The organism is Varibaculum sp. (genome assembly GCF_008661855.1).
In the GTDB taxonomy this organism is placed as follows: Bacteria; Actinomycetota; Actinomycetes; order Actinomycetales; family Actinomycetaceae; genus Varibaculum; species Varibaculum timonense_A.
The window spans coordinates 1-57,671 of sequence record NZ_RPZY01000044.1 but is presented as its reverse complement, the minus strand read 5'-3'; the positions used below and the strand labels follow the sequence as shown (position 1 = coordinate 57,671).

56 protein-coding genes, 1 pseudogene and 1 riboswitch (1 of these 58 running past the window's edge) are annotated in these 57,671 nt (G+C 51.1%); of the genes and pseudogenes, 13 read left to right on the top strand and 44 right to left on the bottom strand.

Annotated features, from left to right (window positions below):
• Both QZT94_RS05510 and pyrE read right to left on the bottom strand, forming a co-directional pair.
• Positions 1 to 341 carry the beginning of an SDR family NAD(P)-dependent oxidoreductase gene (locus tag QZT94_RS05510; protein WP_270626666.1) on the bottom strand. It extends 433 nt beyond the left edge of the window, so 341 of the gene's 774 nt are visible here — the first part of the coding sequence; it begins with the start codon at positions 339 to 341; the stop codon falls past the left edge of the window.
• A 2-nt stretch (positions 342 to 343) separates the two neighbouring features.
• Positions 344 to 919, bottom strand: a complete 576-nt coding sequence (gene pyrE / locus QZT94_RS05505; RefSeq protein ID WP_270626782.1) for an orotate phosphoribosyltransferase — start codon at positions 917 to 919, stop codon at positions 344 to 346.
• 41 nt (positions 920 to 960) lie between these two features.
• Here pyrE and QZT94_RS05500 point away from each other — a divergent pair, with 41 nt between their 5' ends.
• Positions 961 to 1,761, top strand: coding sequence for an exodeoxyribonuclease III (locus QZT94_RS05500; protein WP_270626668.1), 801 nt, complete (start codon positions 961 to 963; stop codon positions 1,759 to 1,761).
• Here QZT94_RS05500 and QZT94_RS05495 read toward each other — a convergent pair.
• The 8 genes and pseudogenes from QZT94_RS05495 to dnaK all read right to left on the bottom strand — a co-directional run bounded on the left by QZT94_RS05495 (position 1,758) and on the right by dnaK (position 12,070).
• Entirely contained in the window at positions 1,758 to 2,621 is an 864-nt protein-coding gene (locus QZT94_RS05495) for a serine hydrolase domain-containing protein (RefSeq protein WP_270626669.1), read from the bottom strand. The genes QZT94_RS05500 and QZT94_RS05495 overlap by 4 nt on opposite strands.
• 13 nt (positions 2,622 to 2,634) lie before the next feature.
• Positions 2,635 to 3,630 (bottom strand): TetR/AcrR family transcriptional regulator, encoded by a 996-nt coding sequence (locus QZT94_RS05490; protein WP_296762984.1) that lies wholly within the window; start codon positions 3,628 to 3,630, stop codon positions 2,635 to 2,637.
• Between the two features lie 281 nt (positions 3,631 to 3,911).
• Positions 3,912 to 6,533: pseudogene (gene clpB, locus QZT94_RS05485) on the bottom strand (ATP-dependent chaperone ClpB).
• A gap of 274 nt (positions 6,534 to 6,807) precedes the next feature.
• Positions 6,808 to 7,788: a hypothetical protein gene (locus tag QZT94_RS05480; protein WP_072509220.1), complete on the bottom strand. Its 981-nt coding sequence runs from the start codon at positions 7,786 to 7,788 to the stop codon at positions 6,808 to 6,810.
• 38 nt (positions 7,789 to 7,826) lie between these two features.
• Positions 7,827 to 8,270 (bottom strand): helix-turn-helix transcriptional regulator, encoded by a 444-nt coding sequence (locus tag QZT94_RS05475; protein ID WP_296762979.1) that lies wholly within the window; start codon positions 8,268 to 8,270, stop codon positions 7,827 to 7,829.
• A complete protein-coding gene (locus QZT94_RS05470) occupies positions 8,270 to 9,277 on the bottom strand; it encodes a DnaJ C-terminal domain-containing protein (protein ID WP_296762977.1) in 1,008 nt (335 codons plus the stop codon). The genes QZT94_RS05475 and QZT94_RS05470 overlap by 1 nt, the downstream gene beginning before the upstream one ends.
• Before the next feature lie 21 nt (positions 9,278 to 9,298).
• Positions 9,299 to 10,087, bottom strand: coding sequence for a nucleotide exchange factor GrpE (locus tag QZT94_RS05465; protein WP_296762975.1), 789 nt, complete (start codon positions 10,085 to 10,087; stop codon positions 9,299 to 9,301).
• Between the two features lie 108 nt (positions 10,088 to 10,195).
• Positions 10,196 to 12,070: a molecular chaperone DnaK gene (gene dnaK / locus QZT94_RS05460; protein WP_296762973.1), complete on the bottom strand. Its 1,875-nt coding sequence runs from the start codon at positions 12,068 to 12,070 to the stop codon at positions 10,196 to 10,198.
• 403 nt (positions 12,071 to 12,473) lie between these two features.
• On the opposite strand from dnaK, the gene QZT94_RS05455 reads away from it, so the two are divergent.
• Positions 12,474 to 12,905, top strand: coding sequence for a GNAT family N-acetyltransferase (locus QZT94_RS05455; protein ID WP_072509216.1), 432 nt, complete (start codon positions 12,474 to 12,476; stop codon positions 12,903 to 12,905).
• 291 nt (positions 12,906 to 13,196) lie between these two features.
• On the top strand, positions 13,197 to 14,000 hold the full coding sequence (locus QZT94_RS05450) for an aldo/keto reductase (protein WP_296762970.1): 804 nt from the start codon (positions 13,197 to 13,199) through the stop codon (positions 13,998 to 14,000).
• A 506-nt stretch (positions 14,001 to 14,506) separates the two neighbouring features.
• Here the strand turns inward: QZT94_RS05450 and pgi are convergent.
• The 4 genes from pgi to QZT94_RS05430 form a co-directional block, all read right to left on the bottom strand.
• Positions 14,507 to 16,204: a glucose-6-phosphate isomerase gene (pgi, locus tag QZT94_RS05445; protein WP_296762967.1), complete on the bottom strand. Its 1,698-nt coding sequence runs from the start codon at positions 16,202 to 16,204 to the stop codon at positions 14,507 to 14,509.
• Between the two features lie 24 nt (positions 16,205 to 16,228).
• The gene (locus tag QZT94_RS05440) at positions 16,229 to 18,493 is read right to left on the bottom strand and encodes a 6-phosphofructokinase (protein WP_296762965.1); all 2,265 of its coding nucleotides are present in this window, start codon (positions 18,491 to 18,493) and stop codon (positions 16,229 to 16,231) included.
• A 25-nt stretch (positions 18,494 to 18,518) separates the two neighbouring features.
• The gene (locus QZT94_RS05435) at positions 18,519 to 19,361 is read right to left on the bottom strand and encodes a substrate-binding domain-containing protein (RefSeq protein WP_072509212.1); all 843 of its coding nucleotides are present in this window, start codon (positions 19,359 to 19,361) and stop codon (positions 18,519 to 18,521) included.
• 203 nt (positions 19,362 to 19,564) lie between these two features.
• Positions 19,565 to 20,791, bottom strand: coding sequence for an NADP-dependent isocitrate dehydrogenase (locus QZT94_RS05430; RefSeq protein WP_296762961.1), 1,227 nt, complete (start codon positions 20,789 to 20,791; stop codon positions 19,565 to 19,567).
• A gap of 192 nt (positions 20,792 to 20,983) precedes the next feature.
• On the opposite strand from QZT94_RS05430, the gene QZT94_RS05425 reads away from it, so the two are divergent.
• Positions 20,984 to 21,652 (top strand): hypothetical protein, encoded by a 669-nt coding sequence (locus tag QZT94_RS05425; protein ID WP_296762959.1) that lies wholly within the window; start codon positions 20,984 to 20,986, stop codon positions 21,650 to 21,652.
• A 97-nt stretch (positions 21,653 to 21,749) separates the two neighbouring features.
• Here the strand turns inward: QZT94_RS05425 and QZT94_RS05420 are convergent, their stop codons facing one another.
• Positions 21,750 to 22,193, bottom strand: coding sequence for an Hsp20/alpha crystallin family protein (locus tag QZT94_RS05420; protein ID WP_072509209.1), 444 nt, complete (start codon positions 22,191 to 22,193; stop codon positions 21,750 to 21,752).
• A 291-nt stretch (positions 22,194 to 22,484) separates the two neighbouring features.
• Here QZT94_RS05420 and QZT94_RS05415 point away from each other — a divergent pair, with 291 nt between their 5' ends.
• The gene (locus QZT94_RS05415; protein ID WP_072509208.1) at positions 22,485 to 23,012 is read left to right on the top strand and encodes a gamma-glutamylcyclotransferase family protein; all 528 of its coding nucleotides are present in this window, start codon (positions 22,485 to 22,487) and stop codon (positions 23,010 to 23,012) included.
• A gap of 46 nt (positions 23,013 to 23,058) precedes the next feature.
• Here the strand turns inward: QZT94_RS05415 and QZT94_RS05410 are convergent, their stop codons facing one another.
• Positions 23,059 to 24,030 (bottom strand): hypothetical protein, encoded by a 972-nt coding sequence (locus QZT94_RS05410; protein ID WP_296762953.1) that lies wholly within the window; start codon positions 24,028 to 24,030, stop codon positions 23,059 to 23,061.
• Positions 24,031 to 24,195: 165 nt separating this feature from the next.
• On the opposite strand from QZT94_RS05410, the gene QZT94_RS05405 reads away from it, so the two are divergent.
• From QZT94_RS05405 to QZT94_RS05380, 6 genes are read left to right on the top strand one after another with little or no spacing between them, the layout of a single operon-like run.
• Complete coding sequence (locus QZT94_RS05405; RefSeq protein WP_072509206.1) at positions 24,196 to 24,681, top strand: Asp23/Gls24 family envelope stress response protein; 486 nt, start codon at positions 24,196 to 24,198, stop codon at positions 24,679 to 24,681.
• A 20-nt stretch (positions 24,682 to 24,701) separates the two neighbouring features.
• The gene (locus QZT94_RS05400) at positions 24,702 to 24,896 is read left to right on the top strand and encodes a hypothetical protein (protein WP_072509205.1); all 195 of its coding nucleotides are present in this window, start codon (positions 24,702 to 24,704) and stop codon (positions 24,894 to 24,896) included.
• A gap of 14 nt (positions 24,897 to 24,910) precedes the next feature.
• Positions 24,911 to 25,267, top strand: coding sequence for a hypothetical protein (locus tag QZT94_RS05395; protein ID WP_270626694.1), 357 nt, complete (start codon positions 24,911 to 24,913; stop codon positions 25,265 to 25,267).
• A complete protein-coding gene (locus tag QZT94_RS05390) occupies positions 25,264 to 25,860 on the top strand; it encodes a hypothetical protein (RefSeq protein ID WP_296762950.1) in 597 nt (198 codons plus the stop codon). The genes QZT94_RS05395 and QZT94_RS05390 overlap by 4 nt, the downstream gene beginning before the upstream one ends.
• Positions 25,857 to 26,483 (top strand): hypothetical protein, encoded by a 627-nt coding sequence (locus QZT94_RS05385; protein ID WP_072509202.1) that lies wholly within the window; start codon positions 25,857 to 25,859, stop codon positions 26,481 to 26,483. Before QZT94_RS05390 ends, QZT94_RS05385 begins: the two co-directional genes overlap by 4 nt.
• Positions 26,484 to 26,503: 20 nt before the next feature.
• Positions 26,504 to 26,749, top strand: coding sequence for a CsbD family protein (locus tag QZT94_RS05380; protein ID WP_072509201.1), 246 nt, complete (start codon positions 26,504 to 26,506; stop codon positions 26,747 to 26,749).
• A 192-nt stretch (positions 26,750 to 26,941) separates the two neighbouring features.
• On the opposite strand, the gene QZT94_RS05375 is transcribed toward QZT94_RS05380, so the two are convergent.
• On the bottom strand, positions 26,942 to 28,288 hold the full coding sequence (locus QZT94_RS05375; protein WP_296762946.1) for a DUF4921 family protein: 1,347 nt from the start codon (positions 28,286 to 28,288) through the stop codon (positions 26,942 to 26,944).
• 108 nt (positions 28,289 to 28,396) lie between these two features.
• Between QZT94_RS05375 and QZT94_RS05370 the strand changes: the two genes are divergently transcribed.
• Complete coding sequence (locus QZT94_RS05370; protein ID WP_296762944.1) at positions 28,397 to 29,449, top strand: DNA adenine methylase; 1,053 nt, start codon at positions 28,397 to 28,399, stop codon at positions 29,447 to 29,449.
• A gap of 45 nt (positions 29,450 to 29,494) precedes the next feature.
• On the opposite strand, the gene QZT94_RS05365 is transcribed toward QZT94_RS05370, so the two are convergent.
• The 21 genes from QZT94_RS05365 to rpmE form a co-directional block, all read right to left on the bottom strand.
• Complete coding sequence (locus QZT94_RS05365) at positions 29,495 to 29,908, bottom strand: ACT domain-containing protein (protein WP_072509198.1); 414 nt, start codon at positions 29,906 to 29,908, stop codon at positions 29,495 to 29,497.
• A gap of 84 nt (positions 29,909 to 29,992) precedes the next feature.
• The gene (locus tag QZT94_RS05360; RefSeq protein ID WP_296762941.1) at positions 29,993 to 30,766 is read right to left on the bottom strand and encodes an alpha/beta hydrolase; all 774 of its coding nucleotides are present in this window, start codon (positions 30,764 to 30,766) and stop codon (positions 29,993 to 29,995) included.
• 106 nt (positions 30,767 to 30,872) lie between these two features.
• A complete protein-coding gene (locus QZT94_RS05355) occupies positions 30,873 to 31,154 on the bottom strand; it encodes an ATP/GTP-binding protein (protein ID WP_296762939.1) in 282 nt (93 codons plus the stop codon).
• Positions 31,155 to 32,375, bottom strand: coding sequence for an amidohydrolase family protein (locus QZT94_RS05350; RefSeq protein WP_296762937.1), 1,221 nt, complete (start codon positions 32,373 to 32,375; stop codon positions 31,155 to 31,157).
• Between the two features lie 41 nt (positions 32,376 to 32,416).
• Positions 32,417 to 33,115, bottom strand: coding sequence for an endonuclease NucS (gene nucS, locus QZT94_RS05345; RefSeq protein ID WP_072509196.1), 699 nt, complete (start codon positions 33,113 to 33,115; stop codon positions 32,417 to 32,419).
• Positions 33,116 to 33,144: 29 nt separating this feature from the next.
• A complete protein-coding gene (locus tag QZT94_RS05340) occupies positions 33,145 to 33,564 on the bottom strand; it encodes a DUF2550 family protein (RefSeq protein ID WP_072509195.1) in 420 nt (139 codons plus the stop codon).
• A gap of 37 nt (positions 33,565 to 33,601) precedes the next feature.
• Positions 33,602 to 33,859 (bottom strand): hypothetical protein, encoded by a 258-nt coding sequence (locus QZT94_RS05335; protein ID WP_296762934.1) that lies wholly within the window; start codon positions 33,857 to 33,859, stop codon positions 33,602 to 33,604.
• Complete coding sequence (gene atpD, locus QZT94_RS05330) at positions 33,859 to 35,304, bottom strand: F0F1 ATP synthase subunit beta (RefSeq protein ID WP_296773253.1); 1,446 nt, start codon at positions 35,302 to 35,304, stop codon at positions 33,859 to 33,861. The genes QZT94_RS05335 and atpD overlap by 1 nt, the downstream gene beginning before the upstream one ends.
• A gap of 27 nt (positions 35,305 to 35,331) precedes the next feature.
• Entirely contained in the window at positions 35,332 to 36,255 is a 924-nt protein-coding gene (locus QZT94_RS05325; RefSeq protein WP_072509192.1) for a F0F1 ATP synthase subunit gamma, read from the bottom strand.
• Between the two features lie 2 nt (positions 36,256 to 36,257).
• Positions 36,258 to 37,913 carry a F0F1 ATP synthase subunit alpha gene (gene atpA, locus QZT94_RS05320; protein WP_072509191.1) on the bottom strand — a complete coding sequence of 552 codons (1,656 nt, stop codon included), beginning with the start codon at positions 37,911 to 37,913 and terminating at the stop codon, positions 36,258 to 36,260.
• A 29-nt stretch (positions 37,914 to 37,942) separates the two neighbouring features.
• Entirely contained in the window at positions 37,943 to 38,773 is an 831-nt protein-coding gene (locus QZT94_RS05315) for a F0F1 ATP synthase subunit delta (protein WP_296762930.1), read from the bottom strand.
• A complete protein-coding gene (locus tag QZT94_RS05310; RefSeq protein ID WP_072509189.1) occupies positions 38,773 to 39,330 on the bottom strand; it encodes a F0F1 ATP synthase subunit B in 558 nt (185 codons plus the stop codon). Before QZT94_RS05310 ends, QZT94_RS05315 begins: the two co-directional genes overlap by 1 nt.
• A 12-nt stretch (positions 39,331 to 39,342) precedes the next feature.
• A complete protein-coding gene (gene atpE, locus QZT94_RS05305; RefSeq protein ID WP_072509188.1) occupies positions 39,343 to 39,552 on the bottom strand; it encodes an ATP synthase F0 subunit C in 210 nt (69 codons plus the stop codon).
• Between the two features lie 61 nt (positions 39,553 to 39,613).
• Positions 39,614 to 40,414, bottom strand: coding sequence for a F0F1 ATP synthase subunit A (gene atpB / locus QZT94_RS05300; protein WP_072509187.1), 801 nt, complete (start codon positions 40,412 to 40,414; stop codon positions 39,614 to 39,616).
• Positions 40,415 to 40,590: 176 nt separating this feature from the next.
• Positions 40,591 to 41,106, bottom strand: coding sequence for a hypothetical protein (locus QZT94_RS05295; protein ID WP_072509186.1), 516 nt, complete (start codon positions 41,104 to 41,106; stop codon positions 40,591 to 40,593).
• A complete protein-coding gene (locus tag QZT94_RS05290) occupies positions 41,103 to 42,242 on the bottom strand; it encodes an MraY family glycosyltransferase (RefSeq protein ID WP_296762927.1) in 1,140 nt (379 codons plus the stop codon). Before QZT94_RS05290 ends, QZT94_RS05295 begins: the two co-directional genes overlap by 4 nt.
• A 9-nt stretch (positions 42,243 to 42,251) precedes the next feature.
• Positions 42,252 to 42,875, bottom strand: a complete 624-nt coding sequence (locus QZT94_RS05285) for an L-threonylcarbamoyladenylate synthase (protein ID WP_296762925.1) — start codon at positions 42,873 to 42,875, stop codon at positions 42,252 to 42,254.
• A complete protein-coding gene (locus QZT94_RS05280; protein WP_270626712.1) occupies positions 42,860 to 43,276 on the bottom strand; it encodes a hypothetical protein in 417 nt (138 codons plus the stop codon). The genes QZT94_RS05285 and QZT94_RS05280 overlap by 16 nt, the downstream gene beginning before the upstream one ends.
• Before the next feature lie 78 nt (positions 43,277 to 43,354).
• Positions 43,355 to 44,212 carry a peptide chain release factor N(5)-glutamine methyltransferase gene (prmC, locus tag QZT94_RS05275; protein WP_270626714.1) on the bottom strand — a complete coding sequence of 286 codons (858 nt, stop codon included), beginning with the start codon at positions 44,210 to 44,212 and terminating at the stop codon, positions 43,355 to 43,357.
• 18 nt (positions 44,213 to 44,230) lie between these two features.
• Positions 44,231 to 45,337, bottom strand: a complete 1,107-nt coding sequence (prfA, locus tag QZT94_RS05270; protein WP_270626716.1) for a peptide chain release factor 1 — start codon at positions 45,335 to 45,337, stop codon at positions 44,231 to 44,233.
• Positions 45,338 to 45,623: 286 nt separating this feature from the next.
• Complete coding sequence (gene rpmE, locus QZT94_RS05265) at positions 45,624 to 45,842, bottom strand: 50S ribosomal protein L31 (protein WP_072509180.1); 219 nt, start codon at positions 45,840 to 45,842, stop codon at positions 45,624 to 45,626.
• A gap of 360 nt (positions 45,843 to 46,202) precedes the next feature.
• Here rpmE and QZT94_RS05260 point away from each other — a divergent pair, with 360 nt between their 5' ends.
• Complete coding sequence (locus QZT94_RS05260) at positions 46,203 to 47,639, top strand: L,D-transpeptidase (RefSeq protein WP_296762921.1); 1,437 nt, start codon at positions 46,203 to 46,205, stop codon at positions 47,637 to 47,639.
• A 105-nt stretch (positions 47,640 to 47,744) separates the two neighbouring features.
• On the opposite strand, the gene QZT94_RS05255 is transcribed toward QZT94_RS05260, so the two are convergent.
• The 6 genes from QZT94_RS05255 to QZT94_RS05230 form a co-directional block, all read right to left on the bottom strand.
• On the bottom strand, positions 47,745 to 49,874 hold the full coding sequence (locus QZT94_RS05255) for an alpha/beta fold hydrolase (RefSeq protein WP_296773252.1): 2,130 nt from the start codon (positions 49,872 to 49,874) through the stop codon (positions 47,745 to 47,747).
• Positions 49,875 to 50,058: 184 nt separating this feature from the next.
• On the bottom strand, positions 50,059 to 51,669 hold the full coding sequence (purH, locus tag QZT94_RS05250; protein WP_296762917.1) for a bifunctional phosphoribosylaminoimidazolecarboxamide formyltransferase/IMP cyclohydrolase: 1,611 nt from the start codon (positions 51,667 to 51,669) through the stop codon (positions 50,059 to 50,061).
• Between the two features lie 27 nt (positions 51,670 to 51,696).
• A riboswitch (ZMP/ZTP riboswitch) is annotated at positions 51,697 to 51,775 on the bottom strand.
• A gap of 29 nt (positions 51,776 to 51,804) precedes the next feature.
• Positions 51,805 to 54,000 (bottom strand): DUF6350 family protein, encoded by a 2,196-nt coding sequence (locus QZT94_RS05245; RefSeq protein ID WP_296762914.1) that lies wholly within the window; start codon positions 53,998 to 54,000, stop codon positions 51,805 to 51,807.
• A gap of 184 nt (positions 54,001 to 54,184) precedes the next feature.
• Positions 54,185 to 55,117, bottom strand: coding sequence for a succinate--CoA ligase subunit alpha (sucD, locus tag QZT94_RS05240; protein WP_296762912.1), 933 nt, complete (start codon positions 55,115 to 55,117; stop codon positions 54,185 to 54,187).
• Positions 55,118 to 55,147: 30 nt separating this feature from the next.
• Complete coding sequence (gene sucC / locus QZT94_RS05235) at positions 55,148 to 56,314, bottom strand: ADP-forming succinate--CoA ligase subunit beta (protein WP_296762993.1); 1,167 nt, start codon at positions 56,312 to 56,314, stop codon at positions 55,148 to 55,150.
• A gap of 347 nt (positions 56,315 to 56,661) precedes the next feature.
• Positions 56,662 to 56,856 carry a hypothetical protein gene (locus QZT94_RS05230; protein ID WP_296762910.1) on the bottom strand — a complete coding sequence of 65 codons (195 nt, stop codon included), beginning with the start codon at positions 56,854 to 56,856 and terminating at the stop codon, positions 56,662 to 56,664.
• Positions 56,857 to 57,671 lie beyond the last annotated feature (815 nt).

Genomic DNA, 57,671 nt, shown 5'->3' with positions numbered 1-57,671 from the left:
ACCGCCCTCACCATCACGTTTAGCCCCCGCACCTGTTGGGAGGCGGACCCGTCCACAAAATCTTCTGCCAGGGCGAAACCAGCGTTATTAACCAGCAGCGAAATCGGGCGTTCAGAGGCAGCCAAGCGGCGCGCAACCGCTTTAAGCCCCGGTTGGGTAGCCAAGTCTGCGGGTAGAACCTCGCAGGTAACCCCATAGTAATTCTCGATGCGTTGCGCCTCGGTCACCAAAACATTTTCCCGGCGGGCAACCATCACCACATTGTGTCCGCGCCCTGCGAGCTGGTTACAAAACTCTAGCCCTAGCCCACTGGAAGCCCCAGTTACTAAAACCCATGACATCTTTAATCCCCCTCGATTCCTAAATCTGCCAAATCCAGCGCCGCCAGATATTTCCAGCCAGCCTGATTAACCTTTTGCTTCGCTACATCACCGCGGTCTACCACTACCGCCACGCAGAGTACTTTAGCACCTGCTTTTTCTGCCGCCTGAGCTGCTTGAATAGGAGAGCCGCCGGTAGTGGAAGTATCTTCCACGATTACCACCTGTTTGCCCGCAATATCTGGGCCTTCAATCTGGCGTCCCATTCCGTGATCTTTAGCTTCTTTACGAACCACAAACGCATCAATATCGAGTCCGCGCGAAGCCGCCGCTTGCATAATCGCGAAGGCCACCGGATCGGCTCCCATGGTCAGCCCGCCGACTGCGTCAATATCCTCTGGCAGAAAGCCGGCTTCTTCTAGCAGGTCAAGTAATACATGCCCGATCAGCACTGAAGCCTCATGATGCAGAGTTGAACGCCGCAAATCAATATAGAATGAGGATTTTTTGCCACTGGCCAGCGTGAAATCGCCGTATTTAACAGATAGCTCTTTGATTAAGGAAACCAAACGAGCCTTTTGAGAATCATTAGCGGTCATGACATTCAGTTTATCGGTTTTGTAACCGATATGGTTAGCACATGAGGATTGCAACTTGGAACGTTAATTCCATTCGCGCCCGATATGAGCGGGTAAGCGCATTTTTAGAGCGGGAAAACATTGATGTTTTGGCGATACAAGAAACCAAATGTCGCCCCGAACAGTTCCCTTATGAACCTTTTTCCGCTGCCGGATACGAGGTCGCGGCGCATGGAGCGAACCAATGGAATGGGGTGGCGATTATTTCTCGGGTGGGTCTTAAGGACGTGCAGCGGGATTTCTCTGGGCAACCCGCCTACGGCAATCCGGGGAAGGAACCGGTAGTGGAGCCGCGCGCAATCAGCGCAAAATGTGGCGGGGTGCAGGTCTTTTCCCTCTATGTTCCCAATGGGCGGGAGCTTTCTCACCCTCACTACCGCTATAAGCTCTCCTGGCTAGAGCGGCTCCGCGAATATACGTCCTCGCTGTTAGAGGTGGATTCCCAGGCACAAATAGCACTGATGGGTGACTGGAATATCGCCCCCTTTGACCAGGATGTGTGGGATATGGAGGTGTTTGCAGACTCCACTCACGTGTCTAGGCCGGAACGGGAAGCATTTTTCGCTTTCGCAGATGCCGGTTTCACCGAAGTTACCCGCGACCTGTTTGATCAGTACACTTATTGGGACTATAAACAGCTGCGTTTCCCGCGAAATGAGGGAATGCGGATTGATTTTGCCTACTGCTCCTCTGCCCTGGCAAAACGGGTCACGGGGGCGCAGTCTTTGCGCGAGGAACGTAAAGGCAAAGGGGCATCTGACCACGTACCGGTGATTTTAGAGGTGGCTCCCAAGATCCATTAAGCGGTTTGGGCTACTTCCCGCAGGGCACGGTTTAGCTTCGGCCATAGCTGCTTGTGGAGGGCGCCGAAAGGCTCTTGCCCTAAAAAGACTGCTCCCAGACGCGAGGTAGGGTCAATCCATAGGAAGGATCCGGATTGCCCAAAATGACCGTAAGTATCCTCGCTGGAGCCAGGCAGCGTCCAGTGTGGGTCTTTGGCGCCGCGGATTTCACAGCCCAATCCCCAGGCATTGTCGCGGTGAAAGCCATAGCCAGGCACTACCCCAGGTAGCTGCATCCCATCACTGCGCGACCAGGCAGCAAACAGCTTTGGGGAGAGGAAACGCGGGCAGGCGGCCTCGATAGCAAATGCCAAGAGTTCCCGGAGGTTCCCGTGCATTCCCCAGGCGGGCGATTCGGACAGTTGGCGTTCTATTCCCAGGGGTGAAAGCACCATTTCTTGAGCCCAAGTAGTGAAAGGAATCCCGGAACGCTGACTGAGTAGTTCACCAAGAATCTCATATCCAGAATTGGAATACACCCGGCGCCTACCGGTCGCGCGGGTAAACTCCCGTTTTTCATGACCCAGGCCGCTGCGGTGCGCGAGCAGGTCAGCAACACTTACCGGGCGGGACTCGCTTACTCCTGTTAGCTGTGGCAGAGGCTCGCTCAAGTCGAGGACACCGTTTTCTACTGCCCCCAAAATAGTGCGGGAAGTTACCAGCTTGGTGACCGACATCCAAGGATAGACTTTATCCTGGTCGCCCCAGCTTCCAAGCAGCTGACAGCTCCCTGGCAAAGTTGCAGATTTAAAGGAAAAAAGCGCGCAGGAAACCGGAAAAGGAAATTGCGCTAGGACTGCGGCTACGGGGTCAAAAGCCATAGCGGCATTATCCTTAGAAAGGACGAGCAGCCATAACTGCGGTAAGTGCCGCCACCGCTTCACGCGGCACGACGCCAACATCCGCCAAAGTGTTGTATTCCTCGGTTTCGAGAACGCTGTTGATAACCAAACGCCCCAGCAAGTCGATACTGAGAGCCTGGTTTTCCTGCGCGTATTCGAGGTCGTTCGCGTTTAGAATGCCGGAACGAACAATCTTGTCCAAGATTTCTTCCGGTACATCCGACAGACCGTATTTCTCCATTTCCTGGGAGGAAAGACTGATGTAGCCCTTTTCCAACAGGTCTTCCAAAGTAAAACCAGCAGCCTGTTCGATAGCGGCCATTGCGGAGGGGGTGGCAAAACCGCTGGACATGATGGCGCGCAGTGCCTTGGGGTTGGACAAGTCTACCTGGTTAATAATCAAGTTAGTGAGGGAGGCGACTACGTCTACCCCGTCACGGTTATAGAGCCACTGAATATGCAGCCCGTACCATTCGGCTAACAGGGAATGACCAAGTGATTTAGGATCTGCATCCTGGTTGATAAGCTCATCTTCTTGTAGCTGAGTAAAAGCAGAGGTAAGTACCTTTTGTAGCCCTTCAAATCGGGCTGCGAAGTGATCATGTGCCGGGTGAACTTCGTTTGAGGCTTCCACCGAGAGCATACATTCCATTTCCACGATTGTGGGATTGGAGCTGAGCTCGGTAGATAGCTGGGTGAAGGCGTTAAACACTTCAAACGGCTGCATATGCCGCATTGCTTGAATATCGAAATGGGAGCGATCTTCATAGCGTTCAATAACCGCCATGAGTAGGGCTTCTTTGGAGGGAAAATGGTAGATAACCCCAGGGTGAGAAATGCCGACCCGCCGAGCCACGTCGCGCATAGATAAACCGTGGTAGCCGGCTTCCGCAATCATATCTACGGTTGCGTCAAGTATGGCTTCACGGCGAGCCACGCCACCGGCGTACGACCCGCGTTCCCCGCTCTTATGTGCTGGTTTGGGCACCTGGGCATCCCCTCCCTTCACTTCACCTAGTACTTATGTCCTATCCATCGCTTACATAAGAATACCTAAGCTTTAACCAGGATACAGTCTTTCCCCGAAAAATACATAACGAATTAACAATTTTTTTAATTTTTACTTCTGTGTACAATAACTTACCCCCCCCCGAAAATCTGTTCAACCTGGATAAGATAAACAAATAACCACCATATTTAAACATTTGTTTTACTGACCCCAGATTAGACATCGAGACATAACCCTCAAGATTTCCACACGGACTGTCATCAAATTATTTGAAGATTAAAACGAGCTGAGTTGGGGATAACCGATTCCGGAACTTTCACCGTAAGCTCGGAGCCATCTTCCCACTTGCCCGCCAACAGTCCTTGCGCCAATTGGTCGCCAATCTCACTTTGAATCAGGCGACGCAGCGGACGGGCCCCAAATGCCGGGTCATACCCGCGGTTAGCTAACCACTGCTTCGCTTGCTCACTCACATTCAGTTTCAAACGGCGCGAAGCCAGACGCTCCATCAGCTGTCCCAACTGCAAATCCACGATTTTAGCGAGTTGAGCCCGGCTGAGCGGCTTAAAAATCAAAACCTCATCTAAACGGTTCAGGAACTCGGGACGGAAATGATTCTTCACCGCTTCTTTAACCAGCCGCTCTTTCTCTGCTTCTGCCAGGTCTTTCTCAGTCAAATACTGCGAACCCAAGTTAGAGGTGAGCACCAAAATTGTGTTGCGAAAATCCACCACTCGCCCTTGACCATCCGTAAGGCGACCATCATCTAAGACCTGCAGCAACACATGGAAGATTTCCGGGTGCGCTTTTTCTACTTCGTCAAGCAAAATTACGCAGTAGGAACGCCGGCGCACTGCCTCGGTGAGCTGCCCGCCCTCTTCATAACCCACATATCCAGGAGGCGCCCCGATTAGGCGTGATACCGAGTGTTTTTCTCCGTATTCGCTCATATCGATGCGCACCATCGCGGTGGGATCATCAAAGAGGAAAGCCGCTAAGGACTTGGCAAGCTCGGTCTTCCCCACCCCGGTTGGTCCTAGGAACAGGAAAGATCCCGTCGGACGATTAGGGTCGGAGATTCCTGCCCGCGAGCGCCGCACCGCATCAGCAACCGCCTGTACTGCCGGTTCTTGCCCGATTAGTCGTTTACCAATCTCGGTTTCCATATGCAGCAGTTTTTCAGTTTCGGTTTGCAGCATTTTCCCGGTAGGGATCCCGGTCCAGGACTCCACCACTTCGGCAACCTCGGTGGGCCCAACTTTTTCCACCACCATGGCTTGGGAGTCATCGCTTTCCTGCTCCTGCTTTTCGGCAGCGGCAATCGCGGCTTGGATTTGCGGGATTTCTCCGTTTTGTAGCCGACCAGCCTTTTCCCAGTCGCCACTGCGCATTGCCCGCTCTAGCTGGGTGTTTAGCTTATCTAGTTGGGCACGCAGATCCCCCACTTTATTGCGGGAGGCTTTTTCAGATTCCCAGCGCACATTGAGTTCATCCAATACTTGTTGTTCCTTGGTGATTTCCGCGCGCAAGTCTGCTAGCCGGGCCCGACTCTGCTCATCTAGACCTTCACCCTCGGAATCTGCCAGATAGGCTGCTTCCATTTTTAACCGGTCTACCGGGCGACTTTTTTAGTCTACCTCCACCGGACGGGAATCTAGCTCCATTCGCAGCCGGGAGGCGGCCTCGTCAATCAGGTCAATGGCTTTATCTGGCAGGTTACGTTCGGTGATATAACGGTCGGACAGTTTTGCCGCCGCCACCAGCGCTCCATCGGTAATCGTAACCTTATGATGAGCTTCATATTTGGGGGCAATCCCGCGCAAAATCGCTACCGTATCTTCTACGCTAGGCTCGGCTACGAACACCTGTTGGAAGCGACGCTCCAGCGCCGGATCTTTCTCGATATTTTGTCGATACTCGTCCAAGGTGGTGGCTCCCACCATTCGCAGTTCGCCGCGCGCGAGCATGGGTTTAATCATGTTGCCGGCGTCCATCGCACCCTCGGAGCCACCCCCAGCCCCTACTACCGTATGCAGTTCGTCAATAAAGGTAACGACTTGACCATCGGCATTTTTGATTTCTTCGAGGACGGCTTTCAGGCGTTCTTCAAACTCGCCGCGGTATTTGGCACCGGCAACCATTGCTCCTATGTCTAGGCTAATCAGTTTCTTGTTTTGTAAGGATTGGGGAACGTCTCCGGCTACAATCCGTTGCGCTAGTCCCTCTACTACTGCGGTTTTGCCTACCCCTGCTTCTCCGATTAACACCGGGTTGTTTTTGGTGCGCCGCGAGAGCACTTGGATTACGCGGCGAATTTCTTTATCGCGTCCAATTACCGGGTCCAGTTTTCCGCTACGGGCTACTTCCGTCAGGTCACGTCCATATTTTTTTAAGGCTTGGAAGGAGGCTTCCGGGTCTTGCGACGTGACCGGCTCTTTGCGAAGTTCTTTGAGTTTGGCACGCAACGCCTTCACGCTGGCTCCGGCAGCATTTAGCAGCCGGCTAGTCCCAGTTTCCCCCTCGGATTCATCGGCGAGGGCGATTAGCAGGTGTTCCGTGGATACGTATTCATCACTGAGCTCACGCGCCAGTTCGCTGGCTTTCTTGATAACGCGGCGCATTGCCATCGAGGTTTGCACTTCCCCCACCGAGCTACCACTTACGCTGGGCAGTTTTCCCAGCATTTGATGGAGGGGCGCGTTAATCTGCTGAGTGCGATTTGGCACGACTGCATCCAGAAGCGCAAAGGCTATCGAGTCGGTTTGCCCCTGCAGGGCATTCAACAGATGTTCTGGCTCTACCTGGGGATTGTTATTTACCTGCGCGGTTTGTACCGCATCCCCTAAGGCAGCTTGTGATTTAACAGTAAGTTTGGTTTCCATTTTTTCCTCCCATGTTCCCATCCGGGTGGGATGGGGTGTTGCTATTTAGTCCAACACCCTGAAAGTTGAGTTTATTCCACTCAACTTGCCTATTAAGTCACGCTCACCTCTCAAAGCGCTATTCGCCCTCCCCGCTTTCTAAAACATCAAGCCCAGGCAAAAGCGCAGAAATCAACCCAGAAAAGAGATAGCAATAGAGGATTTAAGACTTAAAACCTAGCGTGAACCCTCACGTCAGCTAAAAAAGATAGATGAATCCTAATATTTAAGAACCCTAGCGATAATAAGAGGCGGTAATCAAGGCTTGGCGATTATCCCGCCCCCGTTTAACCGTCCAAACAATCCCCCAAATCATCAGCCCCAAACCGGCAAGCCCGATAAGAGTAGGAATCCCAAAAACCCACCCTAGGAAACCAAAAGAAAGATTAGGAATCAAACCGATAGACTCGATTTGAGTATTGGACGAAGAAGTGCAATCAACCTTAAGTTTGCCCGAACCACTAATCGCATAGGAATACACGGCAGACCCATTTTTGTCCTCTTGCAAGGATTCAGCCAACGCAACCCCAAACGAATCACCACTTTCAGGCTCTATAACCTCGCCATTAAAAGTAGCTTCACATTTAACATCTTTGGGGTTACTAGCTTCGACTATCAGTGCAGTATGTCCCGAAAACTCGTCTACCCGCTCGATACTGTTTTTACCCTCAAGCATGTCAAAATCAGAGACTGTATCGGTAGCCCACCCAATTATCAGACCAAAAAACGCGAGCGGAGCCGCAACTAGCATCATTACTATCCCAACAACCAGTACCGTAATCGGTACGGCGCGAGATTTCACCGGGCGAGGCGGATAGGAGGAACCACCCCCTAATCCGGAAAAACTGCCTGCCGCCATATTTCCCGGTCCCGGCGTAACTGGCATTCCCGCTGGTGAATTAGTATTCCAAGAGTAATCGCTGTCTGGATACCTGGGGGGAATCGGTAAAGGAGCACCGCCATTACCTGCTGGCTGCGAAGGAGTAGCGCCACCTGCTGGGAAAGCTGTAGGCAAGGGCGCAGCGCCATTGCCGTTTGGAACACTAAAACTAGCTTCATTTACAGGATTTTGCGAGGGCGATACAGTATTTGATACCGAGGGCGCATGGTCATTCTTGCCCACCTGCGCGGGATTTCCCGAATATAACTGACCATCAAGCACCCACTGCTCCTGATCACTAGAGTTAGCGCCAAATTGATTCGGGGTTTGTCCCATTGTTCCTCCTATAAAAAGATTTATCCCCATTGTAAAGGCTAATAACGCTTTCCACCCCAAAGAACTATTTGCCCAGGTAAATAGGGCACAAGTTCCTGACCAACTGGAGCGCGAGAAGTCGGAAATTTAGTTAAAGGGGATACTTCCCCATTGGGACCGGCTGAAAATACTCGTCCTCGTCCTCGTTCATAAATAGCTAGCCGTTGCCGCAGTTGCTGATTTTCTGCTGCCAAGCGAGAAAGGGCGCGCTGCAGCTTGAGGACCTGTTTAATCCCCGCCAGGTTCATTCCCTCTTCCTGAGACAGGCGCTGCACTTCCCGCAGCTCCGCAATATCTTGCGCGCTGTAGCGACGCCCCCTGCCCTTGGTACGCTTTGGGATAACCAACCCAATCCGGTCATATTGCCTCAGCGTTTGAGGATGCATACCGGCAAGCTCGGCAGCCACCGAAATCACATAGAGAGTTTCTATACCGCCAGACATTAGCGTCCCTCAAGATGACTGCGAGGATTAAAGTCAGGGTGATCTGCGGCAATCGCACTCGCTAGCTGCTTCGCAATATCAACCACCCGATTAGAGGGATAGGCAGGATTAACGATTTGCACCCTGGCCACCACATCTAGACCGTCCAGTCCTTTACCCCGTAATCGGAGTTTGGTTCCACTGTCAGCTCCTGCCGGAATCTTAATGGTCGCTTGTTTGCCTCCCAAGAGCGGGATTTGTACTTTCGCACCTACCAGCGCCTCAGCAGCAGTGACCGGCAGCTGCATTTGCAAGGCTTTCCCATCAAAGGAATACACCGAATCCGGTTTGACGTGTACCGTTACCACCAGGTCGCCATTACCCGCTGGCCCTGGTCGCCCTTTCCCGCGCAGACGCAGCTTCTTGCCGTCACGAATCTTGCCAGGAATGCGTACGGTCATAGTTTTCCCGTCCACCCCAAGTTTCATCGTGCTGCCGGACATAGCGGTAGCAAAATCTAGAGTGACCTCGGCAGCTAAATCTTGACCTTTCTCACGCCCAAAACCGCCACCAGCTCCAGATCCGAAACCTCCGGGAGCGCCATAACCGCCGCGCGTTCCGCCGGAAAATAGCGACCCCAGCATAGAACCCAAATCGCCTTCGCCCAGGTTAAACCTAGCGGAGTCGCCCCCGGGAGCGGTTCCTGCCCCAAACATAGAGGCGAATACGTCTTCGAAGCCTCCGGCCCCACCACGACCTGAAGTGGGGCCGGCGCTGAAACGGGCACCACCGCCCGCCATGGCGCGAATAGCGTCATATTGCCGTTTTTGTTCCGGGTCAGAAAGCACCTGGTAGGCTTCGCCAATCGACTTGAATTTTTCCTCGGCGGCTTTATCACCAGGGTTTTGATCGGGATGATATTTACGCGCCAGTTTCCGGTAAGCTTTCTTAATCGCGGCCTGATCTGCTTTTTTTGACACCCCGAGGGCGGCGTAGAAGTCTTTATCTACCCAATCCTGTCCTGCCATGAATGCTCACCTCCTTAATCCCTAATCAGGGTTATTGACTATTACTTTGGTTGCCCGCAAAACGTTTTCGCCTACTTTATATCCGGGCTGCAAAACCTGGGCGATACTGGGTTCACCCTCCCCACCGCTTTGCGCCATCAAGGCTTCATGCACGTTCGGGTCAAACTCTTCCCCGACGCTACCGTAGCGCGTTAGCCCAAAATTAGTTTCCAGGGTATTTTCCATTTTCTTTGCAATGGCTTCGAAAGGACCTTTCAAATCCCCGGCATCACGCGCTGCTTGCACATCATCCAGGACACTCAGCAGCACCTGCAAGACCGCTTTCTTGCCCTCGGCATGATGGGCAGACATCTCAGTTTTGCTGCGCTTAACATACCCAGAGTATTCCTGCTGCAAATTATAGATTTCCGCTCTTGAGCGAGCCAGCTGCTCGTTAAGCTCTGCCACCTGGGCTTTTAGTTTTTCTATTTCTTGGTTAGGGGCGCTATCCGCATCTGATTCACCCGCGTTAGCCGTTTCTTCGACCGGCGCGTCCTCGTCATTGATTTCTTCCCCCAAACGTGCAGCCAAATCCGCAAAAGCCGCGTTCTCATCTGGGTTTTCAGTTTCCTCAGCTACCGGTGCGTCTCCTGGCACGGCAGCGGCGCTATCTTCGAGGTCACTGCAACCGTCTTGCGAGGGCGAATCGGCAGTATTATCAGCATTTTTTGCCGCATCCTGCTCTACCTGAGGGGTCGAGCCCTGCTTAGGGGAAGAATCCCCATTATTTTCTGTATCTGGAGTCGAAGCCGGATTCATTGGATCTTTCACCTTAATCTTTATCCTCCGTTTCCCATTGTGCTCTTCCAAACTGTTTCCTCCTGCCCAGGGGGCGCCCACTTTCGCGAGCGCCCCCGACAGATTGAGTTAAAGAGTTAGTTACTTTTCGTCCTCGTCATCGACAACTTCCGCATCAATAACGTCATCTTCGGCTCCCGCTTCACCGTTTTCCGCAGAGGACGCAGCCGCTTCAGCTTGGCTTTGCGCGGCTTCTGCCTGGGTCTGGGCGTAGAGGGTTTCCCCAATCTTTTGCGACTTGGTGTTTAGTTCTTCCATTGCCGCCTTCACAGCCTCAATATCTTCGCCTTCCAAAGCTTTCTTAACCTTGTCGGATGCTTCCCGCACCTCTTTAGCGATTTCCTCGGGGAGCTTTTCGGCGTTATCTTTCAGCAGCTTCTCGATTGAGTAAACGGTTTGTTCCGCCGAGTTACGCAAATCAGCTTCTTCGCGCCGTTTCTTATCCTCTTCCGCGTGCGCTTCGGCCTCTTTAACCATGCGGTCAATCTCGTCCTTGGAAAGAGCCGACCCCCCGGAAATGGTCATTGACTGTTCCTTATTGGTGTTTTGGTCTTTCGCGGAAACGTGCACGATTCCGTTGGTGTCGATGTCGAAAGTAACCTCAATCCGCGGAACCCCCATCGGTGCCGGCAAAATTCCGGTGAGCTGGAAAGTCCCCAGCGATTTGTTATCGCGAGTAAAAGTACGCTCCCCCTGGAAGACCTGGATTAGCACCGAATCCTGGTTGTCCTCAGCCGTAGAGAATATCTCTGAATGCTTGGTAGGAATCGCGCTATTGCGCTTAATCAGGGTAGTCATTACCCCACCCTTGGTTTCGATTCCCAGCGACAAGGGAGTTACGTCAATTAGGAGGACGTCGTTACGATCTCCCTGGATAATTCCGGTTTGTAGGGCGGCACCGCTGGCTACCACTTCATCGGGATTAACCGACTTATTGGCTTCTTTTCCACCGGTCAAAGTCTTTACCATCTCGGCTACCGCCGGCATCCGGGTCGAACCACCAACCAGCACTACGTGATCAATGTCAGAGACTTGAATCTTTGCGTCTGCAATCACCTGTTCAAAGGGCTTGCGAGTGCGTTCTAGCAGATCCTGGGTCATTTCTTCAAAGTGGGCGCGGGTGAGACGCTCATCTAGGTGCACCGGACCGGACTCGCCCATTGACAGGTACTGCAAAGAAATCTGGGTAGAGGTCGCAGATGAGAGTTCTTTCTTGGCTTGCTCGGCGGAATCACGTAGGCGCTGAATCGCGATCTTGTCGTTTGACAAATCTACACCGGTATTAGTTTTTACCTTGTCCACCAGCCATTTCACGATGCGCTGATCCCAGTCATCGCCACCTAGGTGATTGTCTCCGTTAGTGGCGCGAACCTCGATAGTCGAGAATCCGTCCTCGTCTTTCATTACTTCCAGTAAGGAAACATCGAAAGTACCGCCACCTAGGTCGAATACCAGGATAGATTCGTCCTTTTCGCTCTTTTCTAGCCCGTAGGCGAGGGCGGCCGCAGTGGGTTCATTTACTAGGCGCAGTACGTTTAGTCCCGCAATTTTACCGGCATCCTTGGTGGCTTGGCGCTGCGCGTCATTAAAGTAGGCCGGAACGGTGATTACCGCATCTTTAACCGAGTCCCCTAGATATTCCTCGGCATCTTTCTTTAGTTTGCCCAAGATAAATGCGCTGATTTGCTGGGGATTGTATTCCTTGTCGTCAATTTTTACCGTCCAGGAGCTGTCCCCCATGTGACGTTTCACGGACGCGATTGTCCTATCTACGTTGGTTACTGCCTGACGCTTGGCAACTTCACCTACCAGAACTTCCCCGGCCTTTGAGAATGCCACTACCGAGGGAGTGGTGCGCTGACCTTCCGCGTTGGCAATAATAGTGGGCTGTCCACCTTCTAGAACCGCAATCGCGGAGTTGGTGGTTCCCAAGTCAATACCTACTGCACGTGCCATAGTTGTTGTCCTTCCTAATAATTTAGTTTTCAGTCTCGTTGGCTCGGGTTCTCACCTAGCTAGCGAGCGTTTCAGCATCTGCCCCGCTTTCCGCTTCAAGCAACCTTGAGCCTTACACACTCAAGGCTACCAAATCTCGGCGAAACATCAAGCTGTAACCCAAAACCTGAGTCTACTTAGCTCAACTCTTAAGGACTGGTTTTTATTCCCCTTTTCCCTATTTTTTCGCCTTACTTATTTTAGATTCGGCTTTAACCAGGGAAATCATCTTGAAAATCAAAAGGAGGGTGCGGTAGTTTCCAACAAAAAATCCCCCACTCCCAAATATCTCTTCCCAAATTGCGCTTGCAGCATATATGTTTTCTAAGTAGCAACTTCCCAAAATCCCGGAAAAGGAGAAATCATGGCAGTAGAACTGGTTGAAGAGTTCAGTGAGGAACTCCTAGAGGCATTTTCCCGCCTTATCCCCCAACTATCCAGTTCCGCCCAGGCGCTAAACGCCCAGCAGATTAAAGAGTTCTGCGAACAAGAGGGGGTTTATCTCTTGGTTTTCCGCTCCGAAGAGGGCAAGATTTTAGGGATGCTATCTCTCGCAACCTTCAAGATTCCCACCGGCAAACGCGCTTGGATTGAGGACGTGGTGGTAGATTCAGCTGCCCGCGGTCAGGGAGCAGGTCAGGCACTGGTAGAGGCGGCGGTGCGCCACGCCAAAAAAGTGGGAGCAAAAACCGTAGACCTTACCTCCCGCCCCACCCGCGAAGCCGCTAACCGTCTGTATCGACGCTGCGGATTCAAGCAGCGACAAACCAATGTTTACCGCTACGCCGATAACTAGCCGGTACGCCTTGGTTTCACTAACCGCAATGATTACCTAAGGTAAGTGATAGTCTCCCCTTGCTCGTCCTTAGAAAACACCACCTCTTGGCGGATGCACATTTTAAGTTAGATGCAAGATAAAACACATCACCCTTTTATTAACCGTTTACCCAGGTTAATAGATTTTATTTTGCCAAAATATCCCCTTAGGGAATTCTTGGACGTGAGTTAAAAGGCAATTACCTGCCAAAACTAGCTCAAGAGAGTAACAATGGTGGCAATAGCAATCGAGAAATAAGGATTAGTTTTTATGAGCGCCCTACCTATTCCCACTTTGGAGCTTTCAAACGGATACCAGATTCCCCAATTGGGGTTCGGAACCTACAAAATCTCCGCTGAAGACTGCGTTGATACGGTTAAATACGCTTTAGATTTAGGGATTCGCCATATTGATACCGCGCAGATGTATCACAATGAGGCAGAAGTGGGACGTGCCATTGAAGAATCCGGAATTCCCCGCGAGGAAATCTTCCTCACCACCAAACTCAACAATGATAAGCATCTGCCCGAGGACGCGCGTCGCTCTTTCGCGCAAAGCCTGGAGGATTTGCGCACCGACTATGTGGATTTGTTCTTAATCCACTGGCCATTACCGACCCTTTACGGCGGCGATTTCGTGCAAACTTGGCGCACCCTATTAGAGTTCGAGCAACAGGGACGGGCACGCACCGTCGGGGTATCTAACTTCCAGATACCTCATTTAGAGCGTCTACTGAAAGAAACCGGGGTAATGCCCGCCGTGAACCAAGTGGAGATTCACCCCCATTTCGCTAATAATCAGCTACGTTCTTTCCACCTCGAACACAACATTTTGACCGAAGCCTGGTCACCGCTAGCCCGCGGGACAATATTTGGAGATGAAAAAGTAATTTCCGCCGCTAAACGCCTAGGGAAAACCCCTGCCCAAGTGGTGTTACGTTGGGGGATTGAACGCGGGGACGTCCTCTTCCCCAAATCGGTTACTCCCGATCGCATTAAAGAAAACCTGGATATTTTTGATTTCCAGCTAGATGCACAGACTAAAGCGGATTTAGATTCTTTAGATAAGGGCTAGGACGGGCGCACCGGTTCCCACCCCGACACTATGGCTCTCCTCTAAACCCCTATATCGGCAGCGACAGGCAACGATTACTGTCAAAACCCGGGAAACCAGTATTCCTTACAACACCTTGCGCTAACGGCGCCCGCGAGAGGAAAAATCTAGCCCTAGAACACAATTGGAATGAATCATCTCACTATGCTGGGGTTGGCGCGCTAAAAGCGCTCGAGGCTCCGGTGAGCCTTGCTTCGCTCGGCTCAAGTCGCCTTTCGCATCTTTTACCGCACCAACCGCCAGAGTAAGGCATCGAGGTAAAGGGTATACGAATTTTCAAATACAGTTAGCGGTTTTAATCACAGCTATACGCGGGGGCTAGATTTTATCCGAGTGGGTGCGGTGGGCATAAGAATTCTGGGAGAGACGGAAGTCTTTCCCAGAATTCTTGGGCGAGAGGAAAAATCTAGCCCCCGCAGTCACGCAGAAACCAGCGCCGTCCCGTTACCAGAGGATAGTTTTACTGGCTAGTTTTCGCGATTGGCGTGGTAGTAGCTAATCAACGCTTTAGTCGAAGGATCTTGTTGCTCCAGAACCTCCCGGTCACCGGAGATTGCCGGAGTAAGCGCCTTAGCGAGCTGTTTGCCCAGTTCTACGCCCCACTGGTCGAAGCTGTTAATCCCCCATACGATCCCTTGGGTAAAGGTGATGTGCTCATAGAGGGCAATTAACTGTCCCAATACCGAGGGGGTTAGCCGGGAAGCCATAATCGAGGTGGAGGGCTTATTACCGGGGAATACCCGGGCAGGGACGATAGGTTCTGGAGTGCCTTCGGCGCGTACTTGCTCGGCGGTTTTACCGAAAGCTAGCGCCTGGGTTTGGGCAAAGAAATTACCTAGGAACAGCTCATGCTGATCATTGTCTGCGTCTTTAAGCGGCCAGGTGGGGTTGGCGAAAGCGATAAAGTCGGCGGGAATCATTTGAGTTCCCTGGTGGATTAGCTGGTAAAAAGCATGTTGCCCATTAGTTCCGGGTTCTCCCCAAAAAATCTCACCGGTATCGTAGCTCACTGCCTGCCCGTCCCAGCGCACGGCTTTACCATTTGATTCCATGGTTAGCTGCTGCAAATATGCGGGGAAGCGATGTAAATACTGGGAATACGGAAGCACCGCGTGGGTAGGTGCATGCAGGAAGTTTCGGTACCACACGTTGAGTAGTCCCATCAGAATCGGAACGTTCTCGCTGACAGGAGCGGTACGGAAATGCTCATCCATAGCGCGCATACCGGAAAGGAAATCAGCAAATCCTTCTTTACCAATCGCAACCGCCAAGGCAGTACCGACTGCGGAATCTACCGAGTAGCGCCCTCCTACCCAGTTCCAAAAACCAAAGGCGTTATCGGGATTGATGCCAAAGTCGGATACGGCTTCCAGATTGGTAGACACCGCTACGAAATGCTTTGAAATCGCTTCCCGGGATTGGGTAGCGTCTAATTCTTGGGGATTATTTTTGCCGTCCCAAACCCCATTAGCGACAAGTTTTTCAAGCAGCCAGCTCCGAGCAGCGCGGGCGTTAGTTAAAGTCTCTAGGGTGGTGAATGTCTTGGAAGCGACGATGAATAAGGTAGTTTCCGGGTCTAAGTCTTTAACTTTTTCACACAAATCTGTGGGGTCAATATTGGATACAAAGCGGCACTGTAAGCCCACTTTTACGTAGGGCATTAGTGCTTCATAGGCCATAGCCGGACCTAAATCCGAACCGCCGATACCGATATTTACCACGGTGCTAATAGGTTTCCCGGTGATTCCTAGCCACGCTCCGGAGCGAACCCGTTCAGCAAAATCGTAAACTCGCGCTAGAACCTGCGCCACGTCCTTAGAAACGTTTTGCCCATCCACCTGGAGATTATCTTCTGCCCTGCCCCGCAAGGCGGTATGAAGCACGGCCCGGTCTTCGGTGTTGTTAATATGCTCACCAGCAAACATGGCGTCCCGGTGAGCTTCGACTTTGGTTTGGGATGCTAAACGCATTAGAGCTGCTAGCACTGGCTCGGTTAGCAGATTTTTCGATAAATCAACGTGCAGTTGAGCGGCAGTGAAACTAAGCTGTGTTGCTCGCTCAGGATTTTTGGCAAACCATTCTGCTAAGTCGGGGTTAAAACCTTCAGACAGAGCCTGTAGCTCTTTCCAGGCAGGGCAGGTTGTCGGGTCTAAAGCAGCGTTCATTTTTCTCCTATTCAAATGTTTAGCTTAGAGGTCAATGATTGGTAGCTGGGAGACTTCAATATCCCATTCATCACGCGAAACCACCGAAATAATAGCGGTCAGCGGTAGCCACCATTGATCAAGAGGACGACGCACCTGGGTATCTACCTTTTCTTGCATTTGCATTAGCCCGAAAGGTTCAATCCCGTTAGCGCTCAACCCCACGGCTAGGGGGTCAGTCCGTTGTTGGGCAAATTGCGTATTTAGCTCTTGAATTGCTACCCGTACCAGGCGGGTAGCGAGAATACGGTCAAATGGGGATGGCTCTCCACCTTGTTGGAGATGTCCCAGGGCAGAATGTCTGACATCGAACAACCCTTTTGATTCTTGCGCAAATACGGAGGCAATGAACTCACGATTGTAACGACCACCGGCTTCTTCGTTATGTAACACCAGACAGAGGCGGCGACCTTCTTGGAAAGAATCGCGCATCATTTGCACATCATCGGTTAAATCTTGCAAATCGTAGGGATTCTCGTCAAGGTAAACCAATTCGGCTCCCGCAGCAATACCGGACATGAGGGACAAATACCCACAATGCCGTCCCATCGCGTCAGCGACAAAGCAGCGCCGAGAGGCAGCCGCAGATTCTCGAATCCGGTCAAGTGCCCAAACCGCATTATTTAGTGCTGAATCGGCTCCAATAGAGATTTCCGAACCCGGAAGATTATTGTCAATAGATGCCGGTACGCAAATCATTGGGATTTTGAAAGCCGGGTAGCGAGAGGTCTCTTGCCTCATCTGGTTAATCGAAAGATAGGCGTTATATCCGCCGATTACCATCAGGGCATCAATGCGGTGTTCTTCTAGGGCTCGACCGATTGCATAGTATTCTTCGACGCGGGGAATCTGGCGTAAAGTACCCAGCTCTGCTCCCCCATCAAATCCCCATCCTTCAACGTCTTCCCAGCCTAAAGGCTTAATTTTTCCGGACATCAAGCCTTCAAAAGAGCCATAAATCCCCAGCATTTCATGTCCAGCTGCGATTCCTAAACGCACGGCAGCCCGAGCCGCGGTGTTCATACCGGGAGCAAGTCCACCTACGTGCATTATCGCTATTCGTTTCGCATCTTTCTTTTGCGGTTCTTCTGTTGGTGGAGCCGCCATTACTTCATTAATTTCCAGCATTTCCGCAAAGGAGCGTCCCCGAGCCTGCACAGCTTTACCGTATTCTTTAGCCTTGGTGAACTTGGCGACTGCCCGGGTTTCAGTGACGGCTTTCATCAGGGGCAGACGAGCCACTCGGTTATGCCGAGCACCAATAATCACCGGCTGGGAGTCCTCGTCTTGATTCAAAACTTCATATACAGCCGCATATCCCAGGGCGGTAGGCATCCATCGATCATAGGCAGAGGGCGTGCCGCCGCGTTGCACGTGCCCCAAAATGGTTAGGTGAGGACGCTCCCCCATTTCTTGTTCGAGAGCATCACAAACATCATTAGCGGTGATGGGGTTGCCGTCATGATCAATAGCACCCTCTGCTACCAGCACTATTGATTCGCGCCTACCGGCTTGCCGCCCAGCAGCAAGTTTTTGGGCGAGGGTGCTTTGCCACCCAACTTCGGGGGGCGCTTCGGGAATAAATACATAGTCACAGCCACGAGCGACCGCGCTCATCAAGGGTAAATATCCACAGTGTCTGCCCATGACCTCTACTACGAAAGTACGCCGATGGGAGGCGGCAGTCGAGGATAATTCGTCTAGTGCAGACAGGATTCGTTGCAAAGCAGAATCGGTGCCAATAGTCATGTCGAAACCGACTAAGTCGTTATCGATTGAGCCAACTAGCCCCGCTACCCGCAGTTTTTCATGTCCAGCTACCTGCTCAGGGGTGAGTTCACCGGAGGCAACCAGTTCTTCTAACAAACTGGGCCATTCTTCTTGGAACTCGTTGGTTCCGGCTAAGGAACCGTCTCCCCCGATTGAGATTAGGCGGTCTATTCCGTTTAAGAGGAGGTTTTTGGCGGCTTTACGCAGCCCAGAACGTTCTCGGAATTCTTTACAACGGGCGGTTCCGATGACAGTGCCACCTTTGTTTAGGATGCTGGAAACATCCGACCAGCCCATCGGTTTAATCATTTCGCCACCGGTGACAGCTCCCTGCCAACCTTCCAGGATTGCGTACGGCTGAGCACCCATTTTCAAGGCAGTACGTACCACAGCTCGTACCGCAGCGTTCATTCCCTGGGCATCGCCGCCCGAGGTTAAAACTCCTAGCCGTTTTGGCTGCGGTTTTGCGGAGTCGGTCATTTTCCCTCCCCTTAAAGACTGGCTCCTAGGCGCTTCCCCGGGCTACCAGCGTCATTATTTTATCTACCTCTTCTGGATTAGGCGCTACTACCTTTTTTCCAGACAAGTATTCGCCGAGCGCTTGGGCATAAATCCGTCCACTGGCATCGGGATTAAAATCAACTGATGTGAGGGGCGGATTAAAAAGTTGCCCTTCGGGGGCATTGCCTACCCCGATTACTGCGCAGTCATTGGGAACCATGCGACCACACATTCTTAGGGCTTGGATAACTTCCATTGCCAAGAAATCATTGTGACAGATAAACCCATCGATGCCAGGATTTTTAGAAAATAGTTGCACCAATTCTCCCGATAGGTTGGGAGAATTATATTCGGTGGTCAGCATAGTAGGGGTGGGACAACCTCCAAGAATACATCCTTGGAGTACCCCCGCATAGCGCAGTTGGTTTAGGTTTTCCAGCAGGGAGCTGGAAGAACAGAGGTAAACCAAATTGCGATGTCCCGAGGAAACCATTCGGGAAGCCATTGCCCGCCCGGATGCACCGTAGAGGGCAGCTACCACTGGATATAGGGGCGAATCGGTAGCGAAAATTGCTTTCTTTACCGGCGCTCCAAGCGCTTCTAGCTGGTTATTCTGTTCTTTACTAAAGGAAACTAGAGGAAGAATCGGACCGATTTCTTTCGAGGTTTCAGCCAGAAAGTCTAAGTCTATCTCGTCGCTTTTCAGGAGGATGGGAACCAGTTCAAACCCCATCTTGGCACTTTCAAACAACACCCGCAAAAGGGTAGTAACCAGTGGAGAACTGTGCGGCATCGGCGGCATTACAAACAGATATCTTTGGGTATCTGCCTGCGGATTCTTTGCCACTATTTCCCCTCCTTGCCAGAGTTCAAATCTTGAGCTTCTCTTGAACTCTTAGTTCATTAATCAATACTAGCCTATTTCCGCCAAGCAACCAGTGAAAAAGCGGGGCGGACGCTTTATTTTTGCGTCCGCCCCGCTATTGATGTTGAAAGAAATGATTTCTTAGCGTATTCCTGCCAAAAAATCAGCACTTTTCCGGCTAGTATTTAGGATTCTTGCCTTAAACGCTGCTCCAGATTTTCTTGCAATACATTCATGAAAGCATCGGTATCTAGCCAGGGTTGATCGGGCGCGATTAGGCAAGCTAAATCTTTGGTCATTTGTCCGCCCTCGACAGTAGAGATTACGACTTCTTCTATCGTCTTTGCGAAGTGGGTAACTTCCGGGGTGTTATCTAGGGTTCCGCGATGTGCCAAACCGCGCGTCCAGGCGTAGATTGAGGCAATCGGGTTGGTGGAGGTCTTTTCTCCTTGCTGGAAGCGCCGATAGTGGCGGGTTACGGTTCCGTGAGCAGCCTCGGCCTCCATAGTGCGTCCATCGGGGGTCATTAGTACCGAGGTCATTAGCCCTAGGGAACCAAATCCTTGCGCTACGGTATCGGATTGCACATCACCGTCATAGTTCTTGCAGGCCCAAATATATCCGCCTTCCCATTTAAGGGAAGAAGCCACCATGTCATCAATCAATCGGTGTTCATAGTGCAGGCCGACTTCCTCGTATTGCTCTTTGAATTCGCCGTCATAGACGTCGGCGAAAATATCCTTAAACTGCCCGTCATAGGCCTTCAAAATCGTATTCTTCGTGGACAGGTAGACTGGATACCCACGGAGCAGACCATAGCGGAAACAGGCGCGCGCAAAATCCTTGATTGACTCGTTAAAGTTATACATCCCCAGAGCCACTCCACCGCTGTCAGGATATTCAACCACGGTATGTTCAAGGGGCTGAGAGCCATCTTTAGGCTGGAAAGTAATGGTTAAGGTGCCAGCACCAGGAACCTTGAAATCGGTAGCTTTATATTGGTCGCCGAAAGCGTGGCGGGCAACTACGATAGGTTTTGTCCATCCGCCCACCAGTCGCGGCACATTAGCCATAATGATTGGTTCCCGGAAGATTACCCCACCCAGAATGTTGCGGATAGTTCCGTTCGGCGATTTCCACATTTTCCGCAAACCAAACTCTTTTACCCGGGCTTCATCGGGGGTAATGGTTGCACATTTAACCCCGACGCCATGTTCTTTAATCGCGTTTGCGGCATCGATAGTTATCTGATCACTGGTGGCATCCCGGTTTTCTACGCTCAAATCGTAATAGCGCAAATCCATATCTAAGTACGGAAGGAGTAGTTCATTTCGGATTTTCTGCCAAATAATCCGGGTCATTTCGTCGCCGTCAAGTTCCACAACCGGACCAGCTACTTTAATCTTTGCCATGAATAACTCCAAAATATCTCGTTTTAAGTCCTTTACATCAACTTTACTTGACATCGAGATAAATTGGTAACATCTGAATCTGCCAGTTATTAGGTGATGATTTAAATTAGCTGTATGCAAATCCAGATTGGCACCAGCCCCCCGGCTCAACCCACCCCCCTAATTTGGCTGGAGGCAGGGCTGGGAGGGTCTATGCAATCTTGGAATCTGACTTTTCCGATTCTTTGTCGCGCATTTTATTGCGCCCGCTCTACCCGCTCAACTATTTTGAATCCCGGTGAGAGTGAGAACGTAAGTTGGAGAAGTCTAGTAACCGAGATGCGCGAGGGCGGAGAAGAAACTGCGCTTCACCTTGGAGCCACATTCTCTAACCCCCTTCCAGTCATACTGGTTGGACATTCCTATGGAGCGATGTTGGTGCGCGTCTGGGCTGCGCAGATTCTCAAAAGTTCCAGTCCCTCCCGGATACGACCCGTGGGAATCGTCCAGATAGACCCCTCTTTTGAGGGCAATAACGAGGGCGCCGGGCCCCTTTATCAAAAGTTGGAACAAAAACTATTAACCTGGCTTTACCAGGGGGCAGCCCGCGAGCAACCCTCCTTTTATATGGCATGGAAAGATTTGCAAGAGATAGATTTGCTTGACGACCAACTTCCGCAATTGGTTATTTCTGCCGCCCATCGCAAAGGTGGAAAAACCTGGAAAGGTCTGAAAGCGTTTGCTCGTGCCATTGATGCCCGCCTGGTACGGGCAGATTCTTCCCGTCACCTATTGCAGGTGTTTGACCCAGTTACGGTCGCCAGCCAAATCATAGAGTTCACGGCGCAAATAGGTGCTGAAATGAACCGCAAAGCTGATTAACTACCACCACTTAGGGACGAGGCAACCCGTGTGAAACAGCAAGGGTGGGGACGTAGCCAGGCTACGTCCCCACCCCCATAACGGCTAGCTAATACTGCTAGTTAGCGTCATTTACCACTTGGCTCTCGCCCTCAATCTGCCGCGAGCCGCGTTGTACTGTAATTTTGCGCGGTTTAGCTTCTTCTGCCACCGGGATAACCAGCTTGAGCACCCCGTCCACATACTCGGCTTCAACTTGGTCAAGAGCCACCCCATTGCCCAAGGTGAGCTGGCGGGCGAAAGTACCGAAAGGACGTTCGTGGCTTAGCCACTGCGCTCCCTCTGGCGCTACCGCTAGCCGCTCGGCGCGAATAGTGAGGGTGCGGTCTTCGATATCAATATCTACACTGGCCGGATCTACCCCCGGTAAATCGAAAAGGGCAATAAATTGCTCACCATCTCGGTACAAATCTAGGGGCATGGCTGCCCGGGAGGGACCTTGACGCATAGCATCATCAAAAATTGCTTCCATCTGGCGGAATGGATCATACCTGCGAACCATGATTACTCCTTACCCCCACACAAGGCGGGAAATCTATTTACCGAGTATTTCTCGGCTTCACAACTCCCATTCTGGCACTCCTACCTTTTAAGTGCTAGACAATTATTCTGGAAGCGAAAACCTTAGCCGCATTGACTCAACTTTATACTTCTAACATTTTCCTATTTTTAACAAAACAAAAACAGCCCATGAACAGCAAAAACAGATTTCCACCCCCTCTATCTTCCCCCAGACAGAAAAACGCCGCCCCAAAGACGCCCTAAAAGTCAGCGCTACTGAGAAAATAAAGACATGAGCACGCGATACCTACCTTTATTTGTCTACGGAACCTTAAAACTCGGTTCTCGCGGCTTTGGCTCCAGTCTGAAGGCCGCGGTAACCGAATTCGCCCCGGCATATCTACGGGAAGCCTCCCTATACATCGGTGCGTCCTATCCAATGGCCATCCGCTCTATCGGCGGCACCGGAATCCACGGACAGATACTACTAATTGAGCAGCGCCTATTTGAAGAAACCCTAGAAGAACTCGACGAATACGAGGGCTACTTAGGTGAGGGCAACCCCGATAACATGTATATTCGCCAAACCGTGCGAGTAGAAGTATTCCCCGATGAAGAAAGCACCTGGGAAGGCCCCACTCAAGACGTTAAAGCCTATGTCTATATGGCTCCGCCAGAGTCTTTCCGTAACCATCGAGCCGAATTAGTGCTCTCCCCCAGTGGGGATTGGGAAAACCACGAAGAAGAATGGGAAGAGCTCTCCCCCTCCCTAGACGACTTCGACGACCCCAACTATGACGACCGATTTACAGAGGATTAACCCCCAGGATTAATCGGAGTAATCCCACGGCAGGTTAAACGCTAAACTACTTAGCTCCTTTAGCCCCTCCAGCTTGAGAGTTCCGGTACTGCATATCCACCTTTTGTTGGGAATCTTGAGCCGCCAAAAACCAGCGTCCATCAATCATTTGCCACCCCATAACTTGCAGCGAAGTACCTTTCTTATCTTTGATTAACACCGCTTTCACCTGGTCAATATCACCGGATTTCTCCAAAGAAAAAACCAAATCAGAAAGTTTAATAGTGGACTTCCCTTGCGCCCCGGCAAAGGCAGTATTCGCAGCTTTAGCGCATTCCTTAACGCTAACCTCGCCCTGGGATTGAGCATTATCCGATTGCGACTGGTTAATCGCCGCTACCAGTTCCCCACGCGCAGCCGGAGAACTAAGAGCACACAGAGATTGCGCATCCTTGTCTATTAGCGCTTGATAATAGGATTTCGCCCCCTGGATAGGAGAATCTGCTCCGACAACAGTAAAAATAGTCTGCAATATACCACTGGCGTAAACAGCAAACCCCACCACTAGCAACGTTAATATCGCACCCAAAACATAGAAAACACCCCTGCGCGAACGCGAACTAGACGGGGCATCCGTTTTCTTTACCGAAATCTTGGAAACATCAAAAGAGGCATTGGTTCCCACAGTTGAAAGATGTTCCGTATCTACCCGTCCACCAGCCTGATTACCCCACACTCGCTGAGCGTCTTCCCCAGCATCCTGCTGCTCGGTTGACTCGTCCTCGTGCCCCATCCCGAGAGGCAGGATTTGCGGAATCTGAAACTTTACAGCTCCATCGTCCGTGCCCTCCTCACCGCTACTATCAGTATCTTCGCGGGCAGAATCTAGCTTTTCACCCTGGGAGCTAAGAACACTGGAGCTTTCCTTAGTTTCCTCAGCGTTCATTCTCGGCGAAATCGCCCCCACCCCTACGGAGCTAATATCGGCAGCATCAAAGCTGCCAGCAGCTTTTTCTTCTTCATCTTTCCCAACAGACATGAGCTGATTCTACCGAGAATAGCCGCAATGGGCGCATCTGAACTACCCGAAAAGTCGCGCAGCTCACTAATAAGCGTTATGGTCTAAATAGAGACATAGCTACGCCAGCGAAGCATTTATGTCCAAACAAAACACAATAATTCAGTTACGTTAAAGGAAATGAGTATGGCTAACACGCAGAAGACTAAGAAAAATACCACCATCGTGCCCACTAGCGAAGAAGCTAAAGAGCTGATTCCAGAAAACAACGTAGCTGAGAATCAAGGACAGGGACTAACCACAGTTGCCGACCAAGTAGTGGCAAAAATAGCTGGTCTAGCCATCAAAGAAATTCCAGGGGTCTACGACCTAGGAAATTCCGCTGCCCGCGCGCTGGGAGCACTGCGCTCGAAAGTCGGAGCCTCCGAAAGTATCACTCAAGGAATCTCGGTTGAAATCGGGCAAACCCAAACCGCCCTAGACGTAGTACTAATTGTCGAATACCCCTACCCGGTACACGAAGTCGCCGATAAAGTGCGGGACGCTATTTTCTCTGCTATCGAGGGGCTGGTTGGTCTGGAAGTTACCGAAGTTAATATCAAAGTAACGGACGTACACGTACCCGATAGCGACGAAGAGGACGCAGACAAAGACAGTAAAGACCTCAAGTAATACCGCTAGAAAGGGAAGAAATGACAACCATAGCCGGTATTTTTAGTGGCGCCTTTCTAGCCTATATGGCAGTTGCCCACGGATTCTTTGGGTTCTTAGTTTCCATCTTATTTATGGCAATAGGTGCCATCATAGGTAGAGCAGCATCTGGCAAGCTAGATTTGAAAGGCGTTGGTGAAGCCCTAATCGGCAAGCACACCACTACCTCCGATTAACAAGGAGGAAACAAATGCAATCCGACCAGGAAGCAAGCAAATTCACCGGAATCACTACGGTGTGCGCCAAAGCTATCCAAACTATTGCGATAGCAGTCGTTACGCAACGCATTAGCGTTCCCAGGGAGCACATCAAAGTTAGCACCCATGATGACCGGGGATTATTGGGGATAGATATTTCCTGTCCCGTAAACTCCCAGGTTTTAGAAATCATAGCTAAAAATCCAGATACCTCGATATTTTCCCTAGCCGAGCAGGCAAGAGACGATATTGTCCAACGTATCAGCACCCTCGCAGGGCTAAAAGTAGGGCGGGTAAACCTACGGCTTTGCGGACTATACCGGCATCGGGAGGGGAGAAAGCTGAAATGAGCAATAAATCCAGAAAATCCCGCCTCCGGGTTCCCTACCTGGTGCGCCGGGAGACCCATTCGGCGCGAGCCCTGCTTAGCGTTAGCGTCGCATTTATTTTGATAGTGGCTTTGGGGTATTTAGTTACCGAGGGGGTATTGGCTTTATCTGGACAAAATCCGCTGATAGCTACCCCAGAAAATATCTGGAAGCAGTTCTATAGCAATCTAAACAATGATTCAAGATTAGTCCCGATAACCGTAGGAGCATTATTGACTCTCTGTGGGGCACTACTGCTAATAAAATCGGTGTTACCCGGGGCTTTAAGTAAACACGCCCTCAACGATAATCGCGTTGCCTACGTAGTTGATGATGCGGTTATTGCCTCAGGAGTTTCCCGTTTAGTACGAGAAAAAATAGGTCTGCCCCAAGGAGCGGTAAGTACTGCCGTGAGCAAGCACCGTTCCTTGAGCACAATCACGCCCAACACCGGACAAGAGATTAACCAAAAGGAAATCCACGATTTCACAACCGAAAAAGTTACTTCCTGGAATTTACATCCGAGGCTAACAGCCCGCATCAAAATAAACACAGAGGGCAGGTTAGAAAAGTGAAGAAATTACCTCGCGCCCTCAACCGGATTCTATTGTTTATTCTGGGGCTATTATCGTTAGCCGGCGGAATTCTAATGATTGCGACACCGCTGTCAGCGAAAATCCGTACCCAGGTTCTCTACTACGGCGAGCGCCTTCAGACGCTTTTTACGTCTCTAAACCATAGGTCACGATTCCAAATACAGGGCTGGGAAAGCTCTGGGTTACAGGTAGGGACGCTAGCGATTGCAGTAATCGTTATCGTCGCTTTGCTAATCTGGATATTTGTTCAAGGGGGCGGCAAGATTCGTTCCCTTGCCCTAAATAAAATCGGTAAAGATACCCAAAAACAGGGTGAAATTACTGCCGAACTAGGGCTTATTAGGGACATTATAGAGGACGAAGTTTCAGCTAGCCGCTGGATTTCCTCAATGAAAATACAGTCTTGGGAAGTCAAGAAACGGCCGGGGCTATTAGTAACCGCAGCGGTATACAAGGGGGCAAACCCGCAGGAAATAAAGACGGAGCTTGATAAAGCTATCACAAAGCTCGATCAAGTTTTAGGAATAAAAATGCCGGTTTTAGTGCGCGTAAGCACCAATTGGCGAAGCAATATCGGATCTGCCAATCGCGTGGATTCATAAACAAATTAAAGGAGAAGAAAATGAGTTTAGAAGACAAGATTCAGAACAGCGCCGAAGATCTAGGTGGCAAAGCCAAAGAACTAGCCGGGGACGTTAGCGGTGATAAAGACCTTAAAGCCGAAGGCAAGGCCGACCAGGTAGGCGCGCAAATCAAAGACAAAGTTTCCGAATTTACTGATAAAGCTAAAGACGTGGCCGAAGAAGCCGGCGCTAACCTGAAGGCTGCTGCCGAAAAAATCAAGGAAGGTTTCTCTTCCGACAAGTAACGCCCCTTTCCCTTTTGTGATTTAATGCCGAAAGGTTAGGGCGGAAAATAGGGCTAAAATCGGGAGGCAAATGCCTCCCGATTTTTTTATATCCTCACCTGAACAGATAAAACTCCAACCAGTCCCCACTTCTAAGCCTGCCTCCCTCAAAGAAAGGAAGTCACGCCCTCGCCAATAGCAGGGTAAGCACCCCTAATCTAAATCACTGGGAAGAACCTTGGTTTCCTCCCCGATACGCATATCAGCAATTTTCCCGGCAGCGCGTAGCTCTTTTAAGCGGGGAACTATCCGCTTATAGATTCCCCACGGATCAATGGTGTTCAAATATATGCGAGTACCGCCCTCAAATCCTGCCAAAGTCGAAATCCGCCATTTCAGCAAGATTCTCCAACGCATCGGAGTGGAAATCGAAAGTGGACGGTGATACCACTCTTCATTACAGGGAACGTCGGCTCCGGTAGCGGCGTGAACGGCCTGCAATATATCGGAGACCGCCCGCATTTTCCGCTCTCCCACATCCCACGGATTACCCGCCTGACCCAAAGGCCAAACCGCAATCGTGGGATAACGATGCCCTACCCCCGCCATGGCTATCGCATCCTCGTTTTGTGCCAATATCAAGCCGCGAGTAGCCCGAATTTTCAAAATAGTATGGTAAATATCAGGTTCTTTACGCACCCGTTCGCGTTCTTGAGAAATTTGCACCGGATATTCGTCAATCGCCACCAGCTGCTTGTGAAGATGATCGAAACTAGCACCCGCCGGTTTTAACCAGTTTTGGAAAGTCGCCACATATTTTACTGCCGGATTCAAATCGTAGAGGTCGCGAAGCGTCCGGGCAGTGTAGGCAGTATAGGCATAATGCTCATCGGGGGTAAGCGTGCCCGCCGAAGCCAGTTGGGAAGAATCAGTAGCACCGGGAACGAAATGACGATTAGCCACAATCAAATCATGCCCGCCAGAAAAGAATGAGCTAGCTTGTCCGAGCATCTCCGATTCATTCAAAGCATCAATCTCAGCATCCTCCATGCCGTATTGATGGAGTTTGGCACGCACTACCCGCAAAATATGGTCATATCCAGTTCGGGTAGAAAGGTATTCAGCCATATGCTGACGTTGCCTATCGGAGGGCTCGTGACCATAGTTTAAATTCCAGTATTGATAGGAAACAATCTCAAATAGGTTCGGAATCCGGCGAAAATCTGCCGGATATTTATCCAGTTCTTCGGCACTAAGCCCCTCTAAGATACGAAAACTCTCGGCGGTAACAGTTTTGGAGGGCGGCAGTTCGCCACTGCTCAAAATTACTCGAGATTTTTCCGGCGGGGTCTCTAGGTAGCGATCAGAACAGAAAGCACAGGTACAGGTATAGTCTTTGGCAGTAATCGGAGTCGGGTTAATCTGTGGCTTCGCTAGCGGGCGATGTCCGCGCCCCGGAACTGTCCAAACCTGAGTTCCAGTTAATTGGTTGCGTTGTTTGACAGTTCCATCTGCCAGTTTCACTAGGGCGCGTGCGGCTTCTGCTTCCTCTTTTGCCATACTTCCACCCTAGTTGCTGACGGATATTTTTGGGTTACTACGAGCGCGTGTAAGTAAGATGCTAAAAAAGACGGGTAGCTGGTTTATAGTGAGCGTCAGGGAGGGAAGTTGATTAAATATTTAGGATCGAAGCGGAATCTGGTTCCCGCCTTAGGGACTATTGCCCAGGCTGCACAGGCTAAAACTGCTCTCGATTTATTTTCGGGTACCACCCGAGTTGCTCAAGAATTCAAGCGGCGCGGGATTTTCACCACTGCCACCGACCTTGCTTCTTATAGTTACCAATTGGCTCGCACCTATATAGAAACAGATTCCGACCTGGTCGATTATGATTCTTTGCAGCAACATTTAACGACTATGAGCGCTCTGAAAGGAAAAGAAGGATATTTCACCGAAACATTTTGCCGACAGGCCCGTTTTTTTCAGCCTGCTAACGGTATGCGCATTGATGCCTGCCGCGACTATCTGATGGATTTGGAGGACAGTCCCCTATTCCCGATTTTGCTCACTTCCCTAATAGAGGCAGCCGACCGGGTGGATTCGACTACCGGAGTACAAATGGCATATCTAAAACAGTGGGCTGCGCGCTCCTATAATCCCCTAGAACTGCGGATACCACAATTACTTAGCGGGAAAGGACAGGCTTTACAAGGCGATGCCCTAAAGCTGGTTAATCAGGTTGCCCCCGTCGATCTCGCCTACCTCGACCCTCCCTATAATCAGCATCGTTACTTCACCAACTACCATATTTGGGAAACTCTGGTACGCTGGGACGCTCCCCAGACCTATGGGGTAGCCTGTAAACGCATAGATGCCCGCGGAGACGAGCATCGCTCTGTCTTTAATTCTAAACGCACCATGGCGACCAGCTTCTTTTCCCTCTTGTCACAGGTTAAGGCAAAGACCCTGGTAGTTTCCTACAATGATGAAGCCTGGATAAACGAGGACGAAATGATTAGCGCTATTAAAGAGGCAGGGTTTGCCCAGGTTAAAAAGTTTGGTTTTTCCCAGCGGCGTTACGTGGGGGCAAAGATAGGAATCTATAATTCGCGGGGAAAGAAAGTTGGAAAACCGGGGGCTGCCCACAATACAGAAAATGTCTTTATTGGAGGTAGCGCAGCGGTATTAGCGCGCATCAGCCAGGCTTTAGAGAAATGCTAGACCTGCCTATTACCGACAAACGCTAGCGACCGTCCTATTAGGACGCTAGTACTGTACCCAGCCTTTTGCTTGCTGAGATAACTGCTGTAGTAAAGATAGGGCTTCTGTTGCCCGCTCTGCCGGTACCATCAAGTGATCATGATGTAAACCGGATAATACGTTACAGGGAATTGATTGACTGGCTAGTTGCGAGGCGACAGTGAAAGTCAGACCAGTTTCTTCTAAGGAAACATCACATTCCAAAGTGATACGGCGATAAATCTTTTTACCCTCGGATACTCCCGCAGCTTTCGCTTGCTCTAGGGGAACGATTACAGTGAGTCCTTCTTCCTCTTTTATCTGTGCAAACGGCTCTAAACCCGCAGGTAGACCATCGCGAGCCGACAAGAACACATACTTGCCATACAGATGCGGATGGAGCTTAGACAACGCCAAATCAAAGTCAGAATACGAACTCATGGTTTTACGGTATGAGCCTTGGGGATATCCGTGCTCGCTAGTCTCACCTATCGGTCGGATAGCTAACAACCAAACAGATTATTGTTAGCACATTCTCTGATAGACACTCATTACCGCCCTAGCTACTGCCGAGGGCGCCTCCAAGGGAACCAAATGCCCCGCCCGCGGCACCGACACCACCCGAGTACCTAGCGCCTTAGCCATGGCTTCCGCCTGAGCCGCAGTAGAGTTAGTGTCTTGTTCCCCCCGCACTACCATTGCCGGAATCTGTGCTCTCTCCAAGGTTTCCAAGCGACCGGGACGGGTAGCTAAAGCCCGCTGCGCCCAAGAAATCGCCTCCCCAGAAGTTTCATTAATCCACTTTTCCATCAGCTGTGGGATTTTGGGGAAATCTGCAACAGTTTCTTTCGCTAGCATAGTGGGAATCCCCTGCACCAGCTGAGAGTGCGCTCTGCCTACCAGGGCAGAAATTGCTATCTCGGTACGTGCTGCCCGCGCCTGAGGAGTGTCAATATCAGCTTTCGTACCCACTAGCACCACCCCGCCTACCAGACGCGGATGACGCTCAATCATGGCTTGCGCGGTATATCCCCCCATAGAATTACCACAGACCAGTATTTTTTCTGCGCCCTCAGCGCGCACCGCCTGCGCTACATAATCGGCATAAATCTCCAAGGAAGGGGAATTCACCGGCACCGGAGAGTGCCCAAATCCAGGCGGGTCAATCGCGATTACCGGAACCCCCTCGAAACGGCGAGCTACCCCCTCCCACATTCGATGATCATAGGGAAAAGCCGCCAATAGGACTATCGCCGGAGTGCTCCCCATTCTTTGCGCATCCCGCGTAAAAATCGCCACATCCATACCTATATTTTTGCACAGCCACTCGCCTAGCTTGAGATAAATCGGCGTAAGAGTAGCGATTAGCTTTTGAACGTAAACTCCCTATCGCCCTCAAGCTTAGCTAAAAGCCACGTTCAAAGCAGAAACGATGCCAATGACGGCGCTGTTCAAGACCAGAGCGCTCCCCAAAAAGGGAATCGGTACGCCACGCTACCACATGCGCCTGCCCGATATTTATCTGCTGATTACACCCCGGACACAAGTAAACCTTTCGCGCCTGCGAAAGATACTGCACCTGATATTCACCATCGGTGCGAGAAACCGAGCGGGGCATCGAAGCCAAAGAATCCATCCTTAAGGGACGATGCTCGCCCCAGGGACGTTTACGGGAACGTCTGGTCACTTAAAAAACCACAACTCCCCGTTTGTAGACCCGCATAGGATTCAAATCGGCATCGGTAACTAGCAAATCTGCTGACTTTCCGGGCGCGATTTCTCCCAACTGGTCATCACCTAGAACTTTTGCCCCCTGATAGGAGGCACAATAAACGGCATCGACCAGAGGGATTCCAGCTTGATGCGCTATCTTGACCTGTTGGATTAGATGAGAAGTTCCCCCTGCCTGGCAGTTAGAATCGGCTGCCAAAGTCGCCAGCCCATCTTTTACTTCGACCGTTTGTCCCCCCAAAAGATAGCGTCCATCTCCCAATCCGGTTCCCGCCATCGCGTCAGTGACAAACACAATCTGTTCGCGTCCTACCAATTCATATACGTTGCGAATCAGGGAGGGAGCTAGCTGTTTTCCATCACAAATAAGCTCTACAATTACGCCTCCACCAGCAGCGTCAGCTAAAATCTCGGGGATTGGCCCGGGGTGTAGAGGCTGCATCGGGGGCATCGAGTTAAACAAATGGGTAACGGTGGCATGAGGACAGCGCGCTCTGGCGGAATGAGCCAGCATTTGCCGAATCTCAATCAGGGCTTCACGCATCTTTTCCGAATTGGTATCGGTATGACCAAAGGAGGGGACAGCGCCTCCCGCAATCAAAGTGTCGGCGACCCCAGATGCTCCCATAGCATAGGGCTTTTCCGGAGCAAAAGTCATAGACACCGCATAGCCGCGACTGGCTATCAGCAACTCGCGCACCAACGGCGCATTGGGAGCCTGAATATGGCTAGGGTCGTGCGCCCCGCAGTTTCCCTGGGCGATAAAGGGACCTTCAAAATGGATTCCCGCCAGTTTCCCAGCCGCGCACATTCCTGCCAACATTTCCGCTTTTTCCCGCAGAACCATCGGAGAATGGGTCACCAGCGAAGCTACCAGAGAAGTAGTGCCCCAGCGTAAATGCTCGGATATAGCCCGCAGGGCTTGTTCTTCAGTTTGAGCATCTGGGAACGATACCCCTTGCCCTCCATGGCAATGAACATCAATCAAGCCGGGCAGCAAATAGCGGTCATCACTGGGAGAAGTGGCAGCCAAAACCTCATCCCCAAATCCAGCGGCTTTTGCGTCAGGAGCTTCACCTACCCAAACAATGGCATCCCCAGAAATTACCACCGCCCCATCGGTAATGATTTTTCTAGAGGTAACAACTCTTCCCCGTAACGCAAAAACTTCAGTCATAACTGCAATACTCCAGCCCGGTCAAGTGTTAATCGCAATGCTTAAAACAGGCGCGATTCCGCGTCATCTACCCCTCGCATACTATCGTAATCCAAGGTAAGACAGCGAATTCCTCTATCTTCCGCCAGAGTTCTAGCCTGAGGTTTAATCACCTGCGCGGCAAAAATGCCGCGCACTTCCGGCATTAGCGGGTCACGAGAAAGCAAATCTAAGTAACGAGTGAGCTGTTCCACCCCATCAATCTCACCGCGACGTTTAACTTCAATGGCGACATGGTTAAGCTCCGGATCGAAAACCATTAAATCCACCGGACCTACCGGAGTGGGATACTCGCGCCTGATTAGCTCCCAGCCCGAACCTAAGATTTCGGGGATTTGCGCTGCCAGTAACTCTTGCAAATGCGCCTCTACCCCATCCTTTTGCAACCCGGGATCAAGTCCCAAATCACGGCTAGTTTCCGAGAATATCTCTCCGATTCTTAGTTTTAGCTGATCGCCGGTTTTTGCCGACTGCACGAGCCAAACCTGCTGTACTCCTGCCGCTTCGTCCTCGGAATTAACCTGGAGTTGCTCGATACTGGCTGGACCGGCCATCCAGTTAAGGGGCTTATAAGAACCGCCATCACAGTGAATGAGCACCGAAGAATCGGCTTTTACCATAATCAATCGCGGAGCCATCGGCAAAAAAGAGCTGAGACGACCGCTGTATTCAACAGAGCAATTAGCGAAAAGTACGCGCATGGGAATCTATTCTAAGGGATTGGAATCTACTACCAAGATTCTGGTATCTCGCGTGGAGGGGCAGCTTCAGCCCAAGAGACCAAACCCGCATGGTCGTCCTCGGATAGGAAAAGCCAAAAATGCTGAAAATCTACACTAACCGAAACCGCCACATTGCGAACCCCATTTTTTGACAGGTAGTTATGAACCTTGCCCAGTTTAACCTGTCTGCGCGACCAAGATTTATCAGGACGAAGAAACAGTCCCGCTGCCTTGTACCAGTTTAAGGATTCGGACTCGTAAACGGCGCACCCCTCACTCCAACCAGAGGTTACATCCGGACGATACGAACACAAAAAGGCTCCTTGCCGGCGCAGATGGTTCATCCGCCACAAGAAAAAGGCAGCCATTAAAGCCAGCAAAACTGCAATCAGTAAAATGATTAACAGGAAAACTTTTAGCGCCGTCATGTCCTAACTATAAGCCTTAAAAATGATTATTTTCGGTTTATAGTCCATCAACGATAATAGTCACCTGGTCTTGGTCTACAGATACAAACCCCGGAACCACCTCAAACACTTGGGCATCGGGATCGTTTTCTTTCTTGCCAACCTTAACCTGCCCCTTGCCAATGGTAGCTAAAAGAGGCTGATGACCTGCCATAATCCCGATTGAGCCTTCGGTAGTGGGCAGGGAGACAAAGCCTGCATGCCCACTAAACAGCTCCCCAGAGCGGGTAACTAACCGAACCGAAAGCGCGCTCATTAGGCAGATTCCTTCTGAATCTTCGCCCAATTGCGTTCCAAATCTTCGATACCACCGATATTGAAGAACGCCTGTTCTGGAACTTGATCGTATTGACCTTCGCAGATACGTTTAAATGCCTCAATGGTTTCAGCCAGCGGAACCGTAGAGCCAGCAACCCCGGTGAATTTCTCGGCCATATAGGTGTTCTGGGACAGGAACTGTTGGATCCGGCGTGCCCGGTTCACGGTGAGCTTGTCTTCTTCGGAAAGCTCATCCATGCCTAGAATCGCGATAATGTCTTGCAGTTCTTTGTTCTTTTGCAGAATCGACTTTACCTTGGTGGCAACCTGGTAATGCTCTTCACCCACATAAGTGGGATCTAAGATACGCGAGGTAGAAGCCAAAGGATCAACCGCCGGATACAGACCACGGGAAGCAATATCACGCGAAAGCTCGGTAGTGGCATCGAGGTGCGCGAAAGTAGTCGCCGGAGCGGGGTCGGTGTAGTCGTCAGCCGGTACGTAAATCGCCTGCAGCGAGGTAATCGAGTGTCCCGCAACCGAAGTAATGCGTTCTTGGAGTAGACCCATTTCATCGGCCAAGTTCGGCTGGTAGCCTACGGCCGAAGGCATATGACCCAGCAGAGTGGATACCTCTGAGCCAGCCTGGGTGAAACGGAAAATGTTGTCGATAAACAGCAGCACGTCCTGATGCTGCACATCGCGGAAGTATTCCGCCATGGTTAGACCGGTTAGCGGAATACGCAGACGAGTCCCCGGAGGCTCATCCATCTGTCCGAATACCAGTGCGGTCTTATCAAAAACTCCCGCCTCGTCCATTTCGTGAATCAGGTCGTTACCCTCACGGGTACGCTCGCCCACGCCAGCAAATACGGCCACACCGCCGTGATCTTGGGCAACGCGCTGAATCATTTCCTGAATCAACACGGTCTTGCCTACGCCTGCCCCACCGAACAAACCGATCTTGCCACCCAGTACATAGGGGGTGAGCAGGTCAATAACTTTAATCCCAGTTTCAAACATCTGGGTTTTGGATTCCAGCTGGTCAAAAGGAGGGGGATCACGATGGATCGGCCAGCGCTCTTTTACCTCTAGGGTTTCCCCTTCTTTCAGGTTCAAGCATTCACCAGTAACGTTAAATACGTGTCCCTTGGTAACGTCACCTACGGGGACTGAAATGGGAGCCCCGGTATCGGTAACTTCTTGTCCCCGAACCAGCCCGTCGGTGGGCTTTAACGCTAGACAACGAACTACGTCGTCGCCTAGGAACTGTGCCACCTCTAAGGTAAGTTTATGGGCGGGAGTGTCCTCGTCCACCTGAATCATGGTTTCCAGAGCGTTATACATCTCGGGAAGATGATCTGGCGGGAACTCCACGTCCACAATCGAGCCGATCACCTGGGAAACCCGTCCCACGCCCGTAGTCCGTTCGGTATCACTCATTAGAGTCTCCTTATTTCTTTGTTTCCTCTAGCGACCAGCGGCCAGGGCTTCTGCCCCACCGACGATCTCTGTTATTTCAGTAGTAATTTCAGCCTGACGTGCATTATTCGCCAGACGAGTATAACGCTCAATCATGTCCTGAGCGTTGTCATTTGCGGTATGCATAGCGGTTTGTCTGCTGGCCAGCTCACTGGCAGCTGCCTGTAAAAGAGCAGACCGAATCCGCGAACGCACATACATGGGTAGAACCTGTTGTACCACTGCCTCAGGATTGGGTTCGAACTGATAAAGAGGTGGAACGGGCCCGGTAGGTTTCCCAAGATTAATGTCCATCTCTTTAGCTTGTTCAGGGGTTACTACCTCTAGAGGTAGCATTTTGCGCACCTGGGGAATCTGACTAACCATATTTACGTAGCGAGTAAAGACAATATAGACCTCGCAAACGCTGTTGGTCGGATCTTCACCCAAAAAGTCTGTGGTTAAGGTATCAGCTATTTCATATGACTGTTCAATGGTAGGGGAATCCGAGTTACCCGTCCAAGATTTTTCTACCGCAATCCCGCGGAAACGAAAATAGCTCTCTGCTTTGCGCCCATAGCTGTAAAGAATTGGCTCCTTGCCCTCTTCTTTTAGCTCGCTAACCAGTTTTTCGGTTTCCCGCAGAATCGAAGCTGAATAGGCACCCGCCAAACCGCGGTCAGAGGTTACGCACATTATCGCAACCCGCTTGGTATCGGTACGTTCTTTAGTGACGGGATGATCAAACTTCGAGTGCGCAGCCAAGGCAGTCAAGGCCTGGGTAATCGCGGAATCAAAAGGAGCCGCTTGGGTGGCTGCTTTCCGCGCCTTACCAATACGGGAAGCCGCAATGAGCTCCATCGCATGAAAAACTTTACCTAAAGTCTCAGTAGCGTTAATCTTCTGCTTGTATATCCGTTGCTTACCGCTCAAGGTTATTCCTTTTTACTGCTACCGGTTGAAGCACCAAGAACCAATTTTTCCTGACCGCGTTCTACTTCAGTTTCCTCTTCAGCTAGATTAACTTCTGCGCCTACCAAACCCTGGTCAGATAGGAAACCACTGCGGAATTTCTCTACCCCAGCCTTAAGTTCCTGCTCGGTTTCACTGTCAAAGAGACCAGTCTGTTTAATTTTAGCGGGAACACCAGTATGGGAATGCAAGTATTCAAGCATTTCGGTCTCGAAACGATGCACATCCTTAACTTCGATATCGTCCATATAGCCGTTAGTGCCTGCCCAAATAGAGCAAACCTGATCTTCGACCTCAAAAGGAGTAGCCTGAGGCTGCCGCAGCAGTTCCATCAGCCGCGCACCCCGAGTGAGCTGCCGCTTAGTGGTGGCATCTAAATCGGAAGCGAACATCGCGAAAGCCTGCATATCCCGGTACTGCGCCAAAGTAATCTTCAAAGTACCGGAGACTTTCTTCATCGCCTTGACCTGCGCGTCGCCGCCTACCCGGGAAACTGAAATACCTACATCCACGGCCGGACGCTGGTTAGAGTTGAACAGGTCAGACTGCAAGAAAATCTGCCCATCGGTAATCGAAATAACGTTGGTAGGAATATAGGCCGACACATCATTGTCTTTGGTTTCAATCAAAGGCAATCCGGTCATCGAGCCTCCACCCAGTTCATCAGAAAGCTTGGCGCAGCGTTCTAGGAGACGAGAGTGCAGGTAGAACACGTCACCGGGGTAGGCTTCGCGCCCCGGCGGACGGCGTAGCAATAGGGAAACGCTACGATAGGCTTCAGCTTGCTTGGAAAGATCGTCAAAAATGATGAGGACGTGCTTACCCTGGTACATCCAGTGCTGACCGATAGCGGAACCGGTGTAGGGTGCCAGATACTTAAAGCCGGCGGAATCAGAAGCCGGAGCTGCCACGATAGTGGTGTACTCCATCGCGCCAGCCGCTTCGAGCTGCCCACGGACGCTGGCAATAGTAGAACCTTTTTGTCCGATAGCCACGTAAATACAACGAACCTGCTTGTTCGGGTCTCCACTTTCCCAGTTCTTACGTTGATTTAGAACCGCATCAATCGCAATGGCAGTTTTTCCGGTTTGGCGATCCCCAATAATCAATTGGCGCTGGCCACGCCCAATCGGAATCATGGTGTCGATGGCTTTCAGACCGGTCTGCAAAGGCTCGTGAACCGATTTACGCATCATTACCCCCGGAGCCTGTAGCTCCAAGACACGGCGTCCTTCCAGATTGGAGATTTCCCCCATGCCATCAAGAGGACGTCCCATGGGATCGACCACACGCCCTAGATAACCATCACCAACCGGCACAGATAGCACTTCCCCAGTGCGACGTACTGGTTGTCCCTCCTCGATACCAGAGAAATCTCCCAAAACAATCGCGCCAATAACCCTATCTTCCAGGTTCATGGCTAAACCGGTAGTGCCATCTGCGAATTTCAGCAGCTCGTTTGCCATTACTCCCGGGAGACCCTCAATACGGGCAATCCCGTCCGCTGCCATTACCACGTGTCCTACTTCTTCTTCAGTAGAACGTGTCGGCTCGTAGGAGCTAACGAAATCCGCCAGAGCCTCGCGAATCTTTTCCGGTTGGATTTGAAGTTCAGCCATGAATCTGCCTTTTCTTAACGTTCCGGTCTTTAACCGACCAATTTCTGTTTAGTTTTATTAATAATCGTAGCCAGGGAGCCGTCAAAAACTTGGGAACCAACCCTAACTTTTATGCCACCTATCAGCGAAGGAAGCACGCTAACTTGTAAATAGATATCTTTGCCGTATCGCTGAGACAAGATTTTTTGCAAGCGCTCTGCTTGGCTCGGTTGCAACGGGGTCGCGACCTGTACGGTTGCCACCAGTTTATCCGCCGCCTTTGCCAACTCCCGCCGCAGATGCCGCAGGGCAGAGGTCAAGGAAGTCACTTCCTCGATGTTACGTTGCCGATTAACCGCCTTTATTACCCGCGATATTAAGCAGAAAGCCGGTTGAGAAAGCTTATCCCCAAGCAGCTGCTTTAAAAGACGAATACGATTATCTGCGTCTCGGTTACGATCAGATAAAGCTGAGCGAACATCGGGGTTATTGCGGACAAACTGCTCGAAAGCGAAAATCTCATCCGCTAAGGCTATAGCCTTCTCATCTTGCATTGCTCCCAAGCGCACCGCATGAAACCCCAAGTTTTCAAAAACACTCGCAATTTCATCTTGCCTAGAAAGCGTGGTTACAGCGACTTGAGCAGCCTCTTTTACCTCGGAAGAGAGCTGGGGAGCCACCGCCGATAACAGAGCCGTTTTGTCATCGACACTTCGAGACGGATCGGTGAGCGCAGCTGCCAGTCGCGCGGAGGATTGAACCAAATCAGAAAGGTTGAACCACTGATTTGCCCAGTTGTAAGTAGTCTCGCTATTGGGACTGTGCGCTTGAGCAAGAGAGTTTTCTGCCTGTTCAAGAGCTGCTCTACTGGAGGCACGCATTAGTTACTAACACTTTCTTTTTCCGACGAGACTGCTAACTGATCTAAGAAACGATCAACTACCCGAGCCGATAGCTCCCTATCTGTCAATTGCTCACCAACGATTTTCTCTGCTAGTTCACTGGCAAGTAATCCCACTTCGGTTTTTAGGGATATTTCAGCTGCTTGACGGTTAGCTTCTACCTGCCGGTTAGCATTGAGACTGATTCGCTCGGCTTCTTGCTCGGCTTGTTCTTTTGCCTTTGCAATTATCCGGCTCGCATTCGCGTGCGCATCTTCACGAATCTGGGCAGCTTCTTCATGAGCTGCCTGTATTTCTCGTTGGGCTTTAGAATCAGCCTCGGCTATTTCCCTTTTAGCCTTGTCAGCCATTTCTAAACCGGTACGGATAGTGTCGGCCCGTTCCTCAGTGAGCTGCCGGTACTTTGGGTATACGAATTTTAAAACCACCAAGAAAAAAATGGCAATGATGATGGCAGACCAGATTACTTCCGGTAATGCCGGCAGCAGAATGCTGTGTTCTTCACCGCCCGAGGCTGCCTGTATCATCTGTAACATTTAATCCGCCCTCTATTTGAACAGGAAGCCGGCAACCAAACCGATTAGAGCTAGTGCTTCTACGAAAGCAATACCAATAAACATATTGGTGGTGAGACGACCACCCAGCTCTGGCTGCCGTGCCATAGATTCTTGGGTTTTGCCAATCAAAATCCCGATACCAATGCCAGGTCCTAGGGTGGCCAGACCATATCCGATAGTAGCTAGAACGCCCAAACTCATAATATTTTCTCTTTCTTTTCTTGTTTTCCCCGTATCCAGTTCGCTTTGATACGGAAGTCTTTTAATGTGCTGGGTGAACCGAAAGGTTCACGTATACCGATGACAAAATCGCAAAAATATACGCCTGTAAGAACGCCACCAATATCTCAAAAGCGGTACAGGCAATTGCGGCTACAAAGGTAACTAAAGAAATAATCTTCATTCCGCCGCTGGCCCACAATAAGAAGTAGTTAGTGGCCAGAATGGTCAGAGCTAACAAAATATGTCCCGCAACCATATTGGCCAAAAGCCGCACAAACAAGGTAAAAGGCCGAATAATGAACGTGGAAATAAACTCGATTGGAGTTAGTAACACATACAGAACTTTGGGAACATTCGGGGGAAAGAGGGAGGATTTCATGAAGCCCCCAAAGCCCTGCGCCCCAATTCCGGCAGCCACAAAAAGTACCCAAGAAAACAGTGCCAATATCAAGGGAACTCCGGCCACAGATGAACCCGCGATGTTAAGCCCCGGAATCACTCCCGCTATGTTCATGAACAACACCGTGAAAAAGATTGCGGTGATAATCCCGTTATAGCGACGTGCATATTCCTTGCCCATAATGGCTTCCGAAATGCTTTCGCGACAAAAATCCAAAAGATATTCCATCGATGACTGCGCCGTACCTGGAACCAACTTTGCCCGACGCACATAAAGGAAAGAAACCAGCAAAAACAGGGTCAGCATTACCAGACGCACCAACACAATCCGGTTCAGTTCAAAGGGAGTACCGGCAAACGCAATCACCGGGGGGAAGAATTCATCAATGGTAGGTGCCTCGAAACCGCTTTGCGGTATCAGGGTGGTTAGCCCACTGAGCATTGGTGACACTGTCTGTTCCCTTCATTTCTGCCACGCGATTGAAACCTGTGTTTCAGGCTCTATTCTAACGCCTTAGTTTTACTTCAAGAACCCGCTCTAGAATATCTAATGATTAACTTAACATAGGACTTGCGTCCCCGAGAACTTGGGTTTTCTTTATGAAGATTTTAGCTTCACTAGATTCTCCCGATAATTAACCTATTGGATTTTGATACCACTGCGGCTTCACCAATAGTGGTTAGTAAAATCGCGATTACCAGAACCAAGAAAATCGTAGGGTTATCCACCTGGGATATAGGTCGCAGCGCCGCCACTGCCACCAAAACTATGAGCAGTTTCACTAAATAAGCCCCAAATACATAGGTTGTAGTGCGCAAAGGATTACGTAAAACCAGCTGATTGGCACCAATACCAATCGCCGCAACTACCCACATAATCGCCAATGCGCAAACCGCCCCCAAAACTCCGGAAAAACCTCGTATTAGACCCGCCGGCGGAATCGCCACCACCGTCAAAAAAGCCAAAATGATAACCACCGCACGATTGCCTTTACGAATTGCCAAGCGCGCCCCATAGCGATTTTCAATCGCAGAAGAAGTAGCTACCTGGTCTTTTGTAGCTGCCAGTTTTACGGGTTTGCCCCGCTTTACCGTTACCTCTCTGTCAGAACCGCACGATGCGTCCTCTTTCATAACTCGTCCTTTTCTAGTAAGTGACGTGGATAAGAGCCCGTAAAATAATAGCTACGCAAACCTGGCAAATAAGAAATGGTGACCAGCAGACAAAGCACTCCCCCTCCCACAGCCAGCAACAGCTCGGGCAGCCAGTTCAGTTTCAATAGACAAACCGCGAGCAGCGAAAAGTATAGTGCCCAAAGATACATCACCAGAACTGCACGCCGATGGGAGTGCCCCATTTTTAATAGACGATGATGTAAATGCTGACTATCAGGCTTAATAGGGGTGTCTCCTCGACCTACGCGACGAATTACTGCCATGATGGTGTCCAGGAATGGCAAAATTAATACGGCAACTGGTAAAAGCAAGGGAATCGCGGCCGGTAAGAACTGGGAGCCACCGATAGAGGCGGGGTCAATTTGCCCGGTAACCACGATGAACATACAGGAAATAGTGAGCCCCAGCAGCATAGAACCCGAATCCCCCATAAAGATGGTGGCGGGATGGAAATTTGAAAATAGAAATCCAAGACAAACCCCCACGATTACTATCCCAATCATGGCAGCAAAAGAGGCATAGCTTTGGGCATTGGTAAGACGAATTAAAAGATAAGAGTAGACAAAGAATGCTCCGGCTCCAATCAAGGTGATTCCGGCTGCAAGCCCGTCAAGACCATCTACAAAATTTACGGCATTGATTGCAAACACGATTATCAACACCGTAACCATTATCGACATCCGAGTAGACGGGATAGTGATACCAAAAACTGGGAAAGATATGACTTGAATACCCTGCCAAGCCACGGCAGTGGCAATCAGGATTTGTCCCGATAGTTTAGTCCACCAGGTTAAATCGTAAATATCATCCACCACGCCCAAAATGGTTATAGCGAGTGAACCAAAAATCAATGCCCAGACTTGCGGGTCAGCATAAAACTGCGAAAAATAGGGCATTTGCCGAGAAATCAAAAATGCTCCCACCATCCCCAAAAGCATTGCAATTCCCCCTAAACGGGGGGTCGGAACGGTGTGGACATCACGTTCACGAACCGGAGTTACCACATGGAGGGCTAGGGAAATGCGACGCACTATTGGGGTCGCTAAGAAAGTAATCGCCATCGCAATTACTCCCAGCAACAGATAGGCTTTCACGGTTCCTCCCTAGTCATTGGCTACTTTTCCAGCTACTGCCTTTAGCTCATCGACCCCAATCGCCCCCATACGCAGCAACCAGTAGTCGCCTCCTATAACTTTAATGATGGTTGAGGGTTTCCCAATCGGGCTTTTCCCAGCATCTACATAATCTGCGACTTTATCCCCGAAATAGTCTCGTGCTTGGGTTGCCGATTGCGCCGGGGAACAGCCATGTAAGTTAGCGGAAGTAACCGCGAGCGGTCCGGTTACCTCCATTAATTCCAAGAGATCTTTTTGATTTGGCTGCCGGATTGCTACCGTACCTCCAGTTATCCCCAAATCTAACGATAAATCTTCGCGAGCAATGATCACAATAGTGAGCGCTCCAGGCCAGAAGCTATTCATAAATTTTTTAGCTAGAGGAGGTATCTCGGGGACTAAAGATTCTACTTGCGAAATACCGCTAACTAATACCGGGGAGGGGAAGTCGCGCCCTCTGCCTTTAGCGGTTAGCAATTTATCAACCGCAGAGGACGAAAAGGGGTCAGCCGCAATTCCATATACGGTGTCGGTGGGTACCACCAGCAGTTTCCCGGATTTAATCTGGGTGTTTAGGTGGGCAATATCTTTATTATTTAGCGGAGTGCGCATACCTGCATACTAGCGTTTTTGCTGCGTTCACGCGCGTAGGTTACTACCGCAGTACCCAGCCAAATACACAGCAAAGAGCTTCCAGTGAGCCAAATATCGCGCTGCCCTCCGGTCTTCGCTAAGTCCGGAGGACTAGCCGGGATAGAGGGAGCAGAATCGGGGGCGTTTTCTGGAGGTTTACTACTTTGACTTGCTGGTTCTGTATTTTGAGGAGTCTGGGTAGGAGCAGACGAAATACTTGCTGGCGGGGCAGAACTACTAATGGGTTTATCGATAGGGGCTTCCTTAAAACTCAAGGAAGCGTTGGGGGTAGGGTCTACGGCAAAAGCAGAGGACGTGAAAACTATAGGGAGGAAAGCCGCAGCTGCTACCGCTACTGCCGAACGCTGCCACGACCTCATTGACTACTCTTTCTCCCATTTGCCAGCCACTTTAGTTAAAAGATTAGCATTATCTCAGGTGGGAATTAAACTTATTTCCTATTTTTTTGCGAAAAGATATCGATTACGACCAGTAAGGTCGCGCCGCGTCCTCGCCTTAGAAAATCCGATACCGGTGGCATAGCTATTAAGCTGTTCCCCTTGGCTAGGGTCATGTTCCATTGCCAATACTCCCCCGGGCCTTAGCAATCGAAAAGCCTGTTTCACGGTTCGGGTGGGAATCAGCAACCCGTTTTCTCCCCCACCCCACAGGGCTAGCGGGGGGTCACGGAGAGCTTCAGGCTGGTCTATAGCTCCCTCAGGTACATAGGGCGGGTTGGATACGATGAGGTCAAAGCGTCCAGCTTGCTTTGCCCACAACTGCTCATCAGCTACATCTGCACAGGTAATCTGGATTCGTTCGCCCTGTCGGGGATAGCGGTTGAGATTCTTTTTTGCCACCCCTAACGCTTTTTCACTAATCTCGACCATGAACACTCGACAGGAGGGAAGCGCGTGCGCGAGAGCAAGGGCAATCGCGCCAGATCCAGCACAAAGATCGGCGACCAGCTGCGCGCCTTGAGCCGCCTCGGTTTGTAACGCCAGTTCCACCAGATACTCGGTTTCGGGGCGCACGATGAAAGCATCGGGGCTAGAAAATAGGCAGAAAGAACCAAAATACATTTCTTTTAATAGATGTTGTAAAGGTTCATGATTGCAGCGCCGTAAAACCAGGTCGCGAAAGGTTCTCGTTTGCGAAACCGTTAATTTTTCGGGCGCAAATAGATATTCCTTAGCCTGACAAACGGCACAGTACAATCGTTGAATTTCTTGAGCCGGAACTATTTGAGCCTGAATATAGCGACTGCGCGCCCAACTATAGGCTTGTTCGCGAGTGAGGACGTCCTCTTGGTTCACGGGAAATAATAGCCAATCCTATTTGTCGTCCGATTTTCCGGATAACTTGGCGAGTCGATGCTCTTCATCAAGTTTAATTGCGGAGTCAATCACTGGTTGCAACTGTCCGTTCAGTACCTGGTCGAGGTTATATGCCTTGTAACCAGTGCGATGATCTGCGATTCGGTTTTCTGGGAAGTTGTAGGTGCGGATACGTTCAGAGCGATCAACGGTACGCACCTGGGAATGTCGCTGCTCGGCGGCTTCGGCTTCCCTTTTGGCATCCTCTTCTGCTTTCAGGCGCGCCCGGAGCACCCGGAATGCAGCCTCCCGGTTTTGGATTTGAGACTTTTCGTTCTGCATACTGACAACGATTCCGGTGGGGATATGGGTTAGACGAACCGCAGAATCGGTAGTATTAACCGACTGTCCACCAGGACCAGAGGAGCGGAACACATCTACCCGCACATCATTTGGATCAATCTCAACTTCACCGGTATCTTCTGCCTCGGGCATAACAAGCACTCCTGCCGCTGAAGTGTGGATTCTACCCTGAGACTCAGTAACCGGCACTCGTTGAACCCGGTGAACCCCACCCTCGTATTTCAGATTTGCCCAAACTCCATCCTCGGGAGCAACATTCCCCTTGGCTTTAATCGCGATTTGGGCATCCTTAATCCCACCCAGGTCATTCAAAGTAGAGTCCATAACCTGCACAGTCCAGCCTTTATCTTCGGCGTAGCGCTCATACATTCGCAGTAAATCTCCCGCGAATAGGGCGGATTCATCCCCGCCCGCCCCGGCTTTAATCTCCATAATCACATCCCGAGCATCATCGGGGTCGCGCGGAGCCAGAATCTTACGTAATTTGTCGAGGGCTCTTTCTTGAGCTGCTTGCACAAGGGGAAGCTCCTCAGCGAATTCGGGGTCTTCCTTAGCTAATTCTTTAGCGGCTTGCAGGTCTTCTTCCGCGTCTTTCCAAGCCGTATAGGCTTTAGCGATTTGGGATAGTTGCGCGTGCCTACGTCCAATCTTGCGGGCTTTAGCCTGGTCTCGCGCCACGCTGGGATCACCCATTTTCATTTCTAACTCAGTTTTTTCAGTAATCAGCGCTTCAATAGCTTCCTGATCTACAGGTGATGACACGGGTACTCCTAGGTTTTCAATAATGACCAATTCCCAGTCTACGTTCTTGCGCGCCAGGAATAAACTACAAGCTAGCTTTCAAGGGTAGGCAATCAGTTTCAAGTTCGGGTGCTTACCATAGCTAACTCTTAGCGAGTCAGATAAACGATTACTGATAATCGCTGCATTTGCAAGGATAGAGCTAGCTATTCGCAAGCTAGCAAAACTCTTCGGACGGTATCTGAAAGATGTAGTAGATACCAAAAGGTGTGGTCGATTAGTAATCGACCACACCTTTGATTAAAACTTATTTGTTGCGGTTGCGTTTTCCGTAACGAGCCTCGAAGCGGGCTACCCGTCCTCCGGTATCCATAATCTTTTGCTTACCGGTGTAGAACGGATGGCAAGCCGAGCACACATCTACCCTCATAACACCAGAGGTAATAGTGGAACGGGTTTCAAAACTGTTTCCACAGGTACAAGTAACCGTGGTAGGGACATATTCGGGATGGATTCCCTGCTTCATGATTTCTCCTTGGATTCTAAGAGCCCCGGGTCCAAATGTGGGTTACAAACGGTGAACCGGAACCGGATTAGATTATGCCACCTTTCACGCCGATAATGCCAGCTAGAAGAACAAAATGTGTCCGGGGCTACCTTTCAGCGCTTCCCTATCTGCGCCATGTTCGTTATCCGAAAAAATTTTCTTATAACAATCTCATAACAAGAGATGGTCTTGACCAAGGTTACCGCAGGTCAAGCGGGTAGGAATACCTATTTACCCGCACTGTGAGCATACTTACCTAACCTTGAGGTAGCGAACCTAATAATCACAGTTAGGATAAAGATGTTGTTTTGATTAGCCAGTTTGGAAGCATCGGTATAAATGTCTAAGAAAGCAAAAATCTCAATCGGTATTGTCATTGGCGTGCTAGTGGCATTGATTGCAGCCTTTGCAATCTACGTCTCTTACTACGCTGTGGGGAAAAAGGCTCTCCCCGGCACCACCGTGGGGGAAGTTAAAGTATCAGGAATGACTGCTGCCCAAATTCAGCGGCAGCTAGAAAAAACCCAAACCAGCGGTAAAGCCACCTTCTCCGGCAAGGGAATCCAACAAGTATCTTTTACTCCCCAAGAAATCGGCTACCGGGTTAGCGCTGCTTCCACCGCTGAAAACGCTACTGCTCGCAGCAGTGTTTTTGACTATGTGAGCAGCCTATTTACTTCCCGGAAGCTACCAATTGCTCACACCGTAGATCCCGCCATTACCAATGCCCTATCGCAAGAAATATCAAAATCAATAAAAGATGCTAAACCGGCTACCGAGCCCAGCGTAAAAGTTAATAAAGACGGAACCGGATTTGAGACGGTTGCCGGAAAGGACGGTTTCGGAGCAGACACTAAAGCACTGATAACCGCTGCCGAAAAAGTAATGAATACCCAAAAAGATCAGGCTATAGAGATAAGCGTGGGGGCAGTCAAACCACTAGCCGACCTGGAAACCGCTCAAAAGCTAGCTGAACTTGCTACCAAAAACCTGCAAACCAAAGTGGCTATTAAAGCCGGAGACAAAGAAATAACTGCTGACCAAAAAACCAAAATTAGCTTCACTCAAATCCCCCCCGTAAGCAAAAACGCTAAGCTGCAGGCAAATGAGAAAGCGGTGAACGAGTGGGTAGAGGCGAATAAGAAAGCCATTGAAGTCAAGAAAGTTGATGGAAAACGTTTCGTTAATAGTGGCGGTAAAGTACTAAAAACCGAGGTAGAAGCAAAAGATGGGGTTACGGTAAGTAATATCGATAAAGTAGCCCAGGAAATCTCCAATAAATTCCCAAATGGGATTGACAGTTCTCCCTCATATGAAACCAAAGTTGAGAAAGCTACTACCAAGGATAAAACCGTTGCTGATGGCGCAGAAAAGTTAGCCTATATGGCAGCTCCCGGTGAAAAGTGGATTGATGTAAATCTTTCAAATTACACGGTCACCGGATACGAGGGAGCTACTGTAACTAAAGGACCGGTATCTATGGTTCCTGGCGCTCCCGCTACCCCAACTATTCAGGGTACCTTTGCTATTGACCGCAAGTATCGTTCTAAAACCATGCGCGGTTTTAACATTGACGGAACCCCGTACACTACCCCGAATGTACCCTACGCAATGTATTTTTCAGGAGGATACGCCCTGCACGGCGCTCCTTGGCGTGGCTCTTTTGGGTGGGGTGGTCCTGGTGGATCCCACGGCTGTGTAAATATGCCGGTATCAGCAGCCGGTCAGTTCTATAACTGGGCTCCGCTAGGTACTGTGGTTGTTTCTCACCGCTAACCAGCGGTCTGGATAAACCCTCAGGCGAAAGCACAAAATCCCCTCTAACCTGGGTATCCCCTAAAATCTAGCTACTGCTACTACTGCTAGGGGAAACTACCTACCCTAGTTAGATAACAGCCAGGAAATAATCTGGTTTCCGCTGGCACGCAGCCCGTCGTGGTGCAAATCCTCTTTCTCCAAGATATTTGCTCCCATAACTCTGCCGGTATTTAGCGATAGGGCGCGGGGAACGAAAATGTCGTCCCGGTAAACCACTGCATGTATCGGAACTTGGTTTTCCGCCAATTTCTGCGGGTCATAGAGTACCGGCCACTCGGTTTCCGCCGCCAAATCATCTGCCAGTCCCGCTAGGGACTTGAGCGCAGGATCGCGGGTAAACACCCAGCTACCAAAATGTTCCCCAGTAAGATAATAAGGTTGGGTCTTATCGAGGGGATCGGCAGCTTGGGCAAATCCGGGAGCTTTTTCGCGAATCCGATCTGCCGCCCAGGCAGTGGGTTCCACTTCGCTTTGCGGAACCGCGTTCCCGTAAATAGTTTCATGCAAGAGGGCGTAGAGGGGATCCAGAGCAAAACTGACTCGTCCTCCTACCTGTCCTAAAAATTCTTGGGTGAGGTGACGTTTACCCCCAATCTGCACAAACGGCGCCTCGAACAGGTAGCGCAGATTTTCCAGGCCAAGCGTGCGTCCCAGCTCCAGACCTACCTGTCTAATCCGATTGGGGGTCAGTTTTTCTCCATTAGGTAGGTATTCATCGTGTTCTAGCACGTGTGCACAGGTTTGCCGAACCGCTTCTTCCATACCGGGCAGGGCGTAGAACTCTTGGCAACGCCGGGCGGTGGCCGCGAAAGTTTGCTCGTAAATCCGGTTTACCTTGGTCAGCCCCGGCAGCCCCCCGGTTATATAGGCTTTTTCGATAGCCTCGGGAAAGCGAGACAGATAGGCGGTAATAATAAAGCCACCAAAGCTTTGCCCCATCACCGTCCATCTTTTTATCCCCAGGGCGCGGCGCAGCGCTTCGGCGTCCCCTACAATCTGGTCGGCACGCATCAGTCGCAACCAGGCTCCAGCGCGGTTTCCTAGAGCAGGAATAGTGACATTATCGAGCGGGGTGGAGCGCCCAGTTCCCCGCTGGTCAAGCATGATTATCCGGTATTTTTCCAGGGCAGCACCGAACCAGGGAGAAGACCAGTCTGCCGGACGAGAGCCTTTACACCCCGGGCCGCCTTGGAAATAAATCAGATAGGGACGGTTTTCCTCATCGTCAAGGGCGATTTCGCGGGCATAGATTTCGATATTGGTTTGCTTGATTTCCGCATCTACCCAGGGAGGCAGGAACTGGCTGTCTGGTGTCGAAATATCGGAGTTTCCCGGCGCTTTTGGCCGGGGTTGTTCGCCGGAATTAACCGCAAAAAGCTCGCTCTGCACCCCGGTTTCCTGGATATCTGCCCCTCGTTCCAGGTTTACTACCGGATTTTTCGCCGAGTCCGGGAACAGGTTTAACGCTACTTCCGGATGGTAGAGAGGGACAGTGAGGACGTGTTCGCGGATCAGGTAACGTCCTTGACGATATTCTTTGGGGTTAGGATTTTGTTCTAATTTCGGGTAAAGAGGGCGCGCGAGGGGGGACGTCGGAGCGGCAGGTTTTTGCTGATCGTTAGTTTCGCGACGTCCTTTTGACTTCCGTTCTTGTACGGAACTATCGGCGCTAGCACCTGCGGTATCACAAGCTAGCCCACCGGCGTTCTCCTTGCCGGTATTCCAGCCTGGCCCGAAATCCGCCTCCCGAGGAGTCCCCGTCTGGTATGCCTTTGCAATCGCCTGGGCATGGGAGTCTGCCTGTTCATTGAGGGGATGTCCGGCGTGCCCCTTTACCCATTCGAAGCTAACTTTGCCCCTCCTGGCAGGGTCAGATAGTAACTGATCTAGACGTTTGACCAGTTCCAGGTTGGCTACCGGTTTACCACCGCCAGTTTTCCATCCCTTTTTCTTCCAGCCGAACCGCCATTTCGTCAAAATATTAATCACATACTGGGAGTCCGCCTGGATCAATAAATCATCATTCATACCCGCAGTTTCGGTGAGTAAATCGGCTACTGCCATCAGTTCTGCCTGATTATTAGTTCCTAGCGTGAAACCACCAGCGCTCCAACAATCAGGAGACAGATACCAACACCAGCCGCCGGCACCGGGGTTTCCGAGGGAGGAACCATCTGTTGCTGCGATAATCATCTGCGCTCTCCTAACTGCACACCTGGAAAATCAAAATAACCTGGGGACGCCTCCCGGCGTCCCCAGGTTATCAGTACACAATCAGATTAACCGCCACGGCAAAGCAATTATTTACTTAGCCCGATGCTGCAAACACAGCATTTAAAACTAGCGATTATCTAGTCTCTATCCCCGACTTAGCAGCCTAGTGCCAGAAATGGCGAGTACCGGTCAAGTACAGGGTTACGCCGGCTTCTTGACAGGCTTTGATAGTGTCTTCGTCGCGAATCGATCCACCGGGCTGCACAATGGCTTTCACGCCTGCCTCAATCAGGGATTGAGGGCCATCAGCGAAGGGGAAGAACGCATCGGAGGCAGCCACCGAACCACGCGCCCGCTCGGGGGCAGCTTCACCTTCCGGTGCCTGCCCCAAAGTATTGGCGCGTTGAACTGCCAGAGCACAAGAATCTACTCGGTTCACTTGCCCCATCCCGATACCGACAGTGGCCTGTTCTTTTGCCAGCAAAATGGCATTTGACTTCACTGCCCGCACTGCTTTCCATGCAAAAGCTAAATCTGCCAGAGTGGCTTCATCAGCTGGTGCGCCCGCCGCTAAAGTCCAGTTTTCCGGATTATCGCCCTCGGCCTGCAAGCGGTCGCGAGTTTGCGCCAACATTCCCCCACTGATCTGCCGGAATTCCCACTGCACCGGGGCGTCTGCGTCAATCCGCAAAATCCGCAGATTCTTCTTGGTCTGTAGCAGCTTTAAGGCTTCTTCTTCGTATTCAGGGGCAATAATTACTTCTGTGAAAATCGGTTTCACCTGCTGCGCCATCTGCAAAGTAACCTCACGGTTACAAGCAATCACTCCGCCATAGGCCGATAGTGGGTCGCAACCGTGCGCCAATAAGTGCGCCTTCGCTACGTCCTCGGCGACTGCAATCCCGCAGGGGTTAGCGTGTTTGATTACCGCCACGCAAGGCTCGCTATGGTCGGTGGCTGCCCGCCAAGCCGCATCGGCATCGGTGTAGTTGTTGTAGCTCATGGGTTTGCCGCCCAGCTGCTCTGCCTGCGCCAGACCGCCCTCTTCATCGGTGAAACGATAGACCGCGGCCTCTTGATGCGGGTTCTCCCCATAACGCAAGCTGTGTAGTTCTTTGAGCTGTGGTTTCCACTGTTCTAAGTTAGGCAGGGCGCTGCCAGCGGTAGCTTCATCCTCGCCCTTTAGTTGCTTCGCAAACCAGGAAGAAATCTGGGTGTCATAAATGGCGGTGTGGTTGAAAGCCATAGCTGCGAGTTCGCGACGCTCCGCAGCAGTGAAGCCTCCGCGCTGTAGGGCAGCAGCTAAATCGTCGTAGGAACTAGGATCAACAATCACCGCTACATCGGCGTGATTCTTGGCGGCCGCCCGAATCATTGACGGCCCTCCAATATCAATTTTTTCGATACAATCAGCGAACCCGGCGCCGGAAGCTACCGTATCGGCGAAGGGATAAAGATTGCAAACCACCAGGTCAATCGGGGTTACTTTGAGTTCTTCTAGCTGGGCAACATGGGCAGGAAGCTCCCGGTTAGCCAAAATCCCGGCATGAATCAGCGGGTGAAGGGTTTTTACCCGTCCATCGAGGCATTCGGGAAACCCGGTTACCTGGGAAACTTCGGTTACCGCTACCCCGACAGCGGCAATCACTTGAGCAGTAGAACCGGTGGAAACAATTTCAACCCCAGCTGCCTGTAGGTTTTTCGCCAGTTTATCGAGGCCGATTTTATCATAGACGCTGACCAGGGCACGTTTAATGGGTTTTATTTCGCTCATGACGTGGGAATCCTTTTGTTGCATTCTTTGTCCAGCCCAGGCGAGCGACTGTCCTTTTACGTTCCCCAGTGGTTATCCACTTTTTTCGCCAGTCACGTTAAAACCAGTCTACCCTGCTGGCTTCGGTGGCGAAAGTTAGTCTTGGTCGGGAATTTCGATGGCTTGGGTGGAAGTGTCGTCAGCGTCGCGCCGGGGTTTGCCTGCACGCAAGCGGCCTCGTTTGAAAACTGAACGTTTTATTACTGGCCGCGTCAATTCTGCTTCCGGGAGGCGCTGGGCAGAAGATTTAATTTTTTCCAATTCCCGCTGTTCTTTCGCAATAACTTCATCGGTTTTGCGCTCTGCCCAATCGGTGGCCAGGTCTTTTATTTCCTCGGTATCTACCGGCAGGGCTCCCCTAGAGCGCGCAAACTTTTCTTCCGGGCTCTGCCGCGGGGCAGCTGGCTTAGCCACATGGTCAGCTTGCGATTTTTCGGTAGTTTCGAGGGCGTCCTCGCTGTCTTTACCGACAGCTTCAGTCTTTTTACCCGACTTGGCTTCGCTATCATTTCCTTCACCAGCGGGGACAGTTTCCGAATCTGTCATCGGAAGCTCTGACGGTGGCGCTACTTGTTCAGTTTCCGTCACCTCATTCGCACCTGAGGGCACTTCCTGCGCCTCACTATCTCCGGTCGCCTGCGGCTTCGCGGAACTATCCTCTCCGCCTGTTTCCTGCGTATCGGCTTCCGCGTCCTCATCCGTAACCGCGCCCTCGGCGCTAAGAGGATTTCGGGAGTGCAGTTCTTTCGCTTTTTCCTTCGCTGCTGCTATCCCTTGGCGACTAACGCGCAAACTCGCCCTCCTCGCCCTAAAGAAATTATCTGCCAGGTAGGCACGAGCACGAGGGTGCAAAACCACTCCTACCAGTACTATCGGCAACCAAACTAGGATAAATCCCATAGCGGCAGTAGCCAGCGGTTGCGCCCCCCAAACCGACATTCTCCCCGTTCCTATAGACCCGGAAGCTAGGAAACAGAACCAAGCGGTGAGCACTGTAAAAGAAAGCGCCCCAACCAGGAAAGACGCTATATGAGAAAAGAAATCAACCCGCGCCATCGAGGTGTAAAGCCCATATCCAACTACGAGACTACCCGCTACGATTAGCGCCAACACCCAGTATCCGGGAGTTTGATTTGGCAGCGCCCCCAAAATAGGGACTGCCGGAATCGGCCCGGCTTTCACCTGAGTGAGAGAGCGGACAGTACCAGTCCCCTGCGCAAAACCCGGACCTAACACCCAGGTCAGCGCCCAAGTTTGCACAGTAGGCAGATACAGCAATTGCGCCAGCCAAATCAAAATCCCTGCCCCTAGGGAAACTCCGTAAAGGTCATAGATTTTATCAACCGTCGAAAAATGCGAAAACACTTGAGTGAGCACCAGAATCAAGGTGATGAAACCGAAGAACACAAACACTTTCCAGCCACTGCGAACTCCGGACACCACCCAACCGGGAACCGTCCAAGTGCTACTGGCGCCGTCCCAGCTGCGTTCGTCCCGGTCAATGCCCAGACGGCGGTTTTCTAAATCTTGGCTATAGGCGTAATCGGGATTGACAAGGCGCGCCCGCAAAGCTCGGCTTTGCGCATTCAAATAATCTAAACGGTATTTCAGACGCGATTTAAAGTTACGCAACGCAGGTTTAACTTCTTTAGGGCGCTGCTCTCGGTCAAAAAGATAAAAAGCATAGATAACTGTAGCGAAACCGTGGAGTAGCGCCCAAAAGAACAGTTCACTCAGGCTATAGGCTCCCCGCACCACCAAACCCACCAGGGTAGCTACCAGTGCTTGCGCGAGAGGATATACCCAGAGGATAGTTTTACTTTCGAGGACGAGACGGTGCGCGAGATGCGCCCCCAACCATAGGTACGCAATCCACAAACCGAGGGGTATAAGCGACATGGTTGCCGCTTTCCCTAGAGTGAAATGCAAGGGAGTGGCGAACCCTAAAGCCCAAATACTAGAACCCACCGCCAAGGAATCTGTCCAGACAATATCTACTATCCACGGATTTGAAGAGGTAGAAAAATAAACTCCCGCGCAGCAAGCCAAGATAATAATCCAAGGAAAAACGCAGGTGATGAGAGCAGCTGCCACCATACGGGTAATTCCCGGTTGAATCCTAACCGTAAAGGTGCGTCGAGTTTTTTGCGAGGTAGCAACACCCTTTTCCCCCGCCCCCGCTTTTAGTGACCGTTTTGGATTCTTGGGCTTAATCGTGGAGGTACGGGTAGACCCTTTCCCCGCACCCGCAGGTTGCCGAAGAAATTTTTGAAAATTTAAACGCCGCACCATCTCTACTATTGTCCACTTTTTCAAAGAAATACCGCTTAGGCACACCGCATATAGTAGCTGAGAATCCGAAATGAGTCAGGGAGATAGCGCAAGGTCGCCCTCCCCCACAGAGTTTTTTAGGTAGGAGGATTAGCGGCTATCGGATGCCCATATCTTAGCTAACCGGCAGATAGCAGGTTTGCTGCTAGTGGAGCGCGTTGAAGACTTCCCGCACCAACTGGGCAGTTTGAGAGGGAGTCTTTCCCACTTTCACTCCGTGGGCTTCCAAGGCTTCTTTCTTGGCTTGGGCAGTCCCCGCCGAACCGGAGACGATAGCACCTGCGTGTCCCATGGTTTTACCTTTAGGAGCAGTAAAGCCCGCTACATAAGCGATTACCGGCTTGGTGACATTAGCGGCGATATAGTCGGCGGCGCGTTCTTCCGCGTCCCCTCCGATTTCACCAATCATTACGATTACTTTGGTGTCGGGGTCTTTTTCGAAGGCTTCGAGAGCATCGATATGGGTGGTGCCCACCACCGGGTCACCACCAATCCCCATACAGGTGGTGAAGCCAATATCGCGCAGCTCAAACATCATCTGGTAGGTCAAAGTACCAGACTTGGAGACCAGCCCAATAGATCCAGAACCAGTAATGTCGGCGGGGGTAATGCCCACATTGGACTGTCCCGGCGTAATAATGCCCGGACAGTTCGGACCGATAATCCGACACCCCTTTTCCAGGGCGGCATTTACGAACTCGGTGGAATCCTGTACCGGAATCCCCTCGGTAATCACCACAATCAGCGGCATCCCGGCCTCTACGGCTTCTAGTACTGCCCCTTTAGCGAAACGCGGAGGGACGAACACTACCGAAACATTCGCGCCCTCTTTTTCCATGGCTTCTTTCACGGTGCCAAATACCGACACCGAAACTGTTCCGGCTTTTACGCCCCGTTTTTGGGCGGTCTCACCCAGGGGGACAATATCGAAATCAACCGTTTGCCCTGCTTTCTTGGGGTTGGTTCCCCCTACCACATTAGTTCCAGCTCCTAGCATTAGCCGGGTGTGTTTACGCCCCTCCGAACCGGTCATCCCCTGTACGACAACCCGGGCTGAGGAATCAAGGAATACTGACATATTTGCTTCTCCTTATGATTTTACCGATTCTTAACAGCCAGCAGCGAGTTTAGCTGCCTGGGCGGCGCCAGCATCCATAGTTTCTACCATGGTCACTTGCTCTAGGTTCGCTTCCTCTAAAATCTTGCGTCCGGCCTCTACTGAGTTACCGTCTAGCCGTACTACCAGTGGTTTAGTGGCTTTATCGCCCAAGATTTCGATTGCTTTTACGATTCCGGTAGCCACCTGGTCACAGGCAGTTATCCCACCGAATACATTTACAAATACCGACCTCACCTGAGGGTCGCTGAGAATCACGTCCAGTCCATCAGCCATTACCTGTGCGGAGGCTCCGCCCCCAATATCCAGGAAGTTTGCTGGTTTCACCCCGTATTCTTCCCCGGCATAGGCCACTACGTCCAGGGTGGACATCACCAGACCAGCGCCATTACCGATGATTCCCACTTGCCCATCTAGGTGGACATAGTTCAAGCCTTTTTCTTTAGCCTGGGCTTCCAAAGGATTTTCAGTGCGTTTATCTAGCAGTTCTTCATGAGAGGGATGACGGAAATGGGCATTATCGTCCAGGGTCACTTTTCCATCTAAAGCGATTATTTCACCCTCTACCGTAGAGACCAGGGGGTTTACTTCTACTAGAGTAGCGTCCTCGCCCTGATATACATTCCAGAGCCCTTTAAGCAACGCGGTGGCTTTAGAGATGAGTTCCTCGTCCTCGAAACCGGCTTCTTTGAGGATACTGCGCGCTACCGTCTCGTCGATTCCGGTGGCTGACAGAGGTACTTTCGCTAAAGCATCCGGACGTTCCTTGGCTAACTGCTCGATCTCCATCCCTCCCTCTTTGGAGCACATGGCCAGGTGGCGGCGGTTAGAGCGGTCAAGAAGAATCGAGAAGTAATATTCGCAGGCAATATCGGCGCCAGCTGCGATTAGTACCTGACGCACAGTGTGACCTTTAATGTTCATCCCCAAGATTTTTTCGGCTTTTTCACGCGCCTCCTGAGGAGTGCGAGCAAGTTTAACCCCGCCAGCCTTTCCACGACCACCCGTCTTTACCTGCGCTTTTACCACCATTAGGGGGTGAGCGAGTTTTTCGGCAGCTTTTTGAGCTTCTTCGGGGGTTTCGACCACGATTCCAGGTAGTACGGGAACCCCGTATGCTTCGAAAAGATTGCGAGCCTGATATTCATAAAGATCCACTTGCATGTCCTCTCATCAAGTACCTCGACATCAAGATATAGGACTATAGTACCAAAGAGTTCGATAGCTTTTGCCGGGATAGGCGACTCCAGATTTAAGAGTTAATAGCATCAACCGTTTAAATTAGGGGAACTAAAAGAACCTCCAAGGTTTCCTACCGAGATTACAGGGTCGAAACCTTCAAGTTAGTCAGCTCAGGGATTTTGGGAACCGTGGTCATAGAGACACCCCACCAAGACCTACCTCTCCCTGCTTTCTCAGGTAGTTACCGAAGTTTTGCCCTGCAGCTTATTTTTATTCCCTGAGATACAGCAAACGACACCATTACAGAACTAGCCCCACGCATATTAGACTTTCACGTCCCGGGATGGACATATCCCAGGACGAACAAGAACCACCCCGCAGGTGCCGGGCGTTTGTAGCTCACGGTAGTGAGGGTTAGGGCGGCTAATCGTTTGAGCGTTTTCGTGTGCTGTCAGTAATTCTTGGGCTACCGTTTCAGCTTGCTCATCGGTCATAATGTCTAGCTCTTTGAATTTCATGGGGCATCAATCCTACCTAACGGTTATATTTCTTAGTTTACTTCATGGCATGTATGACGAGAGATCATCCCCGCAGGTGCGGGACATTTATTGAGGATCAGACCGACGTATTTTTTGACCTGGGATCATCCCCGCAGATGCGGGGCACTTGTTGCGGTAACCGTTTTTATCGCTTTTTTAGTAGGATCATCCCCGCAGGTACGGGGCACTTCACCTGGCTTGCAGCTGAGCTTCACGCTCTAAGGGATCATCCCCGCAGGTGCGGGGCATTTAAATCCGGGGAATACGACTATATACAAGCCGAGGGATCATCCCCGCAGGTGCGGGGCATTTGTGTATCAGCGGTTAGGGCTAACGCAGATTCCGGGATCATCCCCGCAGGTGCGGGGCATTTAAATCAGTTGGGGTGTCAATATCTATTTTTCCGGGATCATCCCCGCAGGTGCGGGGCATTTATACAAGGGACATGTACCCGTGGACATAGCGGGGGATCATCCTCGCAGGTGCGGGGCATTTGAAACCTGGGAAACATTGCCTACTGAGCGGGCGGGGATCATCCCCGCAGGTGCGGGGCATTTACCGCTTTGTTTCTCGCGATAATGGCAGAGCGGGGATCATCCCCGCAGGTGCGGGGCATTTCTTATTTTGTGGGGGTTTCGGTGGTCTGTTCTGGGATCATCCCCGCAGGTGCGGGGCATTTGATTTTAGGACAGGCGCAGAACTAATCGCTAAGGGATCATCCCCGCAGGTGCGGGGCATTTCTGGTGATTGACCCTACCGCTAGGACGGTCGAGGGATCATCCCCGCAGGTGCGG

Coding starts and splice junctions, on each gene's coding strand:
- QZT94_RS05380 (WP_072509201.1), top strand. CDS start 26,504: ATGAGTTTAGAAGACAAGATTCAGAACAGCGCCGAAGATCTAGGTGGC.
- atpD (WP_296773253.1), bottom strand. CDS start 35,304: ATGAGTGATACCGAACGGACTACGGGCGTGGGACGGGTTTCCCAGGTG.
- QZT94_RS05375 (WP_296762946.1), bottom strand. CDS start 28,288: ATGGCAAAAGAGGAAGCAGAAGCCGCACGCGCCCTAGTGAAACTGGCA.
- atpE (WP_072509188.1), bottom strand. CDS start 39,552: ATGAGTTTGGGCGTTCTAGCTACTATCGGATATGGTCTGGCCACCCTA.
- QZT94_RS05430 (WP_296762961.1), bottom strand. CDS start 20,791: ATGGCAAAGATTAAAGTAGCTGGTCCGGTTGTGGAACTTGACGGCGAC.
- QZT94_RS05410 (WP_296762953.1), bottom strand. CDS start 24,030: ATGTCTGTTGGGAAAGATGAAGAAGAAAAAGCTGCTGGCAGCTTTGAT.
- QZT94_RS05405 (WP_072509206.1), top strand. CDS start 24,196: ATGGCTAACACGCAGAAGACTAAGAAAAATACCACCATCGTGCCCACT.
- QZT94_RS05335 (WP_296762934.1), bottom strand. CDS start 33,859: ATGAGCGCGCTTTCGGTTCGGTTAGTTACCCGCTCTGGGGAGCTGTTT.
- QZT94_RS05230 (WP_296762910.1), bottom strand. CDS start 56,856: ATGAAATTCAAAGAGCTAGACATTATGACCGATGAGCAAGCTGAAACG.
- QZT94_RS05285 (WP_296762925.1), bottom strand. CDS start 42,875: ATGCGCACTCCGCTAAATAATAAAGATATTGCCCACCTAAACACCCAG.
- QZT94_RS05260 (WP_296762921.1), top strand. CDS start 46,203: ATGTCTAAGAAAGCAAAAATCTCAATCGGTATTGTCATTGGCGTGCTA.
- QZT94_RS05475 (WP_296762979.1), bottom strand. CDS start 8,270: ATGTCTGGCGGTATAGAAACTCTCTATGTGATTTCGGTGGCTGCCGAG.
- QZT94_RS05440 (WP_296762965.1), bottom strand. CDS start 18,493: ATGACCGACTCCGCAAAACCGCAGCCAAAACGGCTAGGAGTTTTAACC.
- QZT94_RS05500 (WP_270626668.1), top strand. CDS start 961: ATGAGGATTGCAACTTGGAACGTTAATTCCATTCGCGCCCGATATGAG.
- QZT94_RS05350 (WP_296762937.1), bottom strand. CDS start 32,375: ATGACTGAAGTTTTTGCGTTACGGGGAAGAGTTGTTACCTCTAGAAAA.
- QZT94_RS05395 (WP_270626694.1), top strand. CDS start 24,911: ATGCAATCCGACCAGGAAGCAAGCAAATTCACCGGAATCACTACGGTG.
- QZT94_RS05495 (WP_270626669.1), bottom strand. CDS start 2,621: ATGGCTTTTGACCCCGTAGCCGCAGTCCTAGCGCAATTTCCTTTTCCG.
- atpB (WP_072509187.1), bottom strand. CDS start 40,414: ATGCTCAGTGGGCTAACCACCCTGATACCGCAAAGCGGTTTCGAGGCA.
- QZT94_RS05455 (WP_072509216.1), top strand. CDS start 12,474: ATGGCAGTAGAACTGGTTGAAGAGTTCAGTGAGGAACTCCTAGAGGCA.
- dnaK (WP_296762973.1), bottom strand. CDS start 12,070: ATGGCACGTGCAGTAGGTATTGACTTGGGAACCACCAACTCCGCGATT.
- sucD (WP_296762912.1), bottom strand. CDS start 55,117: ATGTCAGTATTCCTTGATTCCTCAGCCCGGGTTGTCGTACAGGGGATG.
- QZT94_RS05480 (WP_072509220.1), bottom strand. CDS start 7,788: ATGGGACAAACCCCGAATCAATTTGGCGCTAACTCTAGTGATCAGGAG.
- QZT94_RS05450 (WP_296762970.1), top strand. CDS start 13,197: ATGAGCGCCCTACCTATTCCCACTTTGGAGCTTTCAAACGGATACCAG.
- QZT94_RS05470 (WP_296762977.1), bottom strand. CDS start 9,277: ATGGCAGGACAGGATTGGGTAGATAAAGACTTCTACGCCGCCCTCGGG.
- QZT94_RS05255 (WP_296773252.1), bottom strand. CDS start 49,874: ATGATTATCGCAGCAACAGATGGTTCCTCCCTCGGAAACCCCGGTGCC.
- QZT94_RS05310 (WP_072509189.1), bottom strand. CDS start 39,330: ATGTTACAGATGATACAGGCAGCCTCGGGCGGTGAAGAACACAGCATT.
- atpA (WP_072509191.1), bottom strand. CDS start 37,913: ATGGCTGAACTTCAAATCCAACCGGAAAAGATTCGCGAGGCTCTGGCG.
- QZT94_RS05280 (WP_270626712.1), bottom strand. CDS start 43,276: ATGAGGTCGTGGCAGCGTTCGGCAGTAGCGGTAGCAGCTGCGGCTTTC.
- QZT94_RS05400 (WP_072509205.1), top strand. CDS start 24,702: ATGACAACCATAGCCGGTATTTTTAGTGGCGCCTTTCTAGCCTATATG.
- rpmE (WP_072509180.1), bottom strand. CDS start 45,842: ATGAAGCAGGGAATCCATCCCGAATATGTCCCTACCACGGTTACTTGT.
- QZT94_RS05390 (WP_296762950.1), top strand. CDS start 25,264: ATGAGCAATAAATCCAGAAAATCCCGCCTCCGGGTTCCCTACCTGGTG.
- QZT94_RS05295 (WP_072509186.1), bottom strand. CDS start 41,106: ATGAAAGAGGACGCATCGTGCGGTTCTGACAGAGAGGTAACGGTAAAG.
- QZT94_RS05340 (WP_072509195.1), bottom strand. CDS start 33,564: ATGACGGCGCTAAAAGTTTTCCTGTTAATCATTTTACTGATTGCAGTT.
- QZT94_RS05245 (WP_296762914.1), bottom strand. CDS start 54,000: ATGGTGCGGCGTTTAAATTTTCAAAAATTTCTTCGGCAACCTGCGGGT.
- QZT94_RS05425 (WP_296762959.1), top strand. CDS start 20,984: ATGCAATCTTGGAATCTGACTTTTCCGATTCTTTGTCGCGCATTTTAT.
- QZT94_RS05420 (WP_072509209.1), bottom strand. CDS start 22,193: ATGGTTCGCAGGTATGATCCATTCCGCCAGATGGAAGCAATTTTTGAT.
- QZT94_RS05315 (WP_296762930.1), bottom strand. CDS start 38,773: ATGCGTGCCTCCAGTAGAGCAGCTCTTGAACAGGCAGAAAACTCTCTT.
- purH (WP_296762917.1), bottom strand. CDS start 51,669: ATGAGCGAAATAAAACCCATTAAACGTGCCCTGGTCAGCGTCTATGAT.
- nucS (WP_072509196.1), bottom strand. CDS start 33,115: ATGCGCGTACTTTTCGCTAATTGCTCTGTTGAATACAGCGGTCGTCTC.
- pgi (WP_296762967.1), bottom strand. CDS start 16,204: ATGAACGCTGCTTTAGACCCGACAACCTGCCCTGCCTGGAAAGAGCTA.
- QZT94_RS05365 (WP_072509198.1), bottom strand. CDS start 29,908: ATGAGTTCGTATTCTGACTTTGATTTGGCGTTGTCTAAGCTCCATCCG.
- pyrE (WP_270626782.1), bottom strand. CDS start 919: ATGACCGCTAATGATTCTCAAAAGGCTCGTTTGGTTTCCTTAATCAAA.
- QZT94_RS05415 (WP_072509208.1), top strand. CDS start 22,485: ATGAGCACGCGATACCTACCTTTATTTGTCTACGGAACCTTAAAACTC.